The 56,983-nt window shown below is 41.8% G+C and carries 61 protein-coding genes, 1 pseudogene and 2 riboswitches (2 of these 64 only partly in view); of the genes and pseudogenes, 45 read left to right on the top strand and 17 right to left on the bottom strand.

All coding sequences use genetic code 11. The features are described from left to right. The 4 genes from NR125_RS07835 to NR125_RS07820 all read left to right on the top strand — a co-directional run. A protein-coding gene (locus NR125_RS07835; protein ID WP_009335536.1) for an SCO family protein crosses the window boundary here: on the top strand, nucleotides 1-497 show its 3' portion. The gene continues 136 nt to the left of window position 1, outside the view; 497 of the gene's 633 nt are visible here — the last part of the coding sequence; its start codon lies beyond the left edge, outside the window; it ends in the stop codon at nucleotides 495-497. Beyond that, a complete protein-coding gene (locus NR125_RS07830; protein ID WP_009335535.1) occupies nucleotides 494-1,054 on the top strand; it encodes a hypothetical protein in 561 nt (186 codons plus the stop codon). The genes NR125_RS07835 and NR125_RS07830 overlap by 4 nt, the downstream gene beginning before the upstream one ends. A 133-nt stretch (nucleotides 1,055-1,187) precedes the next feature. Then, complete coding sequence (locus NR125_RS07825) at nucleotides 1,188-1,976, top strand: DUF2935 domain-containing protein (RefSeq protein ID WP_009335534.1); 789 nt, start codon at nucleotides 1,188-1,190, stop codon at nucleotides 1,974-1,976. Between the two features lie 231 nt (nucleotides 1,977-2,207). Next, on the top strand, nucleotides 2,208-3,077 hold the full coding sequence (locus NR125_RS07820) for a cation diffusion facilitator family transporter (protein WP_009335533.1): 870 nt from the start codon (nucleotides 2,208-2,210) through the stop codon (nucleotides 3,075-3,077). 38 nt (nucleotides 3,078-3,115) lie between these two features. Here NR125_RS07820 and NR125_RS07815 read toward each other — a convergent pair whose 3' ends face one another. Beyond that, entirely contained in the window at nucleotides 3,116-3,535 is a 420-nt protein-coding gene (locus NR125_RS07815) for a hypothetical protein (RefSeq protein WP_019381135.1), read from the bottom strand. Between the two features lie 251 nt (nucleotides 3,536-3,786). On the opposite strand from NR125_RS07815, the gene NR125_RS07810 reads away from it, so the two are divergent. Then, complete coding sequence (locus tag NR125_RS07810) at nucleotides 3,787-5,004, top strand: MFS transporter (protein ID WP_009335531.1); 1,218 nt, start codon at nucleotides 3,787-3,789, stop codon at nucleotides 5,002-5,004. A 98-nt stretch (nucleotides 5,005-5,102) separates the two neighbouring features. After that, nucleotides 5,103-5,639, top strand: coding sequence for a DUF3267 domain-containing protein (locus tag NR125_RS07805; protein WP_009335530.1), 537 nt, complete (start codon nucleotides 5,103-5,105; stop codon nucleotides 5,637-5,639). A gap of 16 nt (nucleotides 5,640-5,655) precedes the next feature. Here NR125_RS07805 and NR125_RS07800 read toward each other — a convergent pair whose 3' ends face one another. Together NR125_RS07800 and NR125_RS07795 are read right to left on the bottom strand one after the other, a co-directional pair. Next, entirely contained in the window at nucleotides 5,656-5,892 is a 237-nt protein-coding gene (locus tag NR125_RS07800) for a hypothetical protein (protein ID WP_019381133.1), read from the bottom strand. A gap of 104 nt (nucleotides 5,893-5,996) precedes the next feature. Further along, nucleotides 5,997-7,631, bottom strand: a complete 1,635-nt coding sequence (locus NR125_RS07795) for a bifunctional metallophosphatase/5'-nucleotidase (RefSeq protein WP_034297475.1) — start codon at nucleotides 7,629-7,631, stop codon at nucleotides 5,997-5,999. Between the two features lie 153 nt (nucleotides 7,632-7,784). Here NR125_RS07795 and NR125_RS07790 point away from each other — a divergent pair, with 153 nt between their 5' ends. From NR125_RS07790 to NR125_RS07750, 9 genes are all read left to right on the top strand, one after another. Continuing rightward, the gene (locus tag NR125_RS07790) at nucleotides 7,785-8,069 is read left to right on the top strand and encodes a hypothetical protein (protein ID WP_009335528.1); all 285 of its coding nucleotides are present in this window, start codon (nucleotides 7,785-7,787) and stop codon (nucleotides 8,067-8,069) included. Between the two features lie 187 nt (nucleotides 8,070-8,256). Then, nucleotides 8,257-8,371: riboswitch (TPP riboswitch) on the top strand. A gap of 126 nt (nucleotides 8,372-8,497) precedes the next feature. Next, on the top strand, nucleotides 8,498-10,282 hold the full coding sequence (gene thiC, locus NR125_RS07785; RefSeq protein WP_009335527.1) for a phosphomethylpyrimidine synthase ThiC: 1,785 nt from the start codon (nucleotides 8,498-8,500) through the stop codon (nucleotides 10,280-10,282). A 29-nt stretch (nucleotides 10,283-10,311) separates the two neighbouring features. Continuing rightward, a riboswitch (TPP riboswitch) is annotated at nucleotides 10,312-10,417 on the top strand. An 87-nt stretch (nucleotides 10,418-10,504) separates the two neighbouring features. Further along, a complete protein-coding gene (gene tenI, locus NR125_RS07780; protein WP_009335526.1) occupies nucleotides 10,505-11,116 on the top strand; it encodes a thiazole tautomerase TenI in 612 nt (203 codons plus the stop codon). After that, nucleotides 11,113-12,252 (top strand): glycine oxidase ThiO, encoded by a 1,140-nt coding sequence (gene thiO / locus NR125_RS07775; protein WP_256814947.1) that lies wholly within the window; start codon nucleotides 11,113-11,115, stop codon nucleotides 12,250-12,252. The genes tenI and thiO overlap by 4 nt, the downstream gene beginning before the upstream one ends. Continuing rightward, nucleotides 12,249-12,452, top strand: a complete 204-nt coding sequence (thiS, locus tag NR125_RS07770) for a sulfur carrier protein ThiS (RefSeq protein WP_009335524.1) — start codon at nucleotides 12,249-12,251, stop codon at nucleotides 12,450-12,452. Before thiO ends, thiS begins: the two co-directional genes overlap by 4 nt. Before the next feature lies 1 nt (nucleotide 12,453). Then, entirely contained in the window at nucleotides 12,454-13,221 is a 768-nt protein-coding gene (locus NR125_RS07765) for a thiazole synthase (protein ID WP_009335523.1), read from the top strand. Then, nucleotides 13,218-14,237 carry a MoeB/ThiF family adenylyltransferase gene (locus NR125_RS07760; protein WP_034297471.1) on the top strand — a complete coding sequence of 340 codons (1,020 nt, stop codon included), beginning with the start codon at nucleotides 13,218-13,220 and terminating at the stop codon, nucleotides 14,235-14,237. Before NR125_RS07765 ends, NR125_RS07760 begins: the two co-directional genes overlap by 4 nt. A 127-nt stretch (nucleotides 14,238-14,364) precedes the next feature. After that, nucleotides 14,365-14,820 carry a VOC family protein gene (locus NR125_RS07755; protein ID WP_009335521.1) on the top strand — a complete coding sequence of 152 codons (456 nt, stop codon included), beginning with the start codon at nucleotides 14,365-14,367 and terminating at the stop codon, nucleotides 14,818-14,820. Between the two features lie 221 nt (nucleotides 14,821-15,041). Beyond that, nucleotides 15,042-15,902 carry a transporter substrate-binding domain-containing protein gene (locus NR125_RS07750; protein ID WP_034297468.1) on the top strand — a complete coding sequence of 287 codons (861 nt, stop codon included), beginning with the start codon at nucleotides 15,042-15,044 and terminating at the stop codon, nucleotides 15,900-15,902. Between the two features lie 142 nt (nucleotides 15,903-16,044). Here the strand turns inward: NR125_RS07750 and NR125_RS07745 are convergent, their stop codons facing one another. The 3 genes from NR125_RS07745 to NR125_RS07735 form a co-directional block, all read right to left on the bottom strand. Further along, nucleotides 16,045-17,385: an aspartate aminotransferase family protein gene (locus NR125_RS07745; RefSeq protein WP_256814943.1), complete on the bottom strand. Its 1,341-nt coding sequence runs from the start codon at nucleotides 17,383-17,385 to the stop codon at nucleotides 16,045-16,047. Between the two features lie 31 nt (nucleotides 17,386-17,416). Next, nucleotides 17,417-18,874, bottom strand: a complete 1,458-nt coding sequence (locus NR125_RS07740) for a CoA-acylating methylmalonate-semialdehyde dehydrogenase (RefSeq protein ID WP_009335518.1) — start codon at nucleotides 18,872-18,874, stop codon at nucleotides 17,417-17,419. 146 nt (nucleotides 18,875-19,020) lie between these two features. Then, nucleotides 19,021-20,628, bottom strand: a complete 1,608-nt coding sequence (locus NR125_RS07735; protein ID WP_034297465.1) for a PucR family transcriptional regulator — start codon at nucleotides 20,626-20,628, stop codon at nucleotides 19,021-19,023. Nucleotides 20,629-21,091: 463 nt separating this feature from the next. On the opposite strand from NR125_RS07735, the gene NR125_RS07730 reads away from it, so the two are divergent. From NR125_RS07730 to panF, 7 genes are all read left to right on the top strand, one after another. Continuing rightward, entirely contained in the window at nucleotides 21,092-22,174 is a 1,083-nt protein-coding gene (locus tag NR125_RS07730) for a tartrate dehydrogenase (protein ID WP_009335516.1), read from the top strand. Nucleotides 22,175-22,176: 2 nt separating this feature from the next. After that, complete coding sequence (locus NR125_RS07725) at nucleotides 22,177-22,917, top strand: SDR family NAD(P)-dependent oxidoreductase (RefSeq protein ID WP_009335515.1); 741 nt, start codon at nucleotides 22,177-22,179, stop codon at nucleotides 22,915-22,917. Between the two features lie 2 nt (nucleotides 22,918-22,919). Further along, complete coding sequence (locus tag NR125_RS07720; protein ID WP_009335514.1) at nucleotides 22,920-24,377, top strand: aldehyde dehydrogenase family protein; 1,458 nt, start codon at nucleotides 22,920-22,922, stop codon at nucleotides 24,375-24,377. A gap of 136 nt (nucleotides 24,378-24,513) precedes the next feature. Beyond that, complete coding sequence (locus NR125_RS07715; RefSeq protein ID WP_009335513.1) at nucleotides 24,514-26,001, top strand: amidase; 1,488 nt, start codon at nucleotides 24,514-24,516, stop codon at nucleotides 25,999-26,001. 1,473 nt (nucleotides 26,002-27,474) lie between these two features. Then, entirely contained in the window at nucleotides 27,475-27,711 is a 237-nt protein-coding gene (locus NR125_RS07710) for an amidohydrolase family protein (RefSeq protein WP_226280805.1), read from the top strand. A 154-nt stretch (nucleotides 27,712-27,865) separates the two neighbouring features. After that, nucleotides 27,866-28,168 (top strand): YhdT family protein, encoded by a 303-nt coding sequence (locus NR125_RS07705; protein WP_009335512.1) that lies wholly within the window; start codon nucleotides 27,866-27,868, stop codon nucleotides 28,166-28,168. Beyond that, the gene (gene panF / locus NR125_RS07700; protein ID WP_083805730.1) at nucleotides 28,155-29,645 is read left to right on the top strand and encodes a sodium/pantothenate symporter; all 1,491 of its coding nucleotides are present in this window, start codon (nucleotides 28,155-28,157) and stop codon (nucleotides 29,643-29,645) included. Before NR125_RS07705 ends, panF begins: the two co-directional genes overlap by 14 nt. Before the next feature lie 531 nt (nucleotides 29,646-30,176). Here the strand turns inward: panF and NR125_RS07695 are convergent. Continuing rightward, nucleotides 30,177-31,337 (bottom strand): annotated as a pseudogene (locus tag NR125_RS07695) (IS3 family transposase). Nucleotides 31,338-31,771: 434 nt separating this feature from the next. After that, the gene (locus NR125_RS07690) at nucleotides 31,772-32,149 is read right to left on the bottom strand and encodes a VOC family protein (RefSeq protein WP_009335508.1); all 378 of its coding nucleotides are present in this window, start codon (nucleotides 32,147-32,149) and stop codon (nucleotides 31,772-31,774) included. 141 nt (nucleotides 32,150-32,290) lie between these two features. Here NR125_RS07690 and NR125_RS07685 point away from each other — a divergent pair, with 141 nt between their 5' ends. Further along, nucleotides 32,291-32,650 (top strand): hypothetical protein, encoded by a 360-nt coding sequence (locus NR125_RS07685; RefSeq protein WP_009335507.1) that lies wholly within the window; start codon nucleotides 32,291-32,293, stop codon nucleotides 32,648-32,650. A gap of 26 nt (nucleotides 32,651-32,676) precedes the next feature. On the opposite strand, the gene NR125_RS07680 is transcribed toward NR125_RS07685, so the two are convergent. The 3 genes from NR125_RS07680 to NR125_RS07670 form a co-directional block, all read right to left on the bottom strand. Further along, complete coding sequence (locus NR125_RS07680) at nucleotides 32,677-32,808, bottom strand: hypothetical protein (protein ID WP_256814931.1); 132 nt, start codon at nucleotides 32,806-32,808, stop codon at nucleotides 32,677-32,679. Nucleotides 32,809-33,277: 469 nt separating this feature from the next. Next, nucleotides 33,278-34,996 carry a sensor histidine kinase gene (locus NR125_RS07675; protein ID WP_009335505.1) on the bottom strand — a complete coding sequence of 573 codons (1,719 nt, stop codon included), beginning with the start codon at nucleotides 34,994-34,996 and terminating at the stop codon, nucleotides 33,278-33,280. Next, a complete protein-coding gene (locus tag NR125_RS07670) occupies nucleotides 34,983-35,699 on the bottom strand; it encodes a response regulator transcription factor (RefSeq protein ID WP_009335504.1) in 717 nt (238 codons plus the stop codon). The genes NR125_RS07675 and NR125_RS07670 overlap by 14 nt, the downstream gene beginning before the upstream one ends. A gap of 151 nt (nucleotides 35,700-35,850) precedes the next feature. On the opposite strand from NR125_RS07670, the gene NR125_RS07665 reads away from it, so the two are divergent. From NR125_RS07665 to NR125_RS07645, 5 genes are all read left to right on the top strand, one after another. Beyond that, on the top strand, nucleotides 35,851-36,540 hold the full coding sequence (locus NR125_RS07665) for an ABC transporter permease (protein ID WP_071159671.1): 690 nt from the start codon (nucleotides 35,851-35,853) through the stop codon (nucleotides 36,538-36,540). Beyond that, nucleotides 36,540-37,445: an ABC transporter ATP-binding protein gene (locus tag NR125_RS07660; protein WP_034297459.1), complete on the top strand. Its 906-nt coding sequence runs from the start codon at nucleotides 36,540-36,542 to the stop codon at nucleotides 37,443-37,445. Before NR125_RS07665 ends, NR125_RS07660 begins: the two co-directional genes overlap by 1 nt. A 16-nt stretch (nucleotides 37,446-37,461) precedes the next feature. Continuing rightward, nucleotides 37,462-37,956 (top strand): PH domain-containing protein, encoded by a 495-nt coding sequence (locus NR125_RS07655; RefSeq protein WP_192908086.1) that lies wholly within the window; start codon nucleotides 37,462-37,464, stop codon nucleotides 37,954-37,956. Continuing rightward, nucleotides 37,953-39,407 carry a PH domain-containing protein gene (locus tag NR125_RS07650; RefSeq protein ID WP_256814927.1) on the top strand — a complete coding sequence of 485 codons (1,455 nt, stop codon included), beginning with the start codon at nucleotides 37,953-37,955 and terminating at the stop codon, nucleotides 39,405-39,407. Before NR125_RS07655 ends, NR125_RS07650 begins: the two co-directional genes overlap by 4 nt. Nucleotides 39,408-39,486: 79 nt before the next feature. Further along, on the top strand, nucleotides 39,487-40,593 hold the full coding sequence (locus tag NR125_RS07645; protein WP_192908088.1) for a serine hydrolase: 1,107 nt from the start codon (nucleotides 39,487-39,489) through the stop codon (nucleotides 40,591-40,593). A gap of 86 nt (nucleotides 40,594-40,679) precedes the next feature. Here NR125_RS07645 and NR125_RS07640 read toward each other — a convergent pair whose 3' ends face one another. After that, nucleotides 40,680-40,862, bottom strand: a complete 183-nt coding sequence (locus NR125_RS07640) for a hypothetical protein (RefSeq protein WP_019381118.1) — start codon at nucleotides 40,860-40,862, stop codon at nucleotides 40,680-40,682. 234 nt (nucleotides 40,863-41,096) lie between these two features. On the opposite strand from NR125_RS07640, the gene NR125_RS07635 reads away from it, so the two are divergent. From NR125_RS07635 to NR125_RS07585, 11 genes are all read left to right on the top strand, one after another. Further along, nucleotides 41,097-41,765, top strand: coding sequence for a response regulator transcription factor (locus tag NR125_RS07635; protein WP_192908089.1), 669 nt, complete (start codon nucleotides 41,097-41,099; stop codon nucleotides 41,763-41,765). Continuing rightward, the gene (locus NR125_RS07630; RefSeq protein WP_192908090.1) at nucleotides 41,762-43,123 is read left to right on the top strand and encodes a sensor histidine kinase; all 1,362 of its coding nucleotides are present in this window, start codon (nucleotides 41,762-41,764) and stop codon (nucleotides 43,121-43,123) included. The genes NR125_RS07635 and NR125_RS07630 overlap by 4 nt, the downstream gene beginning before the upstream one ends. Before the next feature lie 333 nt (nucleotides 43,124-43,456). Next, entirely contained in the window at nucleotides 43,457-44,368 is a 912-nt protein-coding gene (locus NR125_RS07625; RefSeq protein ID WP_009335496.1) for an ABC transporter ATP-binding protein, read from the top strand. Next, nucleotides 44,365-45,075 carry an ABC transporter permease gene (locus NR125_RS07620; RefSeq protein WP_192908091.1) on the top strand — a complete coding sequence of 237 codons (711 nt, stop codon included), beginning with the start codon at nucleotides 44,365-44,367 and terminating at the stop codon, nucleotides 45,073-45,075. Before NR125_RS07625 ends, NR125_RS07620 begins: the two co-directional genes overlap by 4 nt. Beyond that, nucleotides 45,076-45,807: an ABC transporter permease gene (locus NR125_RS07615; RefSeq protein ID WP_009335494.1), complete on the top strand. Its 732-nt coding sequence runs from the start codon at nucleotides 45,076-45,078 to the stop codon at nucleotides 45,805-45,807. A 125-nt stretch (nucleotides 45,808-45,932) separates the two neighbouring features. After that, on the top strand, nucleotides 45,933-46,598 hold the full coding sequence (yknW, locus tag NR125_RS07610) for a YknW family membrane protein (RefSeq protein WP_019381114.1): 666 nt from the start codon (nucleotides 45,933-45,935) through the stop codon (nucleotides 46,596-46,598). Beyond that, nucleotides 46,599-47,717 carry an efflux RND transporter periplasmic adaptor subunit gene (locus NR125_RS07605; protein WP_192908092.1) on the top strand — a complete coding sequence of 373 codons (1,119 nt, stop codon included), beginning with the start codon at nucleotides 46,599-46,601 and terminating at the stop codon, nucleotides 47,715-47,717. Then, complete coding sequence (locus NR125_RS07600) at nucleotides 47,714-48,406, top strand: ABC transporter ATP-binding protein (protein WP_019381112.1); 693 nt, start codon at nucleotides 47,714-47,716, stop codon at nucleotides 48,404-48,406. The genes NR125_RS07605 and NR125_RS07600 overlap by 4 nt, the downstream gene beginning before the upstream one ends. Beyond that, entirely contained in the window at nucleotides 48,403-49,596 is a 1,194-nt protein-coding gene (locus tag NR125_RS07595) for an ABC transporter permease (RefSeq protein ID WP_192908093.1), read from the top strand. Before NR125_RS07600 ends, NR125_RS07595 begins: the two co-directional genes overlap by 4 nt. Before the next feature lie 459 nt (nucleotides 49,597-50,055). Next, on the top strand, nucleotides 50,056-50,574 hold the full coding sequence (locus NR125_RS07590) for a GNAT family N-acetyltransferase (protein WP_256814919.1): 519 nt from the start codon (nucleotides 50,056-50,058) through the stop codon (nucleotides 50,572-50,574). 58 nt (nucleotides 50,575-50,632) lie between these two features. Then, nucleotides 50,633-50,788 (top strand): DUF1540 domain-containing protein, encoded by a 156-nt coding sequence (locus tag NR125_RS07585; protein ID WP_009335488.1) that lies wholly within the window; start codon nucleotides 50,633-50,635, stop codon nucleotides 50,786-50,788. Nucleotides 50,789-50,863: 75 nt separating this feature from the next. Here NR125_RS07585 and NR125_RS07580 read toward each other — a convergent pair whose 3' ends face one another. Then, nucleotides 50,864-51,133, bottom strand: a complete 270-nt coding sequence (locus NR125_RS07580) for a hypothetical protein (RefSeq protein ID WP_009335487.1) — start codon at nucleotides 51,131-51,133, stop codon at nucleotides 50,864-50,866. Between the two features lie 253 nt (nucleotides 51,134-51,386). Here NR125_RS07580 and NR125_RS07575 point away from each other — a divergent pair, with 253 nt between their 5' ends. The 4 genes from NR125_RS07575 to NR125_RS07560 all read left to right on the top strand — a co-directional run bounded on the left by NR125_RS07575 (nucleotide 51,387) and on the right by NR125_RS07560 (nucleotide 52,992). Further along, nucleotides 51,387-51,839 carry a GNAT family N-acetyltransferase gene (locus NR125_RS07575; RefSeq protein ID WP_256814918.1) on the top strand — a complete coding sequence of 151 codons (453 nt, stop codon included), beginning with the start codon at nucleotides 51,387-51,389 and terminating at the stop codon, nucleotides 51,837-51,839. Nucleotides 51,840-51,862: 23 nt separating this feature from the next. After that, on the top strand, nucleotides 51,863-52,030 hold the full coding sequence (locus NR125_RS07570; protein ID WP_009335485.1) for a hypothetical protein: 168 nt from the start codon (nucleotides 51,863-51,865) through the stop codon (nucleotides 52,028-52,030). Between the two features lie 248 nt (nucleotides 52,031-52,278). Continuing rightward, nucleotides 52,279-52,419 (top strand): hypothetical protein, encoded by a 141-nt coding sequence (locus NR125_RS07565; protein WP_019381106.1) that lies wholly within the window; start codon nucleotides 52,279-52,281, stop codon nucleotides 52,417-52,419. 144 nt (nucleotides 52,420-52,563) lie between these two features. Further along, nucleotides 52,564-52,992: a DUF2798 domain-containing protein gene (locus tag NR125_RS07560; RefSeq protein ID WP_306219733.1), complete on the top strand. Its 429-nt coding sequence runs from the start codon at nucleotides 52,564-52,566 to the stop codon at nucleotides 52,990-52,992. Nucleotides 52,993-53,087: 95 nt separating this feature from the next. Here NR125_RS07560 and NR125_RS07555 read toward each other — a convergent pair whose 3' ends face one another. The 4 genes from NR125_RS07555 to NR125_RS07540 all read right to left on the bottom strand — a co-directional run bounded on the left by NR125_RS07555 (nucleotide 53,088) and on the right by NR125_RS07540 (nucleotide 55,303). After that, the gene (locus NR125_RS07555) at nucleotides 53,088-53,387 is read right to left on the bottom strand and encodes a putative quinol monooxygenase (RefSeq protein ID WP_009335484.1); all 300 of its coding nucleotides are present in this window, start codon (nucleotides 53,385-53,387) and stop codon (nucleotides 53,088-53,090) included. A gap of 21 nt (nucleotides 53,388-53,408) precedes the next feature. Beyond that, nucleotides 53,409-54,044, bottom strand: a complete 636-nt coding sequence (locus tag NR125_RS07550) for a nitroreductase family protein (RefSeq protein ID WP_256814916.1) — start codon at nucleotides 54,042-54,044, stop codon at nucleotides 53,409-53,411. 36 nt (nucleotides 54,045-54,080) lie between these two features. Beyond that, nucleotides 54,081-54,509 (bottom strand): MarR family winged helix-turn-helix transcriptional regulator, encoded by a 429-nt coding sequence (locus NR125_RS07545; protein WP_009335482.1) that lies wholly within the window; start codon nucleotides 54,507-54,509, stop codon nucleotides 54,081-54,083. Between the two features lie 158 nt (nucleotides 54,510-54,667). Beyond that, nucleotides 54,668-55,303, bottom strand: a complete 636-nt coding sequence (locus tag NR125_RS07540) for a class I SAM-dependent DNA methyltransferase (protein ID WP_192908095.1) — start codon at nucleotides 55,301-55,303, stop codon at nucleotides 54,668-54,670. 248 nt (nucleotides 55,304-55,551) lie between these two features. Here NR125_RS07540 and NR125_RS07535 point away from each other — a divergent pair, with 248 nt between their 5' ends. Together NR125_RS07535 and NR125_RS07530 are read left to right on the top strand one after the other, a co-directional pair. Beyond that, nucleotides 55,552-56,478: a PLP-dependent cysteine synthase family protein gene (locus NR125_RS07535; RefSeq protein ID WP_192908096.1), complete on the top strand. Its 927-nt coding sequence runs from the start codon at nucleotides 55,552-55,554 to the stop codon at nucleotides 56,476-56,478. Beyond that, nucleotides 56,475-56,983, top strand: the beginning of a protein-coding gene (locus NR125_RS07530; RefSeq protein ID WP_192908097.1) for a bifunctional cystathionine gamma-lyase/homocysteine desulfhydrase. 619 nt of this gene lie beyond the right edge of the window; the window shows 509 of its 1,128 coding nt (coding positions 1-509); it begins with the start codon at nucleotides 56,475-56,477; its stop codon lies beyond the right edge, outside the window. The genes NR125_RS07535 and NR125_RS07530 overlap by 4 nt, the downstream gene beginning before the upstream one ends.

Raw genomic sequence — 56,983 nt, 5'->3', positions numbered from 1 at the left:
AGCCTCAGTTCCCGGATGTAACACTTGAAGATAATAACGGGAGGACCTATTCTTTCACAGAATTTGAAGGGAAGTATGTGTTTATTACCTTTTTATATACTTCATGCGGTACTGTTTGTCCTGAACTGGAGGTTAATATGTCTGAAGTATATAAACGGATTCCAGAAGAGTATATTGGCCATGATATTCAATTCCTGAGCATTAGTTTTGATCCAAAGCGGGATACTCCGGAAACATTGGATACTTACCGCAAGGCTTTTGGCAGTGACGGGGAAACGTGGAGAATGGCGAGGATACCGAAACAGCAGGAGCTTAAATCTTTGCTTGATCGATTTGGTGTCATAGTCATTCCTGATGAATACGGAAATTTTGCCCATAACTCTGCCTTTTATCTGGTGAATCCAAAAGGACACTTAGTTGAAGTCATGGATTACACCTTAATAGAAGCAGCGGCTGAAAGGGTGACGGAGATTCTCGAGAGCGGAGGGAAAGAATGATGAAGTCATCAGTTTACGGATTACTCCTGCTTCTTGGATTGATGCTCCCGCCTGCAGCTGATTTTCTGGAGTCCATCATGATTACCCATATGCATATGCAAATGCCTTTACTGGTGATCTCTGGCATATTCATGGCAAAGTTCTTTCAGAATCGCTTCACGGGATTTTTCTCAAAATGGAATGAAAACGGAGTGCCGGGTATATTGCTGTTTTCAATCATTATGGTGTATTGGTCTCTGCCAAGGACAATGGATGAAGCATTGACGCTTACGAGTGTAGAAGTCTTTAAATTTATCTCCCTTCCATTTTTGGCCGGTGTGCCATTGCGGGACAGCTGGCCAAAGCTAAGTTCATTTTGGAAGCATGCTCTCATTATTTTCTTTACTATCTTATTTTTAGCTCTGGGATGGCTATATATCTGGTCCCCTGTACAGCTTTGCAATAACTATTTGGTCATCGAGCAGATTACGCTGGGCTGGGGCTTTATTTCAACCGCGTTTGCAATGGTTGTATACTTGATTTATAGCTATGTTATGGATTTTTCAAAATATGAGTAAAAGAATGACTGCTGCCGTTCTTGGGAGCAGTTTTTACATTTATCAGCTTGTTTATCAGCTTCAATAAAATAGAATAATGGCAGGAAATCATAAATATATATGAGAAGGAGTGAGTAATTGGGGAGGGGATGACATGGCGGATCCAATAGTCGTTAGATCGCTGGATGAGATTAAATTTTGGTCCAGGATTATGAAAGAACATGCACTATTTTTAAGTTTGGGGTTTACCTATGAACAGAAACAATTAATTGCCGAAGCACAGCAATTTATCGCTCTATTTGAAAGAATCGAGGAAAAGCTGGCCAGATTTACAATCAACTCAGAACTTAGACAGGTTCAAGCATTTAATAACGAGGTTTATCAAGCAGCTGCTGCCATCTGGAGCTATAAGAGGAAAGTGCTGGGGCTGACATTAAGATGCGAAATCCGTTCAAATAATTTTCCTTTATTAATTGACCATATCAGCAGAGAAGCTGCATACTTTGCAAATCGATTAAAAGACCTCAACTCAGGGATACTCGCACCAAAACCGGAAGCCATTATAGAAGAAAATGTCTTCTTTCTAAGGATCATGGCTGACCATGCTAAGTTTATTGGCCATTTACTAGATCCTTCGGAAAGAAAGCTGGTAGAACAGGCAAGAGAGTTTAGCCATGATTTTGACCAATTGGTCTTTCAAGCTGTTGATCTTGACTCTATGCAGCCTGAATCAGAAACGAAACCAATACTTAGCCATTTTTTAAATGAGAATAAAATATCAGTTGCTTCGTTAAGGGACTTTAAGAAAACAGCCAGAGAATTAATAGAGGCATGCCGGATCAAAAGCAATATTCATCCTCTTCTGGCTGACCATACGTTTAGAGAAGCTGAGAGATTTTTGGAAATTATCGATTTGTTTGAGGCGAGTCTTAAGAAGGCATAGTTTTGCTTGGAAGATGGGCTGTTTCTTTCATGCTGTACAAATTCTGTTTCTTCTTTATGCACATTAAGATGATTCAAATCAAGCCAGCCTTTTATGGGGCTGGCTTAAATTTTCACTAGTACAACTTAATTGCACTTTGCTTATTTATTTAATAAAAGACAAAAAGATTGCTCTAGACCCACCCGAATTCCGCTTGGTAATATAATCAAGGGTAAAGTAGGAGGCTGGGGCATGGAAGAGGAAAAGTATCATAACCTTAAGTTAGGCGAGCGTGCTGCTTTTATTAGTATTGCAGCTTATATATGTCTTTCTGTACTAAAATTAACAATTGGATATGTGAGTGACTCTGCTGCTTTGAAAGCGGATGGATTGAATAATACAACAGATATAATTGCTTCAATTGCAGTGCTTATAGGGCTGAGGATTTCTCAGCGTCCGCCGGATAAAAATCATGGGTATGGCCATTGGAAGAGTGAAACCATTGCTTCCATGGTAGCATCCTTCATTATGGCTGCAGTAGGTCTTCAAGTTCTGCTTAATGCTGTTTCATCCATGTTTGATGGGGTTAATGAATCTCCTGATATAATTGCGGCATATACGGGAGTTTTTTCTGGAGCTGCAATGTACTTTGTATACCGATATAATAAAAAATTAGCTATTAAAATTAACAGCAAGGCCGTAATGGCAGCGGCAAAGGACAATATTTCAGACGCATGGGTGAGTATAGGCACTGCCGTCGGAATTTTTGGTTCGCAGCTGAACATGCCTTGGCTTGATCCATTAACAGCCATAGTTGTCGGGTTTTTAATATGCAAAACGGCTTGGGATATTTTTGTACAAGCCTCCCATGAGCTTTCTGATGGATTTGATGAAAAAAAGATTAAGCATTATCAGGATGTCATCAAAAATGTAGACGGGGTAAAAGGCATTAAAGATATTAAAGGCAGAAGCTATGGAAACAATGAAGTGATCGATGTGGTCATTTTGGTTAATTCCAAGCTTGATATTAAGGAAGCCCATGATATTGCGACACATGTGGAGAAAGTGATGATGAGGGATTATGGGGTTTATGATGTTCACGTCCATGTGGAACCGAATTAATAAAGAAATGCGTCTCTTAATGAGGCGCATTTCTTTTTCTAGCTGAACATTTTATCCAATTCCCGTAAATGATCATAGGAATTTACCAGTTGTTCAGGTACTATTTTTCTTCCATAATCCCATGAGTTTTTTTCTATTTCAGACATGAGCTGTTCTTTTTCGTCATCTTCTCCGTACAGTAGCGTTCTTATGTCATGTTTGTTTTTCTTGAAGTCCAGATAATACCCGATTTCATGGAATAGCATTAATTTAACCAGGTTCTCATCTGTTTCTTTAATTTTAAAATTAATTTTTGCAATGTAGCCGTTCACTTTCAGGTAGTTAAATTTAATTGTATTCGTTGAGACATTGTAGCTCATGGGTGCAGTAAGTGTATTGCAGAACTCATAGTTAATATCCAATTGGAACCCATCCAAGGTGTTTTTTATAATCTTTTCGATATCCCATATGTAAAGCACGTTTTCTGTTGAGCTCCTTTCTATTAATAGTTTAAGTTGATTATACAGACATTCATGAAAATCGTGATATGTTTTTCTGAAAAATAGGAACAAGCTACCATGATCTATATTGTTAGAACATATTACCGAGCTGGCTGCTGCAGGCATTTTTCAATATGTTAAGCTAAATGATAGATTTTCAATATTAGATTAAGAGCTTAACTTTATAGAAATCATGCCGGTTTGCAACGACTTTAGATAGGGGGATAGTGATGAATCGTTCATTTTACGCTCTTCTAGTAAGCCAGACAGCAACGAATCTTGGGTTTGCCCTGTACACGATGGCTGTTGTGCTGCATTTGTATAATGAAACAGGGAGCACAGCACTTTCTGCAGCCGTCACATTGATTAGTGTAATATCGAGAATGATCAGTAATATACTGCTTCCATCCATTTCGGATAGATTTCAGCCAGTAAATCTATTGAAGTTTTCCCAGATAAGCCAGATCGTTCTGATTGCTGGATTAATGATATTATTCTTGCAGCAAATGAAGGATTTTATGTTAATGGCTATTTTCTTAGTGTTGGCCCTTATATCCTTTTTCAATGGCTTTTTCTCGCCTATTAAAATGTCCATGGTAAAAGCTGTTGTTCCTAAAAAGCAAAGAGTCAAAGCGAATAGCCTGCTCTCAAGTGTTGACCAGACTTTCTTGTTTGCAGGGTGGACCTTTGGCGGTATCCTGTTAGCTTTCCTTGGCAAACAATCCACATTGATCATTACGATCATTCTGCTTGTTATTTCTATTCTAAGCTTGTTTTTGATAAAAAAAAGCGAATCACCTGCTGTGAACTCAAACTTCCGGATGCTGTCCAGTCTAACGGCTGGCTGGAAATTACTCTTCCAGGATAAAGGGCTTCGAGTCCTGATCCTAATGGATTTAATAGAAGCTTGGGCAGGAACGATTTGGATTGGTGCAGTTACGTTAACCTATGTGGAGGATGCCCTTGGAAAGGGGGAGTCTTGGTGGGGCTATATCAACGGAGGATATTACTTAGGCACTATTGCTGGAGGAATCCTCATTTATCGGCTTTCTTATTTACTGCAAGGCCGTTTGATTATTTTTATGCTGATTGGATCCAGTGCTTTCGGGATTCTTACCTTGGGGTATGGTTTTATTTCGAATCCTTTCTTAGCGCTGCTATTTGTAATATTGATGGGACCTGCCTATCAGCTGCGGGATCTTGCGCAAACCACTATGTATCAAAATAGTGCAGATGAAACAATGCTCACGAAAATTCTTGCTGCTAAATCTGTCTTAAACGAATTGATTTTCGTTTTCTCCATTTTGGGCATAGGGGTCTTAACTGATCTAATCGGTGTTCGGCTTATTTACATTTTATCAGGAATATTATTAATCATTTCGTCCATTTTTGGTTTTATTCAGCTGAAGCTTCAAGGTAAAGGTAATGCATTAGAAGCGGAGGGCTAAAGGCAATGGGGAGCTGCCGGCAATAGCCATTTTTTGAAACTTTGCTGTTTGTGATCCGTAAATATAGGTAATCGACCAATTCCTCGCGGGGTGAAAATTTGGAAAATAAAAAACAAACGGTTGTTTCCATTTCAATGATGAAATTGCAGGTTTATTTATTCATAGCAACGATTGCGCTGGTATTTGGGGTGCTCTTTTTACATGCCGTAATATATGGCGGAGGAGAAATGTCTTTTGATCTTATAGGTATGCTATTATTTTTAGCTGGTATGGCCGTTATCGTTATCTTGCATGAAGCCATCCATTTGGCAGGTTTCCGCTATATTGGCGGTGTCCCATGGAGCGAAATGTCCTGGGGAGTCAATTTGAAATTGGGTGTGGCCTATGCTCATGCTAAACAGCCAGTGACGGTTCAGCAAATGAAAAAGGTTTTAATGCTGCCATTCATTCCGACTGGCTTATTGCCCCTTGTTCTTGGAATTGTACTGAATATGCCTGGATTATCGATATTAGGGGCGATATTGACAGTTGGATGTTTTGGAGACCTTGTTTTGTATAAAAAGCTCTTAAAATTTCCAAATGATGCTCTTGTCATTGACCATCCGACTAAACCGCAATTTACGGTTTATGAATAGGCTTCAATTCATATGTTTAAGAACTTTTATGTTTTTTGTCCCACACAATAAATAGCTGGGTGAAAAAGAAAGCAACCAGGGCCGCCAGTGATGATATTAGAAGGTTTCTCATTGAATCCAGTCCATAAAGCTGGATCCCTATCAATTTGGATGTATTTGTACACAATCTCCAGTTTTCAAAAACAATGGCTGTCTTATGAAAAAATGGAAAAAAGACGCCGAACAGCATGAGAAAATAAATATACTTTTTCATTATCCTATTCCTTTCTTTCTGATCCTAATAGAAGGATATGATGTCGATCCTGCTGTTAGTATTAAATGAACAAGAAAAAAGGACAGTCCCCGAGCTGTCCTTTTTCAGTCTATTCTTTTTATGCGTCCCTCAATCGCGGAGCTGAATGGCTGTGCTGAATTCTGTATATAGTCCACTAGTGCATCTATATCACTTGGTCCGGTCACTCTGTTCGTCCCTTTTCGGAATACTGTAAAATTGTCTCCGCCATCAGCGAGATAGGTATTTACAGTGACCGAATAGATCTTGTCCGAATCCAATTTTGTTCCGTCAGGAAGATAAATATCTTTTACTTTTTCACCGGAAGGCTGGCTGTCATACCAGGAATAAGAGAAGCCGGAAATCTGAAGAATTCTTGTTGAATTTGGCTGCCATTGCTGATTAAGGACATCACGAATTTGGCTGCCTGTTAGGTTCATTTTGACAAGGTGATTGCTGAAGGGGAGGACGACATATAAGTTTCCCCATGTAACTCTGCCGGCGTCAATGTTTGCCCGGATTCCTCCCGGATTGATGAAAGCGAAATCTGTGTTCATCACTGCCCGCTGGGAATCGGCAATAAGATTGCCCAGGGCTGATTCACCGCTTCTGTTTTGTTCGGCTGTGATTGGAATGGCAGCAGTGCCAATATATCTGTTCACCGAGGGTTCAACTTTTCTTTCATAGCTCTCGATCATCCTGGTTATGTCGCTTGCGGGCTGGATATTCTCTTGAAAAACATTCACAATTTCAGCGTGTTTGCGGACAATATCCTTTGTCTGGGGATCTATTTCTATATCTACATCAGAAAAGGCAGTGCCATATGAGTAGGCCTGCACAAGAAGCTTTCCATCTACCACACTGTTCAGATAGGCATGACTATGGCCTCCGAAAATAATGTCCACTTCGTCATCCGCCTGATGGGCCAACTCTATTAACGGGCCTCTTGCATGCTCACCATTTGGTTCTGATTTTCCAGGAACATGCGCTAGTACCACAATGGCTCTTACTCCTTGTTTTTTAAGTTCTCGGGCATACTTGTTGATGGCTTCAGCTTCATCGGTGAAGATCAGATCTTTCACACTGTTTGGCGCGGTAATAGCCGATGTTTCTTTCGTGATGACTCCGATAAATCCAATTGGGATCCCGCTAACGTTTACTATTTTATATGGAGGAAGAAAGGGCTTGCCTGACTTTTGACTGATGACATTGGCTGCAATCCATGGGAAATGGGAACCGGAATAAACTTTTGCCGCTGAAGGGCTGCTGCCACTTAGCAGGCGAAGCAGTTCATCAGATCCTCGATCAAATTCATGATTACCGATAGTTCCGATATCAAACCCCATCTTATTCAAAAATTCAATAGTCGGTTCATCCCGCAGAAGAGCGGATACTGGCGGGCTAGCTCCAATCATGTCGCCAGCATGCAGCAAAAGGGTGTTTTTATTTTCAGAAGCACGCTGCCGCAAATAGGCAGCGAGGTAATCAGCGCGTCCTGCCGGTCTGCCGTTAACCTGCCGAGTGACATTCAGCTGCCCATGGAAATCATTAATGCCCAGCAATTGAATTTGCTTGTATGGTGCTTCTGTACGTTCTTCAACATGGCCGTGATATTCTTCCGAAAGACCCTGCTGATTCCCTTGTTCTTTTTCTGCAGGCTGTCCGCTGAATAGAGGCATTCCCAGGAAGCTAAATAAAATAAGGGTGAAAAGTACTCTCATCATTCATCCTCCAGTATTTGTGGCAGGGATAGTATTTGCAGATATCAGGGATTTAATCGGATGGTGGGCTATTAAGGATCAGAAAAGTTTGGCCTCCTGCTAAAAGGGTAAGGTCTTAAAGAAACATAATACTGCAAAAGGAGATGACAATACATGAATTATAAGAAGCTATGGCTATCAGTTCCATTGAGTGCAGGATTATTGTTGGCAGGATGCGGAACGGATGAACAGGATCCGCCGCCGGAAACGGAAGATGTGGAATTGGAAGATAATCAGATGGAAGAAAACAATAATGAAGATAATGAAATGCAGGATCCTGGCACATCAGAAGAATCTGATATGGAGGAGCCCGGCATGAATGAAGAATCACCACAAGATGAAGAGAGTATGGATGAAAGTGATATGGATATGAATGATGAGGAGTCTGACGGGAACTAACCCGCATAATTCACGGAAAACGTCTGCCGCTGACAGGCGTTTTTGATATTCATTCAGAAGTAAAAAAATTGAATTAAGGAAAACGGGGTAAGGAGCAGAATAAAGGCAAAATTTTTCATCTGACAGAATTCTGAAATAATTCCTTTCATTTGTTTCCGCAATTCTGTATACTAAAATTGAATTTAATAGCAATAACTAGGGGTGCCCAATAGCTTGGGCTGAGAAAGAAACGCGCTAAAGTTTCTTGACTCTTTGGACCTGATCTGGATCATACCAGCGTGGGGAAGTTAGAATGTGCAAAAATTTCTTTGTGCAAAGACATCTTCGGTTAAGCCGGTCCATCTTTATGTGGACCGGCTTTTTTACATATCTGGCACTTCCTTGGTTCCAGGTCTCGTCCTTATATTTTTATAAGGGAGAGATGATCAATGACGGCAAGTTCATTAAATCAAAAGAGCATTTCCATTATGTCGTGCTTTACTGGCAGCAAAAAAGTCTATGTGGAGGGATCCAGGCCTGATATAAAGGTTCCAATGCGTGAGATAGAGTTAAGTCCCACTTCCGGAACTTTTGGAGAGGAAATCAATGAGCCGGTTCGAGTATATGATACGAGCGGACCTTATACGGATCCTCAATATACGGCAGATCTAAAAAAAGGGCTTCCTGCTCTGAGAAGCCGGTGGATTCATGAACGCGGGGATGTTGAAGAGTATGATGGGCGGAAAATAAAGCCCGAGGATAATGGGTACCGCGATGAACATGATCCGCGTGCTAATCATAAAGTTTTTCCTGGCTTATCCCGCAAGCCATTGAGAGCAAAAAAAGGAAAGAATGTTACCCAGCTTCACTATGCAAAAAAGGGGATCATTACTCCTGAGATGGAGTATATAGCCATTCGGGAAAATATGGATCCGGAATTTGTGCGGTCTGAAGTAGCAAGAGGGCGGGCAATCATTCCTTCCAATATCAATCATCCTGAGACAGAGCCGATGATCATCGGAAGGAATTTCCACGTAAAAATTAATGCGAACATTGGAAATTCTGCTGTTTCATCCTCTATTGAGGAAGAGGTAGAAAAAATGACCTGGGCTACTCGATGGGGAGCAGACACGATCATGGATCTATCTACAGGCAAAAATATTCATACCACACGTGAATGGATTATCAGGAACTCTGCCGTTCCGGTCGGCACCGTTCCCATTTATCAGGCACTTGAAAAGGTTAATGGCATTGCCGAGGATCTTACGTGGGAAGTTTACAGAGATACCTTAATCGAACAAGCTGAGCAGGGGGTTGACTACTTTACCATTCATGCAGGTGTCCTTTTGAGGTATGTTCCGCTGTCGGCAAAACGCTTAACCGGAATTGTATCGAGGGGCGGATCCATTATGGCCCAATGGTGTTTGCATCATCATAAAGAAAACTTTTTATATACACATTTTGAAGAAATCTGCGAGATCATGAAAGCCTATGATGTGGCCTTCTCACTCGGGGATGGGCTGCGCCCGGGATCGATTGCAGATGCCAATGACGAGGCTCAATTTGCAGAGCTCGAGACACTTGGGGAGTTGACGAAAATTGCATGGGAACACGATGTACAGGTAATGGTGGAGGGACCTGGCCATGTTCCAATGCATTTAATTAAAGAGAATATGGATAAACAATTGGAGATCTGCAAGGAAGCGCCATTTTATACACTTGGGCCCCTAACAACAGATATAGCTCCAGGATATGACCACATTACCTCTGCAATCGGGGCTGCCATGATAGGCTGGTATGGTACGGCAATGCTTTGCTATGTTACTCCTAAAGAACATTTGGGTTTGCCAAATAGAGATGATGTACGCGAGGGTGTCATTACTTATAAAATTGCAGCGCATGCTGCAGATCTGGCAAAGGGCCACCCGGGAGCACAAAAAAGAGATGATGCCCTGTCAAAAGCCCGGTTTGAATTCCGCTGGAGGGATCAATTCAATCTGTCGCTTGATCCTGAACGCGCATTGGAATACCATGATGAGACATTGCCGGCTGAAGGGGCTAAAACAGCTCACTTCTGTTCCATGTGCGGGCCAAAATTCTGCAGCATGAGAATTTCGCAGGATATCCGGAATTATGCAAAAGAGAATAAGCTTGACACGGACGAAGCGATACAGAAGGGCTTGGAAGAAAAAGCTGAGGAATTTAAAAAAACCGGGGGAAGTATTTATCAGTAAAAATAGTATTTTAGTAATTTAATAGTAATTATATCTGCTGGGGGTGCCGTTTGCAGGCTGAGATTAAAGCAAAAGCTTTAAAACCCTTGGAACCTGATCTGGCATACCAGCGTAGGGAAGTGGAGTATCGGGGCTATATTCATAAGCCCCGTACAGCCACTTTCTATTTAGAAGGTGGTTTTTAATTTGCTAAAAGCATAAAAAAACAGGGGAGTTATCGCTATGAGGAAACAGCTGCATGTTATATCAGATGGAAAGCTATCTCTAGAGGCTTTTGCTGAGATAGCAGGTGAAGTGGAACCCTTTGCAGACAGGTTCCACTTGAGGGAAAAGCATCGAACCTCAAGGGAGCTATATGAAGGAGTTAAGCTGCTTTGTAATGAGGGAATCCCCATTCATAAAATTGTTATAAATGATCGGGTGGATGTTGCATGGGCATGTAAAACAGGTGTCCATCTTGCTTTTCACAGCCTTCCAGTCCGTGTTGTCAAAACGCATTTTCTAGATATGCCCATCGGATGTTCCGTACATTCTCCTGAAGAAGCAGAAGAGGCTGCAAAACAGGGGGCTGATTATATCCTGTTTGGGCACATATTTGAAACCGACTCCAAGAAGGGAATCCCGCCAAGGGGCACTGGGTCACTGGAGGCTCTTAAAAAGGCAGTAGAAATTCCGGTAATGGCAATTGGAGGCATTAAACCAGAGAAAGTCCCTGAGGTCTTGGAGGCGGGGGCAGATGGCATTGCTGTAATGTCAGGGATTTTGCAGGCAAAGGACCCTGCAGAGGCAGCGAAGCTCTTTTCAAAAAAGTTAAATGAGGAGGGGGAAAAATGAGGAAAATTTATGACGCCGTTATAGTTGGCGGTGGCATTAACGGAAGCTCCATTGCTTTTCAATTGGCTAAAAGAGGGTATAAAGTGGCCGTTTTGGATAAGGGTAAAATAGCCGGCAAGGCTTCCGGAGCGGCAGCTGGAATTTTAGGAGCCCAAACGGAACTGGCAGAAGACGGCCCGCTATTTCAGCTGGCATGCAAAAGCCGCTCCATGTACCGGATCCTGATTCCTGAACTGGAAGATTTATCACAAGTGCATATTGGCTATCAAAATAAGGGTGTATATAAAGTGGCGGCTAATAAAGAGGAGGAGCAGACATTAAAAAGATTGATAGAAAGCCAGCAAAAAGCGGGTGAGCAGGCCGAATGGTTTTCGATTGATGACCTGATTAAACGTGAGCCATCCGTATCAAACAAATTGCTGGGTGCCATGTATATACCGAATGACGGACAGGTTCAGGCATATGAATTGTCCCTTGCCTTTGCAAAAGCTTCAATGGCCCTCGGTGCAGAAATTTATGAGTATACACACGTATCAGATTTTATTTTAAAAGATGAAAAGGTTCATGGGGTCAAAACCAGCCAGGGAGAATTCCTGGCAGAATCCGTTATCGTGGCTTCCGGGGCCTGGAGCAGGGAGGTTCTTGAAAGAGCGGGCCTTTCGCTGCCCATTATTCCGGTTAAAGGCGAGTGCTTCTCGGTGATACCTGAAAAACCGCTTGTACAAGGGACGATCTTTTCACATGGATGCTATATCGTTCCGAAGCAATCTGGGAGATTAGTAGTTGGAGCGATCGTTAAGGTCAATTCATTTGATGAGAAGGTGACCCTTGAGGGGATATCCACGCTGATGGAAAAGGCGCAAAACCTTGTTCCGGATATAGCGAAGGCTGAATGGGAGCGGGCCTGGACAGGAATTCGTCCGCAATCGGCTGATGGCCAGCCTTTTTTAGGAGAACATCCTGTTTATAGAGGGTTATATATTGCGGCCGGCCATTTTCGGAATGGAATCCTCCTTGCCCCGGCAACAGGCGTACTGATGGCAGACATCCTCGAAGGAAAAACGGAGCAGCCAAATCCGTTTGAGCTTTCCCGCCTTGAATCTTTAGTCCATACGTCAAATGGGGTGCTTTTATGAAAGTTGTCATTAACGGAGATGCTATGGAGCTTCCGGACACAGTTAATCGCGTTTCCCTTCTGCTCGAGCATTTCAATTTGGAGCAAAAGGTAGTCATTGTTGAACTAAACCAGCATATTTTGGATAAATCCACGCATGCTGAAACCATTCTGACAGATGGGGATCGAATCGAAATTGTACACTTTGTAGGAGGCGGATGATTTGTTGAAAATTGGACCTTATGAATTTAACTCCAGGCTGCTGCTGGGAACAGGGAAATATCCAAGCTTTGATGTGCAAAGGGAAGCTGTAGAAGCTTCGGCAACAGAGGTGCTTACCTTTGCTGTACGCCGTATGAACATTTTTGAAGCGGGCCAGCCCAACTTTTTGGAAAAGCTGGATTTAAAGAAATATAAATTACTCCCTAATACGGCAGGAGCAAGTACAGCTGAGGAGGCTGTCCGAATAGCAAGGTTATCCAAAGCTTCCGGGCTCTGCGACATGATTAAAGTTGAGGTTATTGGATGCAGCAAAACGCTTCTTCCTGATCCAATAGAAACAATAAAAGCAGCGGAGATTCTATTAGACGAGGGTTTTATTGTTCTGCCCTACACTTCTGATGATGTCGTCCTTGCTCGAAAACTTGAAGAACTAGGCTGCCATGCGGTCATGCCATGTGCTTCTCCAATTGGTTCAGGGCAGGGAATCATTAATCCTATTAATCTTCAATTTATTACAGAGCAGGCAACTGTGCCGATTATTGTGGATGCTGGAATTGGAAGCCCGGCAGATGCGGCATTGGCAATGGGGCTGGGAGCAGATGGAGTGTTATTAAATACGGCTGTCTCCTCTGCCGATGATCCTGTTAAAATGGCAAAAGCAATGAAACTCGCCATTGAAGCAGGGAGGCTGGGCTATGAAGCAGGCCGGATGCCCCAAAAACGTTATGCGTCAGCAAGCAGCCCGGCGGAAGGAATGATTTTTAGTTGAATGAGCGATACTCCCGCCAGATGTTATTTCCTCCGATTGGCAAAGAGGGACAGAAAAAGCTGAGGGAAAAACACGCTTTGATTGTAGGGGCTGGTGCATTAGGGGCTGCGAATGCAGAAACCCTCACAAGGGCAGGTGTCGGCAAATTAACCATTGCCGACCGGGATTATGTGGAGTGGAGCAACCTGCAGCGCCAGCAGCTTTATTGTGAAGAGGATGCTGCACGAAAAGTGCCAAAGGCGATAGCGGCGGCTAACCGCCTAAAAGTCATCAATTCTGAGGTGCAAGTTATCCCCCGGGTTATGGATGTAGGAGTACAGGAAATTGAAGAGCTGGTTAAGGGTGTTGATTTAATCATTGACTCAACAGATAATTTTGACATTCGCTTTCTGATCAATGATATATCTCAAAAGCACTGGATTCCCTGGATATATGGAGGCTGTGTGGGGAGCTATGGTTTAAGCTATACCATCTTGCCTGGGGTGACACCGTGCCTGAATTGCCTGATGGACAAATTGCCATTGGGGGGAATTACCTGCGATACGGCTGGTGTTATTCAGCCTGCTATTCAAATGGCTGCGGCTCACCAGTCTGCTGAAGCATTAAAGATATTGGCAGAAGGCTTTGAATCCTTACGCGGGACACTTGTTTCTTTTGATGTATGGAAAAATCATTTTAGTTCTGTTAATGTTTCTACATTAAAGAATCCGCAGTGCTTATCGTGCGGGACTGATCCAGTTTATCCCTTCCTGGACTACAGAAATCAGACAAAAACAGCCCTGCTTTGCGGGAGGGATACCGTTCAAATCCGGCCTTCAGTCCTTCAAGATATGGATGTTGCTTATCTGGAAAAATCCCTGGTCTCTCAAGGTATCAATGTAGAGAGCAATCCTTATTTGCTCTCATTTTCGATCGATCAGGCCAGAGTGGTTGTATTTAAGGATGGAAGAGTGCTGATTCACGGGGTAAGAGACATTATCGGGGCGAAGAATCTGTATCATCGTTTCCTGGGATAATGAGTTATGCCTGTCGCTAAGAGTGACAGGCTTTATTGACTATTAGGCAAATAGTAATTACTTTAAATATCAAACTCAAAATTAAGCTAAAATGAAGGTGAAGAGCATCTAAACAGGAGTTGATGGCATGAAGCATAAAATCCAAAAAATCACACCAAACCTATGGTTCAATACAGAAGCCGAAGAGGCAGCAAACTTTTATACTTCTATTTTTAAGAACTCAGCTATCAGCAAGATAACCCGCTATGGAAATGAAAGGCACGAACTTAGCGGCATGACAGAGGGAAAGGTTATGACTGTGAAATTTCAGCTGGAAGGACAGGAGTTTACTGCTCTTAATGGCGGGCCAAAATTCAGGTTTAACGAGGCAATTTCATTTATAGTCAATTGTGAGAATCAAGAAGAAATAGACTACTATTGGGAAAAGCTTTCTGAAGGCGGGGATGTAAAGGCACAGGCTTGCGGCTGGCTTAAGGATCAGTTTGGGGTATCCTGGCAAATTGTACCTGCAGAGTTAAGCGAAATGATCAGCAGCCATGATTCTGAAAAAACCGAGTGTACTTTAGCGAACGGATTATTTTGACTATCTGGACATTGATCTTTAAAGGCAGTGTACTTAGAACCTTTATTTTGATAGGAGACAAATCACTTATTAAAAAAACCACTGACCAATTGATGAAATTGTAATATTTGGTTAAGTTTTTGATTTTTGAAGGGTATTCTATTTGTTTTGTCGTATTTCTAGGAAGTTAATAGACGATATTGAATAAAAAAAAACTAACTATAAAAAATGGAGGGAAGTACGTGTTTAAGAATTGGAGGAAAGTTTTATTGGCTGGAATTATCAGTATATCCTTGGTAGGTACTGGGTATGTCGGTCACGATTTGATTTCCACACCAAACGTATCGGCCGAATCCGCATCGAAAAATGCACCAGGCTATCAGAAAAACGCTGCGGCTACGCAGTTAGATGAAATTATCGAGAGAGGATACATTCGGATAGGTATGACAGGGGACTACAAGCCTTTTACATATTTGAACCCTAAGACAAATGAGTACGAAGGCTATGACGTAGACGCTGCCAAAGAACTTGGCAAAGATCTTGGCGTGGAGGTACAGTTTGTTTCAACTACATGGCCTGACATGTTGAAAGACCTGCAGGCAGATAAATTTGATATCGCTGTCGGAGGCGTAACTCGAAATACAGCCAGACAAAAAAACGCTTATGTATCCCAAGGTTACATTTCTTTCGGTAAGGTACCTTTGATACGTGCGGAAGACAAAGATAAATACCTTACAATTGAAGATATCAACAAACCTTCCGTGCGTATTGGCGTAAATCCAGGTGGAACAAATGAATCGTTTGTCCGTCAATATCTGAGTAATGCTAACGTAACCGTTGTTCAAAACAACCTGGATATCCCAGGTTTGGTTGCGGATGGAACTTATGATGTTATGATCACAGACACTGTGGAAGCAATGCTATATGCCAGAAAAGATGAAAGACTATATGCCGCTTTAACTGACAAGCCTTTCACCAACAGTGAAAAGGGCTATATGATCCCGCGCGGTGATTTCATTTATGCTAGTTATCTGGAAATGTGGATGGATGAAATGAAGCTACAGGGTAAATTCGACGCGCTTTACAAAAAGTGGATTGAATAGGTCGATTTAAGATTCATAGACAACCGTCCCTGATTTTAATCAAGAATTTGGTGCATGGATATTATTATACACAAAAAAGGGAGGCTCATAGTCGAAATATCGATAATGTACCTCCCTAACTATTTATTAAAATAGCTTTAATTTAAATAGAACGTAAGCTTTCTTTCAGTGTTTTGACGATAAAGGTGAAGTCGTCTTCAGTAATAGTTAGAGGAGGAGCAAGTTGCAAGATGTTATTGTAGCCTGCAACAGTGTCCCCATTTTTGCCAATAATTAGTTTTCTCTCCTTGCAGGCACTTATTACTTTATTAAGGATTTCAACACTTGCCGGTTTTTTCGATTCTTTATCCTCAACCAACTCAATGCCGATAAGAAGTCCTTTTCCTCGAACATCGCCTACAAATGGTAAATCTTTTACTTCTTCAAGTTCTTTTAATAATCGTTCCCCCAAAAACTGTGAGCGTTCAATTAGTTTTTCATCCTCAAAAATTTCTAGGTTCTTTAATGCAAGCGCACAAGCCGCTGGGTTACCTCCGAATGTATTTACATGGCGGAGGCGATCATATTGTTCATTGCCGCTGTAAGCCTCATAAATCTCTCTTTTAACCGCTGTAGCAGAAAGTGGCAGGTAGGCACTTGTGATCCCTTTAGCCATCGTAATAATATCCGGCTTTACATCATAATGCATAAAACCAAATGGTTTACCTGTTCGCCCAAATCCACAAATTACTTCGTCGCAAATTAGAAGGGCGCCGTGTTTTTCGCAAATCTCTTTAACCTTTTTCATATAGTTCTGAGGAGGAATTAAGCAACCGCCCCCTGTAATAATTGGCTCCATAATCATGGCTGCTACAGTCTGGCTTAATTCCCATGTCATTACCTTGTCAACTTCCTGAGCGCTTTCAAGGGTATGCTCATCAATCGGATTTCGATATACATCTGGTGGGTTCACATGGATAAAGCCCGGAGCTAGTGGCTCATATTTATATTTCCTTTCAGCTTGACCTGTTGCTGCAAGAGCTCCCATTGAATTTCCGTGATAAGCACGATAGCGGGAAATGAATTTATACCGTCCATGGTCTCCTTTCTGCTGATGGTACTGACGCGCAATTTTAAATGCTGTTTCATTTGCTTCAGACCCACTATTTGAGAAAAATAATACGTAGTCATCGCCAAGCCATTCGTTAAGTTTTTCAGCCAACTTAATGGCAGGAATATGGCTTTGAGCCATTGGAAAGTATGGCATTTTTAGAAGCTGCTCATAAGCAGCTTCTGCCAGTTCCTTTCTGCCATAACCGGCATTTACACACCAGAGGCCAGATAATCCATCCAAATACTTGTTCCCTTCAATGTCTACTACCCAGGCACCTTTTGCTTCTTTAATAATTAGGTTTCCTGAAACAGGAGCAGAACCTCTCATTGCGTGCCAGATATAACGCTCATCCTTTTTCTGCAGATCTTTACCTTGTTCCGTAGCTAGCATTCTTATTTCCTCATTTCATTATAATTGTTTATTAATAACGAGCGGTCAACATTTTTTTACGGGTATAAAATTCTACCCCATCGCGGCCGTTGGCGTGAAGGTCACCGTAAAATGAATTTTTATAACCTGAGAATGGGAAGAATGCCATTGGAGCCGGTACACCTAAATTTATACCGAGCATACCTGCATCAATTTCTTCACGGAATGTGCGAATTACACTCGCGCTGTCTGTATATAGACATGCACCGTTAGCAAACTCGGATTGGTTTGTAATCATAATTGCCTCTTCAAGGGTTTCTGCACGGACAATTGACAATACAGGGGCGAATATCTCATCTTTCCAGATTTTCATATCTGTTGTCACATGGTCAAAGATGGTTGGGCCCACGAAATAGCCATCTTCCTGTTCTCCTTCTTCTCTCCCATCACGGACAAGGAGGGCTCCTTCATTTTCCCCGATCTCAATATATTGAATGGTCCGTTCCTTATGTTCTTGACGAATAACTGGGCCAAGGAATACATCTTCATCCAGCCCATTTCCTATTTTAATTTCATCAGCTTTTTGTTTTAGTCGGTTAACTAACTCGTCCGCTATCTCTCCAACGGCTACTATAACAGATGCAGCCATACAGCGTTCACCGGCTGATCCAAAGGCAGCTCCAATGATATTGGTAACTGCATTATTCAGGTCAGCATCCGGCATAACAATCGAGTGGTTTTTCGCTCCAGCCAATGCCTGTACTCTCTTTCCATTCGCTGCAGCTGTTTTGTAAATATATTCTGCAACAGGCTGTGAACCAACAAAAGAAACAGCTTTTACATCCTCATGTTCAAGGATGCCATTTACAACATCATGGCCACCATGAACAATATTTAGGACCCCATCCGGAAGACCAGCTTCTTTAAACAACTCAGCTAAGCGATTGGCCAGAATCGGGGTGCGTTCAGACGGTTTTAACACAAAGGTATTTCCGCAAGCGATGGCTAGTGGGTACATCCAACAAGGCACCATCATTGGGAAGTTAAATGGAGTAATGCCGCCAACCACTCCAATTGGGTAACGGTACATACCGGACTCAATACCAGTTGCAATATCAGGAAGTTGATCGCCCATCATTAGTGTAGGGGCACCGGCAGCGAATTCAACACATTCAATTCCGCGCTGCACCTCTCCATATGCTTCTTTGTAACTCTTACCATTTTCAAGTGTAACTAGTCTTGCCAGCTCATCCCAGTTTTCAACCAGTAATTGCTGATAACGAAAGAGTATCCGCGCACGTTGAGGAACTGGTACCTTTTTCCAAGTTTGGAATGCTTTATTTGCAACCGCGACCGCATGATTAACATCTTCACGTGTGGAGATTGGCAATTTTGCAATAATTTCACCTGTAGCTGGATTTGGGATTTCACTTACATTCATACTTTCTGATAACGTCCATTGACCGCCAATAAAATTTTTTAGTGTCTTTACTTCATTAGTTACAACCATAATTCTGCCTCCTCTTGATCCGAATATTATGAAAATTTACTAATCTAATTATATTAACGGAATAAATCGTTTTCATTAGACAGAATGTAAAATATTTTTGTAGGAATACGTTACGTTCAGAAAAAATCCGATGTTTTTTCTTACAGCTAGTCTTTTTCTTTAGGTGTTTGCTTAGCACCATCCAGATACTCATAAGCCGCAACCGCTAATTCAAACGCTTGTCTTTTTGGCGGTTCCATAAAGTCCTCTCCTATTAGCTCATATAACTTTTCAAGCCGGTGATAAAGTGTTTGCCTCACAATAAAAAGATGCTTCGCTGTTTCTTTTTTTGAACCATTGAATTTTAAATATAACCTTAATGTATTCATAAGCTTTGTGTTATTTTGGCGATCAAATATTATTACAGGCTTTAAATAATCAGACACAAATTCATATAAAATTCCTTGATCATAGGCAGCATTAATGATTCTGTATATATGTAAATCTTCATAAAAATAGCTAGTTTTTTCATTTCGTACCTTTTCCCTGATAATAGAGGCCTCTTTTGCAAGTTCGTAGCTTTTTTTTATTTCCGTTAAATGGTGAACGGGTTTACCAACACTAATTTGTAAGTGAGGATAAGAATGTTTGGTTAAATATTTTGTTTTTATTATCCTTTCGATTGCAATACCAACTCTTTGTTTATAATTACTTTGACTCCCATTATCTATCAAAATTAATACAAGAGAATTTTCCATCATGGCAGGTAATAGGTGGAATCCCTGATTTTGAAAAATATTACGTAAAAATAGTTTTAAATAAGTTATGTTTGAATCATCAGGATCAAGATCGACCTTGATGAGAACTACAATCGCTCTTTCCAGCTTTATACCAGGCGTAATCTCTTCAAGGTATCTCTTTATTTGTTCTTCATTGTGTTCTCCGTTCAGCCATTTTTGGATCCAATCCGTTTGCTTTGCCTTTCTTCTTTCTTCTGTCCATAATTCACGTAAAATTATTTGAGCAAGCGCTGTTACTGTTCTGTCTAGGAGCAATTTTTCAAACTCTGTTACCGAATCCGCTTTATCTATAATGATTAACTCGGCATAATCCTGATTCAATACATTAATTTTTTGCCGTGTGATAAATTCCTTTTTCCCTAAACTGCTTTCTTTAACTAATCGAAGGAGGCTGTGATTTTCCTTTTCTGATTTGTTGGAAACAATACTATCGTGACCATCATTTGATAAGTAAATGACGGGCAGTTGTAATTGTTTTTGCAACATATTCAAAACCGCCATTTTAGGGTCTGCTTCAAGCAAAACTTCATTTAGTTTTCGTGAATACTCCTCTAAATCCGTTACCATTTGATAATTTCTTTTAATAATTAATGTATGAATTTCTTCAGTGATATCAACAAACCTTACTTCTCTATTAAAAACAATAATCGGGAAATTGAAACGATCAGCCAATTTGATTAAATCGCTTGAAATTTCACTCACATATTCACCTAACTCCACACAAAGTCCAGATACCTGACATTCAATTAACTGCTTTACAAGTGAAAGCAATGATCCTTCGATATCTTTCCAGCCTATACCAGTTGTTAGTATTAATTCATTTCCGTTTAATAGATTACTTACATTAGTAATTTCCATAACATGAACCCATTTTACAGTTCTTGTTACTCCTTTTTTTCCAGCAACAATTTTTGCAGTTTGGAAACTTTTCTGTTTTAATATCTCATCTACAGATAGTTTGACTTCTTTTTTCATCCCCATAAGCCCCCGCTTCATTCCAAAATGAGCCTTAATGTTTCTGATTTGAAATTTTAATTCCGCTACTAAAAGGTAAGCCAATCATTAGAAAGACAAATAGTGTTACCCGCATAAATAATCTTAATTATACAATCAGTGAAATTTTACAGCACTAGCATAGCATAGAACCCCCTAGATATCTGAATATTTTAACATTATGTCGTATTATTTTCTAATTTATTATATTTTTTGTCCAATGAGAATTAAGCGTTTTCATGATAAGATAAAAAAGAAATTCAGAAAATATAGATTAGTAAAATAACTATAAAGGCTGACCGCGCATCCTGTTCGAAACTTCTATATATTCAATCCAAACCCCATTCTATAAATTGGTAACGAAATTGGTTAAATGTATTGAAGGAAGTTATCAAAAGTTAATAGTGAGTGTATAAGTTTATCAATTATGAAAAGGAGTGAAGTTATGACAAGTCATCGGATTGCTGTTTTACCTGGAGATGGAATCGGACCGGAAGTAATGAAGGAAGCTGTTAAGGTACTGGAGCTGCTCAAAAAGCTGGATCCTTCATTAAAAATCGAATTTGATACATTTGATTGGAGTAGCGAGTATTACCTTAGGCATGGAAAAATGATGCCAGAAGACGCCTTGGATACATTAAAAGAATACGATGCGATTTTATTCGGAGCAATTGGCGATAAGCGGGTGCCTGATGATGTGACTGTATGGGAGCTGATCATGCCTATTCGGAAAAAATTTAAGCAGTACATTAATTTAAGGCCAGTTAAATTATTAAAGGGAGTTTCTTGCAGATTCACAGATGAAGATATTGATTTTGTTATTGTCCGTGAAAACGCTGAAGGTGAATATTCCAATAGCGGCGGAAGATTGTATCAGGGTCTAGATCAGGAAATTGCTGTTCAAAATACTATTATTACGCGAACTGGTACGGAAAAAGCTGCAAGATTTGCTTTTGAATATGCTAAAAAGCATGGAAAAGGGACGGTCACTAGCGCCACAAAATCCAATGCGATCATCCATTCAATGAAACTATGGGATGAGGCAGTCCGTGAGGTTGGACAAAAATTCCAAGCTATTAATCTGCAAAGCTATTATATTGATGCACTGGCAGCCTATTTCGTTTCAAAACCAGAGGAATTTGAAGTTGTTGTTGCTTCCAATTTGTTTGGGGATATTTTAAGTGACTTAGGCTCTGCTGTTGTAGGAGGGCTTGGGCTGTCTCCATCTGCAAACTTAAATCCTGAAGGGGAATTCCCTTCCATGTTTGAACCTGTCCATGGTTCAGCACCTGACATTGCCGGCAAAGGCATTGCCAATCCGATTGCACAAATCTGGTCGGCGGCACTAATGCTTGAACATTTAGGGAGAAAGGATTTAGCTGCCGTCATAATGGAATCGATTGAACAAGTTCTTGTACAAAAAGAAGTACAAACACCTGACTTGGGCGGCAATGCAACGACAAGCGAGATGGGATCAGCAATACGAGATGCTATTCAACAATTATTATTAGTGAAAGAAGGACGATAAAAATGAGATTAGAAAATGAAGTAGTTGTTGTTACGGGTGCCGAGGGCGGTATGGGAAAAGAAACCGTGAAACGATTTTTAGAGGAAGGAGCTTTCGTTGCAGCTGTTGACCTAAATGTGGATGGTGTAGAGGAAAGTGATCGTCTCCTGCCAATTGCTGCAGATTTAACAAAGGAAGAGGATGTTGCGAACGTTTTTTCAGCAGCATTTGAGAAATTTGATCGTATTGACGGACTTGTTAATATTGCAGGCATTGCACAGCCGGCAACACCGATTGAAGAAGTGAGCTTGGCAGATTGGGAGAAAATTATGAGTGTAAACGCAACAGCTCCATTTTTAACATGCCGTGCAGCTGTTCCTTATATGAAGAAACAAGGGAAAGGAGTGATTGTAAATATCGCTTCTATATCCATGGTGAGACCTCGTCCAGGTTTGAATGCTTATATTGCTTCAAAAGGAGCCGCCGTTTCTTTTTCGCAAGCATTGGCCATTGAATTAGCCGAGTATGGAATCCGGGTAAATGTGGTCAATCCAGGTCCGGCAGATACGAATATGCTTGGGCAATTTACAGCGAAGGATGTGGATATTGAAGCCACGAAGGATACTGTTTTCAAAAATAGTGTTCCATTGGGAAGATTAATTAATCCGAATGATATTGCCAATTCTCTAGTGTATCTGTGTTCGAAGGAAGCAGCCATTGTAACAGGTTCTATTATTAATGTAGATGGCGGAAGGGGGATTTAACAGTGAAGGCGGTCGATGTGCAAGTTCAAGGATGTTACATAGGCGGAGAATGGAAGATTCCTGAAAAAGAGAGATTGATAGAAGTGAAGAATCCAGGGGACGGCTCTGTTTTAGCTATTGTGCCAAGAGGGGATAAAGAAGAAATTGACCTTGCTGTAAAAGCAGCGAAAAAAGCATTTCTTTCAAATGAGTGGAAAACGTTTAATCCGTTTAGTCGCGGCAAATTGCTTTATCAGGCTGCGGAAATCATCCGCGAAAATAAAGAAGAATTAGCAAAGTTAGAGACGTTAGATGTCGGAAAGCCACTGGCTCAGTCTGCTGTGGATGTAGAGATTGCTGCACGATATTTTGAATATTACGCAGGTGTCGCAGATAAAATTCTTGGAGAAACGATTCCAGTAGAACCGGGAATTATTGATTACACAGTTCGCGAACCCATTGGGATTGTTGGCCATATTATCCCATGGAATTACCCGCTTCAAATCGCAGCAAGAAGCATTGCCGTATCTATTGCAACTGGAAACGCAACTGTCCTGAAGCCTGCAGAGGATACACCTTTAACGACACTAAAACTTGTTGAATTAATGGAGCCATTAGGGCTGCCGAAGGGGATTCTGAATGTTGTCACAGGGTACGGATATGAAGCCGGTGCTGCGCTTTCGTCTCATCCTGATATTAACCATATTACTTTTACAGGTTCAGTAGAAACTGGAAAAAGAGTGATGGAGTCCGCTGCACAAAATGTTGTTCCTGTTACGCTTGAACTTGGAGGCAAATCGCCGAATATCGTCTTTGCTGATTGTCATGAGGAGCAGGCGCTTGAGTGGGTTCTTAAGTCTATCGTGCAAAATGCGGGTCAGACTTGTTCTGCAGGATCCCGCTTGGTAATTGAAAAGTCAATTAAGGAAGCATTTGTGGACAAGCTTGCAGCCTTGATGGAAAAACTCTCGATTGGTCCTGGAATTGATAATCATGATCTAGGTCCGGTGCTATCGAAAAAGCAATTTGAGCGCATCCAAAGTTTTATTAATCTGGCAAAGCAAGACGGAATTAGGATTGCGACAGGCGGAGAGCGTGAGTCAGTAGAGGGATGTGAATCAGGCTACTTCCTTCAGCCAACCATCTTGGATAATGTTCCTGCAAGCCATCACCTTGCACAGGAGGAAATCTTCGGTCCTGTATTGACAGTAACTACCTTCGAAACAGAAGAAGAAGCAATCGAAATCGCCAATGGAACACCGTACGGACTCGTTGCAGGCGTATGGACTGAAAATGGAAGCCGTGCTCATCGTGTTGCCAGCCAGCTCCAATGCGGCCAAGTATTCATCAACCACTACGGGGCAGGGGGAGGCATCGCCCAGCCATTCGGCGGATACAAAAAAAGCGGCTTTGGACGGGAAAAAGGGCTAGAGGCACTTCGGAATTATACACAAGTGAAGAATGTGGCGGTAAAGTTTTAAAGGGAATACCCCAATCGCCCGGCAGGAATACAAGATAACTTCTATGCGCGCAAAAACGCAAAGAAGCTGATGAGGAAGTTAGGTTCAAACACTGTATAAATATCCAATCCGAACAAATATGAAGGAGTGAAACTTTGTGAAATTAGTGATGAACTGGGATGAATGGGCTAACCTTGATGCTATCGGTCTCGCCGAATTGGTACGTAAGGGGCAGATTACCCCGGGGGAGGTGGCTCAACAGGTTACCCTCGCTATCGACGCCCTAAATCCTGAGGTTAACGCCATTATTGAGGTCTTTGATGATGCGGTCAATGATCCCATGAAGGACGGAACGAATCCTGATGGGGTTTTCGCGGGAGTACCATATCTGATGAAGGATATAGGGCCCACTCTTAAAGGGCGCCTGCAGGAGATGGGTTCTCTGCTGATGCGCGGAAATCGTTCTGCAGCGGATAGCTTTCTGACCAAGCGCATCCGCCAGGCCGGTCTCAATATTATCGGACGGACGACAACGCCAGAGTATGGGCTCTGCAGTTCAGCCGAAAATCCAGCGGTCTATGTTACACGAAATCCGTGGAACCTTGACTATACAACCTGCGGCTCTTCAGCGGGCACGGCAGCTGCGGTTGCAGCCGGCATCATTCCTATATCACATGCGACTGATGGTGGCGGTTCGATTCGAATTCCCGCGGGAGTAAACGGAAATATCGGTCTAAAGCCGTCCCGCGGCGTCTTTTCGGTAGCTCCCAACGGTTCGGACTTGATGGGCTCGGTCTCCGCTCAGGGCTGCAACTCACGCACCATACGTGACACTGCTGCCTTTGTGGATAGTTGCAGAGGTGGAGCACCTGGCGAGTTCATGCCATATTGGATGCCATCGCAGCCTTACTCCGAGCTCATCCGCCGGGATCCAGGAAGACTTCGTATCGCCGTTTCACATCAGTGGGGCGATTACCGGGCTACACCGCAAATTGTTGCTGAATTGGAGCGGGCGGCAAGCTTCCTAGAGACACTTGGACATCACGTAGAGTGGGTAACCCCAGACATTGACTTTCATGCCGCCTACGCTGCGCAAACCGATTGCTATATCATGAATTTTTCACAAGTGATTTCGGGTCTCTTGGAGCAAAAAGGCTTGGAACGGCCACCAGCCGATCTTGTTGAACCGATGTGCATTCGGGTCTGGGAAGAGGGCCGTTTCGCATCCTATACGCAACGCGCCAATATGCAAGCGGTGTTCAACGATACTTCCCGTAGGCTAGGCACCTTCTTTGGTGACTGGGATATCATCCTGACCCCAACGATGGCCCTGCCTACGCCAAAGGTTGGAACGACGGAGTATCTGACTATCAGCGGTAATCCATCAGTCTATGACTGGTTCGAGAACCTATGGCGAATATTCGCTTATACTCCAATCGCCAACCTCTGTGGTCTTCCGGGCATCTCATTGCCGATGGCAGAGCTCGAGAACGGGCTGCCGCTTGGAATACACGCGCTCACACGGCAAGGAGATGATGGGTTGCTTCTTCAACTCGGAGCCCAGATTGAGCGCGCCCTGAATGGAAAATGGAACCGTGGGCGGCGACCTGATGTCCACGTAGCATCGATTTTAACGACGATTTAATGGTGGTATCGCGGGCGGCGACTCGACGCCGCTCGCCTTAAACAGGATCCAGGAGACGATAGCAGGAAAGACAGGGATGGACTACCAGGCGTAAGACTTACTAACCAATCATTCCTGTTACTCTATGTAAAGTTAAAAAGTGAATGATGACCCATAGTAAATTACCTTATTCCCACCTCTTCTGTTTAGTCTGAAAAGTAATAATTTTGTGAATAATCATGGAGCATGTGCCGGTATAATCGTGGACTTGCATTAGTTACATATTTAACGATAAGTGAAGCTACCATTGGTAACTTGTTCCCCTCGTTACCACAAGCCTTACAAGATCTGAACATTGGTATTGTTTCAGTGATGTTTAACTGTTTAATCATGATTAGCGTAAGTCTACTTACTCGTAAGTTTACAATCCAAGACAGAATAGAGGAAAGAAGAAAAAATTGAACCCAGAATTGTTTAAAGGAATTGCTGTGCGAGGGCTTTTTTGCGGAATGTATGCCATGATTACTGTTTTCATCAGTAATATGATAAATAACCGGATGACTGTAGAAGTTCATGTTGTATCTATGGAAAGATAACTGCATTTGGGGAGCCTAAAGGGGCTGAAGTAGATGAATGACAAAGGCAAAGGAAACTTCCTGCCTCTAGCCTTACGTAGGTATTAACTACATTCAATACTTATTAAAAAACAGGAATCATTTCTCATTCAGCGTTAAGACTTCCAAAGGAATATGTTTATTTAGAAGTCCAGGTTTTTAACCGGACAAGGGCGAAGGGAACAAAAATTAGGCAGACTAAATACCCCAGGATTTTAACCTATTTCTAATAAAGTTTGGACATTACGATTTAAATAAGAGGGGATAAAGAATTGTATAGGCATGTCCTATATGTAAATTTCCGCTAGGATAATAAATTGGAGTGGTTAAATAAAACGTCTTTAATTTGTCCTCCACAAGATTCCCTCCCTCATTTTAAAAGCGCAAGCGCCTTGCCCACCCCCGACAAGCACAAGACGATCCTCACGGAAAGGCGTTCTTTGCCTTTCTGGGAGGATTGGCTTGTACCTAGAGGGGGTAGGCGCCGGAGCTAGATAGTTATCGAAGTCTAACGTAGATATTGCTTTTATTAATGGTTAGGTTCTTACAGTGAATGATAATGATGGGATTGCAGAAGCGGTTGGAATTAAAAAAATAAGATTGTATATGTAGGTACAACAGGAGAGTTGAATTCTATAATTAGTAAAGACACAAAAGTATTTGATTTAAAAGGAAAAACATTAATGCCTGGTATTATCGATTCTCACTTCCGTCCTATTTTAAATGGACTCATAGGAGATTCTATTGATTCAGCTATCATAAACATCGGCCTCTCTCGAAGTAAAAGTATAATAGAAATTCTGAATTTGTTGGAAACCGCGATAAAAAACAAAAATCTGGTGAATGGATCTCAGCTTTGGGGTATGAACCAACGTCTTTATTGGAAAGCAGGCATCCAACATTAGAAGAACTAGATGCGATAGCACCCAATAATCCGATTCACTGTAACAGTGCATACGCCAGTTATGAAGAAGATATAAAAGAGAGTATAGAAGTTGGAAAATTAGCAGATATCATAGTATTGGACCGAGATATATTGTCTTGTTCAAAAGAAAGATTTAATGAAGTTAAAGTCGAAATGACAATGATAGACGGGGATTTTGAGTATATTCGATGAGAAGAAAGTATTAAGGCTTAAGGTGATTAGTCAATAAAAAAGTAAAGCTGTTTATTAATTAAAAAGCAGACTGACTTTAACCACCCATTTACAATTGACTATAGGACCCATAATGTACTACTTTATCCAAAACTTAGGGGAGGGGAAATGATAAATGCCATTAAAATTTACAAAAAAGGAAAGAGAAAAACAGATAAAAAAAGAGGCCATTATATGTACAGTCATGTATATTGTGTTTTTTATCTGGTGGTTAGTAACGGGGGTTGGTTTGGGAAGTAAAGATCCATCTGAGTATATATATATTCTAGGATTTCCTATGTGGTTCATACTAAGTTGTATTGTAAGCTTTGTACTTTTCTGTATTGCAACCGTAGTTGTAGTAAAGTTTTATTTTAAGGATTTTGATCTCGAAGAAACACTTGAAGAAAAGGAGGAGAGGCAAAGTGACATCATATAGCCTGATTATCCTTTCTGTATTAATTATATATATGGTTCTAACCCTTATAATTGGGATAGTTTCAAGTAAAAGACAAGCTAAGGCACAAGCTGGGAAAGGATTTATCAACAATTATTTTGTAGGTGGAAGATCAATGGGAGGGATAGTTCTGGCAATGACGTTGGTCGCGACATTTGCAAGTGCATCCAGCTTTATCGGTGGTCCAGGGATTGCATACTCAAAAGGATTAGTATGGGTATATATTTCGGTTATTCAAATACCTACAGCATTTATTGTGCTGGGCATTCTTGGAAAAAAATTCGCCATGATTTCCAGAAAAACAAATGCAGTAACAGTTACAGACTATTTACGATCCAGGTATAAGTCGCCTACAGTTGTTATCATCTCATCAATTGCTATAGTCCTATTCTTTATAGCAATGATGATGTCTCAGTTTATTGGTGGGGCGATATTACTTGAAACCATTACAGGATTACCATATGTATGGGGCTTGATTATATTTTCCATTATTGTTATCGCATACACCTCAATAGGAGGGTTTAATGCAGTTGCAATCACTGATACAATACAAGCATTTGTAATGGTGGTAGGATGTTTCTTGATTCTATTTACTGTAATAAAAGTAGCAGGAGGATATACACCGTTAATAGAGACTTTAAACACTGTCAACCCTACATGGAGTTCGCTATCCTCTGATGGTAATACTCCATTGCCATATATACTATCTTTTTGGGTATTGGTTGGTATTGGAGTACTGGGTCTACCTCAGACTGCGGTTAGAGGAATGGCTTTTAAAGATACAAAATCATTACATCAGGCAATGATTTATGGAACAGTTGTAGTTGGAACTTTGATGATAGTCATGACTATTGTTGGTGTATTTGCACCAGCTGTTTTAGATCCTTCAGAATTCAAAAATACAGACTATGTAATACCAATGATTGTACTTAAGTATATGAATCCAGTAGTCGCGGGACTGTTTATTGCAGCACCACTTTCCGCAATTATGTCTACAGTATCATCCCTATTACTACTAGCTTCTGCTGCAATTGTCAAAGATATTTATATGAATTATTTTGTAAGCAGAGAAACCGAAGAAAAAGGATCAGCATTTGAGGAGAAAATTGGTAAACTCACCATCTTTTCTACTGTTTTAGTTGGAGCAATCACAGTTTTTCTTACCTTAAATCCTCCTGAATTAATTGTTTGGATAAATTTGTTTGCTATGGGTGGGCTAGAATGTGCATTTCTTTGCCCGATTATATTTGGACTTTATTGGAAAAAGGCAAATGCAACAGGTGCAATTTTTTCATCCGTTATCGGAGTTGCAATGTTTTTAATCTTGAGTACCACAGGCGTGACAATACTTGGTACTAGCCCAATAGTAATTTCAATACTTACTTCGGTAATTGCGTTTATTATTGGCAGTTTGTTAGGGAAAAAATCTGATAGAGAAACTCTCGAATTATTCTATTAGTTTGATTATAACAAGCGAAAAGTGTTAATAAAAACCTCAAAAGAGCAGGTTGGGCCATGTCCCTTGACATGGAGCCTTGTACGAACTGTATGGCTATCGCCTACATACTGTAGGTTCCTGTCTTGAAAGATGAATGAATTATCCCTTTAAAAGTGATGAAGTCAGCATCCGGATATTACGTAGGAAGGCAATACGTGGAAGATGGGGTGTGGTTTTCAAAAGATCGAATCAAATGAGGGCCAGTCTTTAGTAGACTGGCCCTTTTTCATTAATATTCAGAAATCCGGACAAATTTTGAGGAGTCATTATGACTATTAAGTCATTACATTGAACGCTTACATTAATAGATAGGCTAATGGTGTTACAACAATTAAACTTAAAATTGTACGTTCTAGCCAAATAACAAGAAGTTTGGGGATACTGATACTACGTCAAAAAAATAGACACAGATTTTTCTACCGCGCTTTCGCTTGGTGGCCTTCATAAAAAAGTTTAAATAAAGAGCGATTTAAACTTTTTTATGAAGGAAAATCATGCTGCCGAATTTCCATACATTCGCTCAAATTCATTCGGTGTATTGTACCCCAGGGTTGAATGGATCCGCTTGGAATTGTAGAAAAACTCAATGTACTCAAATAATGATTTCTTCGCGTCCTCTCTTGTTTTATACATTGTTTGATACACTAGCTCACGTTTAAGAATACCGTGAAAGGATTCGATACAGGCGTTATCGTAACAGTTTCCTTTTCGGCTCATGCTGCTTATCATATTGTACTTAAATAATAGTTTCTGATATTCAGAGGAGGCATACTGAACACCGCGGTATGAATGGTGTATAACACCTTTCCCAGGTTTCTGACGTTTATAAGCCGTTTTTAAAGCAGAGATAACCAATTCCTTTGTCATAGTTTTGTTCATAGCCCAACCAATTATTTTACGAGAATAAAGGTCCAATACAGTTGCCAAATACAACCAGCCCTCATTGGTCGGAATATATGTGATATCCGCAACCCATAACTGGTTTGGTTTACTTGCTTTAAACTGTCGATCTAGGACATTTTCACTTACTGGATGTTGATGTTTAGAATTAGTTGTAGCCTTAAATTTATTGACCGTACAGGACCTCCATTGACTCTTTGTCATAATACGTGAAACCGTACGCTCACTAACTTCCACACCACGTTTATTTAGCGTTTTAGCGATTTTGACACTGCCGTAACGCTGATTGAATTCTAGGTGGGTCTGTAGAATCTCTTGTGATAATTTCTCATGTTGCTTCTGCTTATCACTTTTCGGTCGCTTTAACCATTTGAAGTATCCACTTTTGGAAACCCCCAGAACGCTGCACATCTTCTCCACTCGGAATTGGGAGCGATTTTCATGAATGAATTTATATTTTTACCGAGGGCTTTTCGCGAAGTAGTACATAGCCTTTTTTAAGATTTCATTCTCCTCCTTGAGATCACGAATTTCCTTCTGTAAAGCTCTAAACTCAGCTTCTTCAGAAGAGAACGATTGGACAGCCTTAATCTCTGGTTGTTGGCCATATTTCTTCACCCAGCCATGTAAAGTATTCTCGTTCACATCCACCTCTCTAGCTACTTGAGCTACAGACTTTTGGTTTTCTCTGATGTACTTTACTGTTTCAATTTTAAATGCTTCATCGTACCGTTTGCCATTATTTCTTGCCATAAGACACACCTCGTTATAGTTGATATTTTTATTATATCAATCTGTGTCTACTTTTTAGTCTAGCATCAAATAGTAAACCAGCAACCTTTGATTTCCTTGGCTTTAGACACTATTGTGGGAAAAGTAAAAAGGGGAAATTTCAGGTGAAACGGAAATCGAATAGGAAGAAAATCCAAGGTAAACTAAAAGAGTCTAAAGAATGGCTGAAGAAGAATAGAAATAAGAATATTCATATAATCATGGACAGATTTAGACGCTCGCTTATTGGTTATTACAACTACTATTGCACTGATAATATCCTAAATGTCAGCGAGTAATGAAGGCATTGCTCCAAATGGAGAAAAAAATTGATTTGAATACTTTGAAGAAAGCATTTGAAGGCTAAGAGAAAAAGACCTGTCCACTCCGCATTTGAAGGACAGGTCTTCTTAGGATTACTTATCCTCTCTCAATAAGTAGTTATTTCCATCCTGGTCTTTAAACGTAAACATAGTTCCAAAAGGCATTTTTAGCATATCTTCAACTTCCACGCCATTTTGTTTCATTTGTTCATAGGCAGCTTCAATATCAGATGTGCTGAAAAGAATGGATGGGTGGGCAACTGCAGAAGGGTTTTGCTGTTTCATGGCTTCCTTAGAATAAAGAACTAAAGTTGTAAATTCATCATTGCTTGGACCAACTTCAATCCAGGCAGCATTTTGTCCCATAGGCTGCTCGAGCTTTAGAACAAATCCCATTTTGTTCAGCCAAAAATCCTTTGCCTGTTCCTGGTCCTCAACGTATACTGTGATTTTTCCAATTTTATTGATCATAAAAAAAACTCCTTTGTTTCCATTCTTATATAAGGATTTTATCAGTCCATGCCGGCAAAAACAATTTCAGTATTGGAAAGGTTCGCGTGAATTCACCCCTAATTGGAGATAATTACTGTAAACATTGAGAGGAGAGGGGTTATGAACATAGATTCCATACGGTTCACCGATCCTCCTGTCCATCATCAATTTCCGCCATTATATGAGAATTTGGGTCTTCCCGAGGTTTCTTCCTTTATTGAGCAAAAGTATGAATTTGATTTTACTGCAGGAAAAACAAAAAGAACTGGGCATGGAAGTATTCGAGTGTATAAGCAATCTGGTGAATTCAAGGTAATAATCTCTGAAAAATTGACCGGATTCGGGCCAAAAAGGCTTGAAAAGCTTGCGAGTCTGCTTATGGAGGAGGTTAAAGAACGATTTATCAGCAATATTGAAGATGAAACTAAACCACGAAAAGTATACCACATGCATTTTGGCCGTAATGACAGGGATAAATAGGGACAGTTTAACTGTCCCATATGTCCTTACTTGGTGTTGTCTCTTTGGGCTTTTAAAGCGACTCTTTCAAGACCATTTTCTCTGTCATCCGCAAATTCTGTATCCTTAGGAAGTGCACTATTCTTATGATCTGATTGGTTTTTCTTATTCTTTGCCATGAGTTTCACCCCCTTTATATTCATTAAGGCATCTGCGTTTTTAGTTTGCATTCTTTTTATGAGGCTATGCCTTGCGCTGGGATTTTTATTAGTATTAGCCTGGGACTAAAATGAGACATTATCTAGTTCAATCAAACGTTTGATTGAATTGAATTAGAAAGAAAAAAGAGTGCACTTTGGCATTCTTTTTATATAATTTTGAACATCGATAACAGTCTAGCTCCAGTGCCTGCCCCCTCGAGGTCACAAGCATGAATTTGTTGCGGCTCCTAGGGACTCGGGGTAAGAAGCCGTTTCCTTTCAAAAGGGAGAACGCCTTCCTGCAGGACCGTCTTATGCCTGAGGCCCGCAGGACAGGAAAGGCTTCGAAAGCATAAACATAGCACGACCGAAAGCGGAAGCTTTTGGAAGGACGTGCCGATCTTAGTCTGCGTTCCTTCATGGGCAAGGAGCTTCCGCTTTTCTTATGTTAATTGACTGGCAGCATAATCCGGATGAGGGTGCCGTTTTGCGGCTCGCTTTGAACATTGATGGTACCTCCATGGAGGTGGACAAGCTGTTTGGTGATGGCCATGCCCAGTCCCGATCCGCTTCCTGTTTCTCCTGTATGGGTTCCTCTATAGTAGCGGCTGAAGAGCTTTCCGAGTGTGACGCTGTCCATGCCGATGCCATCATCCTTAATGTTAATGACAATCAGATGTTCTTCTATGGAAGAGAGGCTAACGGAAATGGCTGTGCCTGGCGGGTTATATTTAATCGCGTTGGCTATGATATTATCCAAAATCCGCTGAAACCATTTGGGGTCAATGGAAGCCGTAATGGATTCAGGGTGCGGAGTGAAATGGAATGTTCTGTCCTGATAGACTGGATCATTAATGTAATGAATGATGATTCGGCGAATGAATTCGTTTAAGTCGGTCCGCATTTTGGCAATTGGGAGAGCATTGTTCTTGAGACGGTAAGTTAAAGTTAAGTCCTCCAGCAGGTCCATCATGTAATCCGATTTTTCAGCCATAATGAGGGCGAACTCCTTTGTTTCCTTTTCGGACCATGTGTAATCATTGGAGGCAAGCATTTGAGCATATCCGGAAATAGAGGATAGCGGAGTTTTTAAATCATGGGAAAGACCGCTGATCCATTCTTCTCTAGTATTGGCCATCATCCGCTGCTGCTTCTCATTTTGCTGAAGAGTTTCGGTAAGCTGTGTTAAGGTTGTAATCAATTCTTTATAAATACGGAACTTTCTTTTCAATTTTCCTTTTCTGCTGAGTGTTACCGGATTGCCATGGACATCTGCCGGCTCCTGATACAGCCCGCTCCCCAGGTTTTGAATCCATTTCATTAATGTCAGCAGAGGTACACCGAATTTGCGTGCATACCAGAGAGTTCCGCCCAGAAGCAGCAGAAATGCCATGACAAAAATGATAATGAGACTTCTATTTAGGCTTTCAAATAAACTTTTTTCCAGAGTGGATGCCTTATTGTCAGCAGGAATCCCTAACAGGATGGCACTTTCTGTGTTTTGGTCAAAGTATACTGCTGGTGTGCTGCCTTCCGTATCCTGCTCTGCGAATAGCTTTCTGACTGAGTATTTGTTCGGCTGATTTTTGGCTCCATACTCATCCACTACATTGCCTTCAGGAGCAATAAGCTGGACCCAGGCATTTCTCCTGGATATTTCGTCCTCTGCGTTTTCAGAAAGGTTCAGCTTCTGTTGTTTCCAATCCACACGCCGGGATATTTGATTCAGAAGTTTAGTCTCAGCCTTGGCTTTTCCAAAAAGGACAAAATGCGGTTTAGTGCCGATCTTCCAATATGTATAATGGGCTTCACTGCTTTCCCCATAAGTAATGGCGGCGATTTCACTTTTCTTTAACTTTTTAGGAGCTTTATCCGGCATATTGAAAGTGCCCAGAACATCCCCGGTTTCATTAATGGCAAGGAGCCATCCATTCTGTTCCTTTGCCAGGCTTTTCAATTCCTCTTTAAAAAAGGCCTTCCCGTCTTTAAAGCTAACATGGTCAGATACAAAATAATCTTCAGCTTTGGAGAGATCCTGTTTGGATTCGAAATCCATCATTGAAAAACCAAGAAAAGCCCAAAAAGAAATCAGAATGATAAAAAAGAGCACAAAAACGGTAATTAATTGGACAAAAAATTGAAAGATGAATCGTCTATGGATGTTCATGAATACTGCCTTCCGGAACAAATTTATAGCCAAGTCCCCTTACTGTAATAATGTGGCAGGGGCTGCTTGGATTGCTTTCAATTTTCTCCCGGAGCTTTCGGATGTGCACCATGACCGTGTTATCCTCACCGAATCCTTCTTCTCCCCATACATGCTCATATAGCTGGCTTTTGCTGAAAAGCTGATTGGGATGTTTGCTTAAGAATAGGAGAAGCTGGTAGACTTGCGCTGGCAGGTCTATCCTTTTTCCAGAAACAGTAACTTCCCCTGCTGAAGTATTGATCTTAATTCTGCCAAAATCATAGATTGTCTGTACGGGAACAGGCTGACTTCCTTTATGTCGGCGCAAGTGTGCTTTAATTCGCGCAGCCACTTCAAGCGGATTAAAGGGCTTGGTAATATAATCATCTGCTCCTAAGGCAAATCCTGAAAGTTTATCAAGGTCGGTGGATCGTGCAGTAAGAAAGAAGATGGGAGCATCAGTCGTTTCCCTTATTAAAGGGCAAATATCAAAACCGCTGCGATCAGGGAGCATCACATCCAATAGAATAAGATCATAGGTATAGGACCTGCAGCGCTCTAATGCTTGTGCAGCAGTAGAGGCTGTATCGATATTTCTGAATTGTTCACGCTGCAAAATCGTGCATAGCATGTGCAAAATGGCTTGTTCGTCATCAACAAGCAGTAATCTTGAATCTTGCATGGTTATTCTCCTAATCTAGTTTGTTCAAACCTATCATATCACTCCATTTCCAAAAATATAGGAATTAAGGAAAAATTAAGGTAGTATTTCAGAGTGGTTAAGATTGACGGTATATACTTTACTCAGAATCACGCTGAAGGGAGCATGGAAAATGTTTGTGATGTGCAAGAGAGAGTTTATAAGTCTTTTTAAAGGAATTAAATCCATTATTATGATTGCCATATTATTTGCAGTATCGTATTATGCAGCGAAGTTTTCCAGTGTACTATCATCTGGGGTGGAACTGACGGCAGGTGAGGCTGAGGATATCCACACGATCGGTCTTTTAAGTGTCATTTTGCTGCTTGGACAATTATTTGTTTTCGGTTTGTCCCACGACACAATAAACAGAGAAATCCATGAGCGTACAATGAGGTTTCTGGTGACAAGGGCATCACGCTCTACTATATTATTCGGTAAATTCCTTGGAATATGGTTATTCTGGCTGTTCTGCATTGTGGTGTCTTTTTTGCTGATCAGTATCTATTCCAAGAAGTTTGATCTGTTTATTTTTTCTCAGACGATGAGTCTGGTGACTTACCAGACAGCTTTAGCTGTCCTATTATCCGTGCTTATCCCCAGACCTGGATATACCATGTTTTTAGGCAATATTCTGGGGCTGGTGCTTCCTGCTTTTGGATTTTGGGCAGCTTTGTCTCCAAATGGCTGGGTAAACTGGATGAAATACTTTATTCCTTTTTACTATTTGGAGCGGGACGATTTTACTTTTTTAGTCATACTGGGATTGGCAGGTATTATGCTGCTGGCTGCAAATACTGTTTTTAGAAGGAGGGAATGCTGATGAATGCCATCGAAGCGAAACAGCTTTCAAAAGCCTATGGTGCCCATCAGGTGGTCATGGGAATGGATTTAACCGTAAGGAAAGGCGAGATATTTGGGTTTCTCGGACGTAACGGTGCAGGTAAATCCACCTTTATTAATATGCTGACAGGCATCATTTCCTCCAGCAGCGGAACATACTCACTTCTTGGGGTTGAGGGTCCTGATAGCAAGGTGATGAAAAGAGTGGGGGTTATGCCGGATTATTCATCTCTCTATGGGTCATGGACCGCTCTGGATCATTTGCGCTTTTTCTCAGAGCTATCGGGCGCCAGGGCTTCAAAAGAGAAATGTCTGGAGGTTCTGAGAAGTGTTGATCTTTTATTACATGCCAATAAGAAAGCAGGCAAGCTCTCCTTTGGCATGAAAAAGAAACTGGGGATTGCTCAGGCTATTATTCATGATCCGGAACTGATATTTCTTGACGAGCCTACATCAGGCATGGATGCGGAATCTGTTATTCTCATTCACCGTCTCATTAAAGAACTTCAAAAACAGGGGAAGACGGTTTTTATGACTTCGCATAATCTGGATGAAGTGGAGAAGATTTGCTCAAGGATTGCCATTATGCGGGATGGAGTCATTGATAAGATTGGAACAATGGAAGAGCTGCGGGCCTTTTACCGGTCAACCATAACAGTCAAAATAAAACATTCCACCGTGCCAAAGCAGGAACAAGCTAAGCTGAAGCAATGGCTTGAGTCAGCTGGCAGCCTGCTTGAACACGGGGATGCTTATACAGTGATCACAATCAGCGATGAGAATAAGATTGCTGAAATAATAAGGGCTTTCACACAATGCAAGGCGGATGTTCTGCGGGTGGAAGTTGAAGAGCCATCGCTCGAAGAAATCTTTTTAAATGAATAATAGATGGGAGATTTATATGCAAGTAAATATAAAGGAACCTCAAAACAGGGTATCACAGAACGCCATCCTGGTATGGATCATCAGTGAGGCGATCCAAAATATCATCGGATTTGCGGTTCTCGGTTTGTTGTTTTATCTGGATGATCGATTTTCTTGGAAAGAATGGATCGGGTGGATCCTGATCATTTTATTGGCTATATCGATACCAGCGGCAATTTGGTCTTTCATATCACCATACATTCGGTACAAAAGCTGGCGTTACGATGTGGATGAAGAATATGTCCAGCTGAAGTCAGGGGTGTGGCAGGAAAAGCATCTGCTGATTCCCATGACGAAAATACAATCGGTTGAAACTGTGCAAGGTCCCCTTATGAGGAAATACGGCCTATATTCTGTAAGCATGGGGACGATGGGGTCCTCTCATGTAATACCGGCATTGCCAAAAGAGGAGGCTGTCTCATTAAGAAATAAGATAGCCAAACTTGCCAAAGTAAAGGAAGAGGACGAATGAAGCAAGCTAGAAGATATCATCCGCTTCTTATATTGTTTGGACTCATTCAATTACTAAGAAATTCAGCCTTTATTGCCCTCTTTTTATTTGTGATGAAAGCCGGCTCCCAATCCTTTCTGATTGTATGGGGACGGAAGCTTTTCCTTCCTTTTATTGCCTTGGCTGCTTTGTATGTTCTCATAGATTGGCTATCAAATAAGTATGAAGTGGACGATGCTTATATCCATTTATCCAAGGGAATCTTTGTCCGCTCCAAGAGAACTGTACCATTTACTAAAGTCCAAAATATCCAGAGACATACGTCTCTGCTTCACCGGCTATTTGGATTCACATCCCTTACCTTTGAAACAGGAATGGATGGAAGTGAGTCTGCGGTGGAGTTTAAGGTAATTTCCTTAAAAGAAGCGAACTGGCTGGAAGAGATGGTTTCAGCGAAAACGGAAGCGGAAATGCCGGAAGAGAGTGTAAAAACACTGCATTTTTCTCCCGGAAAGAAAGATCTTGTAAAAGCGGCCTTTACATCGCTAAGCTTTTTTGTACTGCTGTCTTTAATAGCTTCTATTTATACAAAAGTATCTGACTTTATTGATCTGGAAGAAAGAGGAATGGGCTTTTTGAAGGGGTTCCTTGACTCCTGGCAGGTGCAGGCTGCTGCAATCATCTTTTTTCTGATTATATCAGTACTGGCAGGTTTCTTGCGGACCTATATCAAGTATGGGAAATATGAAATATTCTCTGACGAAACCCGCATTTATATCCGCAAGGGATTCTTAGAAGAGACCTCCTTTTCTATTTCAAAAGATCGAGTCCAGGCAATAGAGATCAAGCAGAATATGATGAAACGTTTGACCGGGGTAGCTGAAGTGAAATTGGTGACTGCAGGTGATGTTGCGGAAGGAGATGAAAAGGAAGGCGTAAATTCGCTATTTCCTTTTCTGCCAGTTGATCGGGCCTGCAAGATAGCGGAGGAGATATTGCCGGCTTATGAAATTTTACAGAAGATGCATCCGCTTCCGAAAAATGCCCTATGGGTAAGCTTATTAAAGCCAAGCTTGTTATGGATTTTATCAACAGCTGCCCTGGTTTATTTCAAGCCTGAATTTCTGGGTATTGAAGAAACCTGGCTGGCAGGTTCTATCCTGCTCTTTTTCTTAATTGTCTTTGTACGAATCGCTGGGTATACAAATGCCCGTTATTTGATCAATGGCCCTTTTATTCAATTCAAAACCGGCATTGTTGGCACGAGGTTATTTATCTCGAAAAGAAGCAAGGTTATTGAGGCAGAAGTAACAGCAACACGATGGCAAAAGCTGTTTGGGCTTGCCTCCATACAGACAGTGAACCGAGGTAAGCCTGTTCAGCATGCCAGTGTGGAGAATGTGCCAGCCGATGTGGCTTCATCTTTCTATTCCTGGTATAAGAGCCGCAGGGAGGAAGTTCAAATTAAATAGAATTTTTTACCATGAAATGAAACCTCCATGGTTACCTTTCGTATTTAATTAGTACAACATAATTATGGAGGTTTTCTTTTTGAAGATGATGTGGATAATCACTGGAATAGTTCTTATTCTGGCAGCATCAGCTTTGGCCTTATTCATGTATCTAAAGGGGAAAAGCAGCGGTGATCCTGAGTCAGTCATCGGGTATGTGCAGGAACACAGACATACAGACAATATGGCCTTGGTTATTCGGCATAATGATGAAGAGTGGGTTAAAATCAATGAGGATGTACCGCTTCCTTTGGCCAGCACGGTTAAAATTATGGTGGCAATTGAATATGCGCGTCAGGCGGCGGAGGGAGAAATTGACCCCCAGGAAAAAGTCGATTTAAAGACTTTGGAAACGTACTATGTTCCTAATACAGATGGCGGAGCCCACCAGGCGTGGATTAATGGTCTTTCAGAAGAGGAGGAGAATGTTCCTCTAAGCGAAGTAGTAAATGGGATGATCGCTTACAGTTCGAATGCAAACACCGATTACCTGCTGAATGTCCTGGGAATTGAAAAGGTGAATAGACTTGCTGATGATTTGAAGCTTGCCAGTCATGAAAAGATGTATCCGATTGTCAGTGCCCTTTTTATCCCAATGGAGCTGATGGAGGAAAAGGGATTCACAAAAGAAGAGGCGCTTAAGGAATTGAAGGGCATGAGTCTTGAGGAGTATCGAAGCAGAGCTATAGACATCCATCAGAAATGGGAAAGCCATCCGCCACTCGAAAAGGGTAAGAAGGAAATATTAAGGATTCTCGATATGGATTTTCAAAGAGTATGGTCCGACAGGCTTCCGCGTGCTTCTGCTGGTGATTATGCAGAGCTTATGAGTCTATTAAACAGTAAAAGTTATTTTTCCAAGAAAGTCCATTCTTATCTGGACCCAGTTATGGAGCAGCTGCTGAAAAATCCCCGCAATCGGGAGTGGCTTCAGCATGCAGGGCAAAAGGGAGGATCAACAGCCTTTGTTTTTACCATCAGCATGTATGCAACCGATAAAGAGGGCAATCGTACAGAAATGGCTTTCCTTGCAAATGATCTGAGCAATACGGAGTTTAAGGAGCTTTCAAGGAATATGAACAGTTTTCAGCTTCAATTTCTGACAAACAGCGAATTCCGGAACTATGTAAAGGAGAAGCTGAATTAAGAGCTTAGAAAAAAGCATTCGCTGATAATGGCGAATGTTTTTTTACAGAGTAAAAGCCCCGCTAAAAAGCGGGGCTAGGTAATGCTTTATCTCCTCTGGCTGACCCACCAGTCGATGTGATCCAGGTTGAAGACATACAAATTGCCGTAAGGTCTGAGATGCGGGATGTCTTTATTCTGAATCAGATGATGGATTTTCTCCTCTGTGAGAGGATAGCCAATAGATGCTAAATAAGCGAGCAATTCCTCAATTCGGTAAACTTTTCTCACTTCATCACCTCCCGCTAAAACTCTTTCTGGAAGAATTCTTAGTGGCAGGCAATAAGGTATTGAAAAGCTTAGTTAGTATGTACCCTGTTTATTAAGAAGTAATCATGGCGGGAAAAATGAATCCTATCAATAGTAAGTATCGTAGAATAGCAGGAAGTATTTGTTAGATTCGGGAACTTATAAGATGATGTTCAAAAGCAGAATTAGTAAAAGATAAATTAAAGGGTGGAGAGTATGGTTCGAATTTTATACATAGAAGACGAAAGCGATATTGGCAGCTGGCTGAAAAATGATTTAGAGGAAAGAGGCTATGAGGTGATCTGGCTGCAGTCTGGAGAAGGTATGGAAAATTATCTTTCTGATGCCGATATTGCCATTTTGGATGTGATGCTTCCGGGGCTTGACGGGTTTTCGATCGGGAAGCGGATTAAGAAAGTAAAGAATGACATGCCAGTACTTATGCTATCGGCAAGGACGGCGGTGGAGGATAAGCTGGAGGGCCTGAGCTTTGCTGATGATTATCTGACAAAGCCTTTCCAGCCGGATGAGCTTGCTGCGAGGATTGAAGTGCTGTTAAGGCGATTTCAAAAGAATGATCAGGTGCTGGAGCTTCACCACTTACAGGTACATACAAAGGATTTGCGGATTATCAATCGGGATACAGACAATGAAATTCAATTGACAGGCAAGCAGTATCAGCTGTTTCAGCACTTCATTCGCCATCTGAATCAGATACTGACAAAAGAGCAGCTTTATGAAGGCGTTTGGGGAGAACAATATATGGAGGGCGACAAAACCCTGATGGTTCATATTCGCTATCTTCGTGAAAAACTCGAGAAGAACCCTTCCCGTCCTGAGATTATTGAGACTATCCGCGGAATCGGCTACAGGGTGAAGATATGAAAAGGTTTTTCCAATCGCTGCAGGCGAAGTATATGACGATTATTCTGGTTGCCTTATTTCTGTTTCAGGCAGCTTACTTACTCATTGCTATGCTGGCTATGGGTCTCCAAGAGGACATCTCAGGAGAAAAAAGCAAGAATGAATCCGATCCCAATCATATTGAAGAAAAATGGCATGCGGATGCAAAAAAACTGGAGAGGGCATCACAGGAAGCCATTCTTAGTCATTTCTCCAAATGGAAAAAGAAATATCCTGATGCTTCGATGTTTTGGGTAGATGAACATGGAAACCTGATGGAACAGCTGGATGTGAAGGGGGATCTGCCTGCTAATTGGACTCCTGCCTTTACAGCGAAGTTTATTAAAGAACGGTATGGCGGAGACCCGTTTACAGTTATAAGTTTTATTGGCGGGGATGAAAAGAACGGTTTTATCGTTCTTGAAATACCGAGGAATTTATTTCTTCCACCGATAGTGGAGGTAACAGAGAAATATGGACTTCTCTTAGGAGCCGGTCTGCTTTTGATCATTACCCTGTTTATCATCGTCTCCTTTTTATTTTTCCGTGGGATCCGCAAAAGACTGCTTCATCTCCAGGAGGCGATGGAAAGACGGGATATGGATAATCTCCCGATTGGCATTGATGTGCAAAAGAATGATGAAATCGGCCAGCTGGAACAGACCTTTAATGAGATGATCTTAGAGCTCAAGGAAAGCAAGCAGCGCGAGCAGGAGGAAGAACAGCTGCGGAGGGAGCTGATCGCCAATCTGTCCCATGACCTGCGGACGCCTTTGACGAAAATCAATGCACAAACATACTCGATTGCAAAGGAGAAGCTGTCTCCAGAAGGAAAACAGGCGGTCAAAGCGCTGGAAACCTCGATTGTTAATATTGATAGATTGATTGAGAACCTAATGAGCTACACGCTTTTGATGGCGAGCAAGCATAAGCAGGAGCTGACCGAGCTGGATGCTGTCCGGTTTGTTCGTGAAAGTATGGCATCATGGTATCCAGTTTTTGAGAAAGAAAGTTTTGAAGTGATCATCGAGTTAGAGCCATTTCAAGAGAAATGGCAGGCAGACCCGGTGTGGCTGAGCCGTATTTTTGATAACATCCTGCAAAATGTGCTGCGGCATGCGAAGGATGGGCTTTACCTTGAAGTGGCGACTGAATCCACCGATGAGTATGATGAGATTATTTTTATCGATCATGGGAAGGGGCTTAAAAACAGCTCCAATGAAAAAGGGGCCGGAATTGGGTTATCCATCGTTGATATGATGGTGAAGGGCATGAAACTGGAGTGGGATATCGATTCCGGTGACGAGGGCACAAGCATAAAAATCTTAAGAAAACATTAGGAGCTGCCTTATCAGGAGCTCCCTTTTTGTTTTAGATTCCATAATGTGATCAATTGGTAAATGCCAAAGAAAACTGCCAGAATAACGAGGATAATCCAGGCATAAATGTGTGGAATAAAGAAATATACGAGTAAGCAGGCAGGCAGGAACACAGCGTAGCCAATGTTAAAAAGCCTTTTAAACGTCATAAGGTTATCTTCTCCCCAAGGTGCTTACTGTATTAGACGATTGAGGAGGAAAAAAGTGTCATTTTAAACTTTAAACAAATTTTAAACTTCCCACTACCTTTGTTTTAACCTTGACTGGCTAAGATGGAAAGTGAGGTGAGAGGGAATGGAGTATATCGTAAGAACGGAAAATTTATCAAAGCATTTTGGTCAGGAGAAAGCTGTGTCAGGTCTGGAAATGAAAATACCCAAAGGGGAAATCTACGGATTTCTGGGTCCGAATGGTGCGGGGAAAACGACAACGATCCGGATGCTTTTGGGGCTGATGAAGCCTGATTCCGGCAGAATTGAAATTTTTCAAAAAGATTTAAAGAAAGAAAGACTAAATATATTAGGACGGGTAGGCTCGCTTGTAGAATCACCGTCATATTACCCGCATTTAACGGCAAAAGAAAATCTGGAAGCAATGAGAAAAATACTTGGTGTGCCGAAACAGAGAATCGCTGAGGTGCTGGAGATTGTCCGGCTAACAGATGCCGGTGATAAGAAAGTAAAGGGCTTCTCACTCGGCATGAAGCAGCGGCTTGGAATCGCTGCTTCGCTGCTGAATAACCCGGAATTGCTGATTCTGGATGAGCCGACAAACGGTTTAGATCCTTCGGGGATTATTGAAATCCGTAATCTGATAAAAAGCCTGCCATCTGAATGCGGGATGACCGTGTTAATCTCCAGTCACTTACTTTCAGAGATTGATCAGATGGCAACAACAGTAGGTATTGTCACGAAAGGGAAGATGATTTTTCAGGATTCAATTGAAGCGATGCGCATGTATGCAAAGCAATCCGTTTTAATAAAGGTCAGCGAGAGCGACAAAGCCTGGCGCTCCCTGTTGGGAAGAGGAATGAAGGCTGGTTTGGATAGTGGTATCATTTCGCTGCCGCAGCAATCGGATGAGCAAGTGGCTGAGGCTGTTCGCGGACTTGTAGCAGATGGATTTTCCGTTTACCGGGTTGAAGAAGAAAAGCGATCATTGGAAGACATTTTCCTTCAGATGACGAGGGAGGAGCAGGCCGGATGATGGGAAAATTGCTGGCAGCTGAATTTATGAAGATTAAGCGGAAAGGAATCTGGTTCCTGACCGTACTGGGTCCAGTTGGGGTAGTAGCCATGCAGATGGTCAATTACGGGGTGCGCAAGGATTATTTGTTCGGGCAGAATGATGACCGGTGGGGATATTATTTGGACAATATCCATTCGTTTACACCGCTTGCGATTGTACTGGGCATTGTAATCCTGACCTCTTTTATGTCGAGCATTGAAAATGAAACGAACGCCTGGAAACAGCTGATTGCATTGCCAGTTTCAAAGATGAGCGTGTATTTATCGAAGTTCACGGTGCTAATGGTTCTGCTCCTGGTTTCTTCTGTGCTTTTGATGCTGTTTACAATCGCTTTTGGATTGTTTCTGGATTTGGGCGGGGAGATTCCGTATTCCGGTCTGCTGAAATATAGCTTTTACCCTTTTTTTGCGGCATTACCTGTTTTGGCGCTGCAGCTTTGGGCAGCGACTGTGAGTGTAAACCAGGGGGTGCCCATAACTATGGGGATTTTGGGTGTGATTCTGACATATGCTGGTTTTACTTTGCCGGATTGGCTGATTTGGAAATGGCCGCTGCTGCTGAATGAGTGGAATGAACCGCTCATCAACGTCCTGCTTGGAATTGGAGCCGGCGTTTTATTATACACAGCCGGCATGATTGATTTTGCGAGAAGGGATGTGAAATAGATGCTGTCTATTTTGAAGTCGGAGTGGTTTAAACTGCGAAAATCAAAGATCTTCGGCATTCTTTTAGTGGGGCCGCTGATTGGGCTTGGTGCCGGGATTGGGGCAAATACAGCTGAAACGGCGGGAGTGATGAATGAATGGTACATGCTTTTGATTTATATGAATTTGCCTTATTCGATCCTCTTTTTGCCGTTAGTTACAGGGGTTCTGGCAAGCCTTGTCTGCCGGTATGAGCATCAGGCCGGAGGCTGGAAGCAGCTTTTGGCGCTGCCTGTCACAAGGGGAAAAGTGTTTGCAGCTAAGTATGCGCTAATCCTGCTATTGGTTTTGCTTATCCAGTTATTTTATTTAGCTGCCATTTTTGGAGCAGGATTGTATAAAGGTGTGCCCGATCCGTTTCCGGCAGCGATTATCTGGAAAAGCATATTGGGAGGCTGGGTGGCGACTTTCCCCTTAGTCGCTCTGCAGCTGTGGATGTCCGTCTGGTTCAAAAGCTTTGCGGCACCTTTTGCGGTCAACGTCGTTTTTACGCTGCCATCCATTCTGGCGATGAATTCCGAGAAAGTGGGTCCCTATTATCCATGGGCACAGCCATTTGCAATGATGTATCCTGCGGCAGGTACGGGTGATATTTTCTTTATACCATGGGAACAGCTTTTGACTGTAATCGGCGGATTCTTTTTATTGTTTTATCTGGGCGGCTATTTTTATTTTCAGCGGAAGGCTGTGTAGACAGGATACCAGGGGAGAGATCTCCTGGTATTTATATGGGTAAAAATGTATCCGTTTGAAACTTTTTCTATTTTATTCCGTAAAGCTATAGTGGAATCATTTTAAATAGAATAGGAGTGTTCTTAATGGAACAAGAAGTAAAAACAAGCAGTGCAAAACCAAGTATGCTTGGGATGATTTGGAGTCCTGGGGAGCAGTTTGACCGCATCCGCCAGAACCCGAAGATTTGGGTGCCGCTGATTTTGGTCAGTATTCTATATGCTGCAGGAATGTTTTTGATGGCCGTGTCGATGGATGCTTCTTACCTTGGGCTTGAGGGCATGAGTGAGGCCGAGGCAGAGATGGTAATGATGTTTTCGAGGGTGGGTGTGGCGATAACAGGAATTTTCACACCTGTAGTGGTTGCCCTCATTTCCGGTGGTATTTATATGATTTTCATTAAAATTGCTGGATCAGATGCAACGTTCAAACAGATATTTTCCATGAATATTTATATTCTTGTTATTGGCGGGATCGGCCTTTTGGTCAATATGGCATTAAGAGCAGCTATCGGAGGAAATCCGGAAATATTTATTACTAGTTTAGCAGGACTGATGAACAGCGAGAAACCAGGAGTCCTGGGTTCTATCGAGTTATTCAGCATCTGGCAGTCTGTTGTAACGGCTATTGGCCTTCATCGGGTTGGAGGATTATCAAAAGGCTGGGCTTGGGGCATTGCGATTGCCTTCTTCATCATCGGCATTGTCTTCACTTTAATCAGCAATACCCTTTCAGGAATGACTGGTGTCTAAATGAAAAAGAAAGTTTGGATAGCAATCGGAGTTACGGCTGTGTTTTTGCTGCTGGCTGGCGTTAGCGTATACAGGCAGGCGTTTGCGAAAGGGCCGGAAGTAAAAACCTCCCATCCAGTTCAGGAAGAAATTAAAGAGCAGATCATGATTCCGGGAACGGCAAAGCTTGTGAATGAGCAGAAAATATATGCATCTCCTGAAAAAGGCGAAATTAAGGAATTCCTGGTGGAAGAAGGGGATTCTGTTAAAAAAGGAGAGGTGCTGGCCAAATTTGATGACCAGGCATTGGAGCTTGAATTGGAAAAAGTCAAGCTTCAGGCTGAATCAGGCTATATAAAAATCAACCAGCTGGAAAAAGAGGAAGACCAGCTGAGGGATAAGGAAAAAGAGCTGCGCAAACAAGCTGGTGAAAAGGAAGCAGATAAACAGATACAGCCTGAAAGGGATCAGTTGAAACTGGAAAAGCGATTGGCGAATCTGGAATTAAGCCAGGTGCTTTTGCAGAAGAAAGATATTGAAAAACGCCTTGGAGAATTAGAGGTAAAAAGCACAATAGATGGAGTGGTGCTTCAGGTGAACAAGGCAGCCACCTCTGATCCGGCTACGGCAGGAAAACCTGTCATTTATGTTGGCGATTTAAAAGCACTCGGCGCATCAGGCTTACTTTCAGAATTCGATTCATTAAAGGTGAAGGAGGGACAAAAGGTGACTCTCCGTTCCGATGCAATTCCTGAAAAGGAATGGAAAGGCGAAGTCAGCGAAGTAGCTGATATGCCAGAAGAGAATCAGGGAATGAACCCTGCCGAAAAAAGTGCGCCACAGTATCGGGTGGAGGTTACAGTGAAGGAATTGTCCCTGAGATCAGGCTTTCAGCTCATAATGGAAATCGAAACGGATAAGAAGAAGGCACTGACTGTTCCGGCAAACTCGGTTATAACTGGAGACAGCAGCGTATATGTATTCGTGGTCAGGGATCAGAAAAGCTATAAACAGGAAGTGGAGACAGGTGTCGCTTCCGGGAATAAAATCGAGATAACAAGCGGCCTCAATGAGAAGGATTTGATTATTACTAATCCATCAGATCAGCTGAAAGATGGCATGGAAGTGGATGCGAAATGATTGATCTTACTGGCATAATCAAGTCTTATCAGGCGGGAAAAGAAAGAATTGAAGTTTTAAAAGGGATTAATCTTAGCATTGAGCAAGGTGATTCTGTGGCGATTATGGGGCCATCCGGATCGGGAAAGTCGACGCTTATGAATATTATTGGATGCCTCGATTTGCCGACAGAAGGAATATATGAACTGGATGGTGAGGACATATCCCATTACTCGGAAGCAGAGCTGGCAAAGGTCAGAAATCAATCGATCGGGTTTGTGTTTCAGCAGTTTCACCTGCTTCCGAGACTGACGGCTATTCAAAATGTAGAGCTGCCAATGATTTATAGCGGCCTTGCCAAAAAGGAACGATTGGAAAGGGCGGAAGCCGCGCTGGTCAAAGTGGGTCTTGCTGATCGGATGGAGCATCTGCCAAATGCCCTATCAGGAGGGCAGAAGCAGCGGGTTGCCATTGCCAGAGCGATTGTGAACGAACCGAAAATCATATTGGCGGATGAACCAACAGGTGCTCTTGATACGAAAACAAGCGCCTCCATTATGGAACTGTTCAGTGAGCTGAACCATGAAGGGTCAACGATTGTAATGGTTACACATGAACCTGAGGTTGCAGAGTATGCCCATCACACGATTATGGTGAGGGATGGGCTGATTGTGTCAGCAGAACCTTCCCGCAGGGGGGCGCCTACATGAGTTTTGTAGAAAATATCAAAATGGCGCTTAGTTCATTGAAGGCGCATAAAATGAGATCGATTTTAACGATGATTGGGATCATTATTGGTGTTGGGGCTGTCATTATTGTAGTCGCAATCGGCCAGGGCGGAGAAGCGATGCTGAAGACGCAGCTGACAGGTCCCGGCAATACAGTGGAGCTGTTTTATCAGCCTTCTGACGAGGAAATTCAGGCAAACCCAAACATATTTAATGAAGCTCCTTTTGATGGGGAAGATATCAATGCATTGGAGCAGATTCCGGAGATTAAGAGAGTAGTTGCTTCAAGCTCACAGTTTTCACAGGCTTCTTTTGGGGAAAAGAAGGCAGAAACATCGACAACAGGAGTAAGTCCAGCCTATTTTGAGCTGAACAATGTTGATATGGAGAAAGGGCGGTCCTTTACGGCTGCAGATTTCCTTGGCGGACGCAGGGTGGGGCTTGTCAGCTATTCCATGCAGGAGGAGCTCTTTGATGGCAAGTCGCCGGTTGGCGAAGTGATCCGGATTGGGAACCAGCCGATTGAGATCATTGGCGTCATGGAAAAGCCGACAGGACTTTTTTCATTCGGTGCTCTGGAGATCTATGTGCCTACTAAAACATGGCAGGCTATTTATGGAAAGAGTGACTATACCCAAGTGACGCTTCAGGCAGAATCCGCTGATCAGCTTCAGACGGCCGGAAAGAAGGCCGCCAACTTACTTAACAAGATGCATAATACAGAAGAATCTTATATGGTCATCAACATGGAAGAAATGGCAGAAGGGATCGGCCAGATTACAAAGGTCATGACTTTAATCATCGGCAGTATCGCCGGCATCTCGCTGTTTGTCGGCGGAATTGGCGTCATGAATATCATGCTCGTATCTGTAACGGAAAGAACGAGGGAAATCGGCATCCGTAAAGCACTCGGAGCGACCAGGGGGCAAATCATGGGACAGTTTCTAATCGAATCTGTCACGCTGACTTTAATTGGAGGAGTGCTGGGAATCCTGCTTGGCTGGGGTTCGGCATCCCTGATTTCTTTCTTTGCCGGATGGCCATCGCTCATTTCCTGGCAGGTCGTCGCAGGAGCCCTTTTCTTCTCAATGGCGATCGGCATTATTTTTGGACTGCTGCCGGCCAATAAAGCTTCGAGGCTGAGTCCGATTGAATCTTTGCGGTATGAGTGATTATTAAAGAGGCTATCTTCGGCTGAGGCTGGGGGTGGTCTTTTGTTTGAGGTGAACATAATGATTCAATTAAATATGATATTTGTTATGTTTTTATTCACTTTGCTAGCGCGATATATGATATGTGGCGCATTTGAACCTGCTCCTAGGATAAGGGATACCAGATTTTTTAGGGATATCTGTTTGGAAAACCTGCGCCAATTGCAGAAAAGGGTAGAAAAGTCCTGTCTCCGTGATGAATTTTGTAGGAATGGACCACTTTTCTTCGAAATAAAGGTGCCTCGGGCAATTTGTGTGCGGATAGCTGAGAAATATGTGCGCATAAGATTTTTTATGTGCGGATAGACGTTATATCTGTGCGGATAAAAAAAATTATGTGCGTTCAGCATTTTTAAAGGAAATCTGGCTGAAATCATCGAACATACATTAGGATGAAAACAGCTGAATAGGGGTTATGAAATGGAGCTTAAAACAGAGAGGCTACTAATCCGTAAGTTCAAGTCAGAAGACTGGCAGGCAGTCTATGAGTACACTTCAAATCCTGAAGTAATGAAATACATTCCAGGAGGTTTTTTTACAGAAGAAGCTGCTAAAGAGTTTATCTGCGAGAATACCGAAAAAGCAGAGCATTTTCCCGTTCTTTTAAAAAATGGAGATGTTCTAATTGGCCATCTAGCTTTCCATAAATATTTTGGCGATCATACATATGAAATTGGCTGGGTGTTCAATCCGAAGTTTTATAATGAAGGCTATGCATCAGAAGCAGCATATGCCGTGCTGAAATATGGCTTTGAAGAACTTGGGCTTCACCGGATTATTGCAACCTGCCAGCCTGAGAATCCAGCTTCTTATCGGGTGATGGAGAAAATTGGCATGAGGCGGGAAGGCTGCTTCAAAAATTGCATTCCTCATGGCGATGAGTGGTGGGATGAATATTATTATGCGATTTTGAAAGAAGAGTGGAACATAGATAACTGAACAAGCAAGTATATCACCATCCTGATTGGAAGAAAATAATGTCCAGGAGGTGATATACATGGCTAAAGATGTTCTTTGTGAAGTAAATAACTGTACTTATTGGGAAAAGGGAAATAAGTGTGGTGCAGAAGCTATTTACGTTGTCAGCCATAAAGGCAAGCAGGCGTCCAACAGCAAAGAGACAGACTGTAAAACGTTCGAACCAGAAGTTTAAGGCAAGGGGTAACCGATTTGGTTACCTTCTTTTATCTATTATTGATAATAATTATCAGTTTCATTCAAAAAAATTTTACCATGCTGATTCTTTTGTTTTTCGAAGAGGCGTCAGTTTTTTCATGTTCTTAAAGATTTTATAATGGGCAGTGCCTACTTTTTCTTCTACATAATCCAATGAATAATCACCCGATGGATCAGATAGTTCCCCAATCGCACGTGATAGGTCATCAATCACGGTTCTGTATGATTCATTCTTCTTATGGTCTTCCTTTGAATTCATTTCTACCATAATGTCGTGAGCAAGGCTTTGAATTCTTCGTAAACGAATTTGCTTCGCGGGCATATTATCGCATCCTCCCTTTTTTTACTGAATCAATATATTATATATGGCCTTTCCATAGAAAAAATAACTGAAATCCCAAGTGCGCATTTACTGGAATATTATAGTATAATGAGTGGGTGTTTATTTTTCTGACAATTTAGTAAAAGGAGGCGTTCATTATGCTAAATAAAACTTTAGTTACCATGGATAAAAATAAGGGGAGAACGCCTAATTAAAATCGCGTTTCCCCAAAATGTGAAAAGGGGAAATTTATATGAATACCGGCAAAGTGAGAATTGAAGAAGTAACAGCAGACAATTGGTATGATTGCTGTTTATTGGAGCTTTCAGAGGAACAAAAAGCCTACATGGAGCCGAATGCTGTTTCCATTGCGCAATCTAAATTTGAAACAGCGCTGAAACCGTATGTGATTTACTTGGAGGATAAAGCTGTCGGCTTCTTAATGTTTAATGCATGTATAGAGGAATTGGATGCTTACTGGATTTATCGGATTATGGTTGATAAGGCGCACCAATGCAAGGGAATAGGCAAAAAAGCGACTGAACTGATGATAGCGGAGATGATGAAACTGCCGAATGCGAAAAAATTTGCAGTAGGCTACCATCCTGAGAATCTTGGGGCACACAAGCTTTATGCAAGTTTGGGGTTTGCGGATCATGGCCACCGTTTTGGGAAGGAAATGGCGGTTGTGAAAGATTTAGGCTAGAGAAAGAGGAGGGAAGAAGCAGAATGAAATTGGGAATGGCCCTGTTTATAGGAGGGCTGATTTTGCTAATGTCCGGCATCTTTCTGTCGGCCTATTGGGCAGCTGCCGGCAGTTTCATGGGGATCTTCGGAGGGATGATAATGGGAAGCTCTTCTTATTTCCTTGCGAAAACAGGGCAGAAGGCAGGTTAAGAGATAATGGAACTTATGATTTTTTTATTTGTTTTCTTTATTTTTTTGGCAATCAGTTCAGTAATGAATGTTTTATTTAAGGACTGAAAAGAAGCATTGGGGCATTTCATTGCTGCTGAGCCTGGTGTTAGCTGTCATTTCCATTGCCATTTTGGGGATTAAATAGTGATTGAAACCGGGTACTTTTGTGTATAAAAATGCTTGGAAAACACAAACTTTAGGTATCCTAATACGAAAAGGTGATGAAAATGGATAAACAATATCATTTTGCCAAATTGTCCGACGGAGATCTGCAGCAGGTGCATAACCTGGAAAAGCAGTTAAGTGAGGAAAAGGGAGAAGAAGTCATTCTTATTGCTTATCATGATCAAAAAGAGAACAATAAATAAAAAAGATTAGAAATCCTCAGTGTGTAGAGATATTGGTAAGTTTTTTATCGGCCAAAAATATATGTCGAAAGATACGTCTGCCATCTGAAATTTAGTTTTATTTTCGGAGGGGAATTATGTATAACGAGGACAGGCTGCCTCAAAATGCAAAGAAGGCATATTATTTTTGTTGATCATTTCTGTCATTTCGGTAAACGCGATTGCACCGATTATTGTGGAAGTGGAACGCGGCTTCAGAAAAGAAACTATTTGGAAACCTTAAAGATTATTCCGTTTATGTGGGTGATCGTGGTCTTGCTTGTAAGGTTAGTGGCGGGACCATTAGCTGGCAGAATTATGCAAAGATTTTCAGGGCAAACGGACGGATTTAATGCCCGGATTTTATTGAATACTTCATTGAATGTGACCATTCTTTCTATTTTTTTAACCATACTAGGCACCTGGGTTGGTTCGAAACAAATAAGCCTGGAGCCGTTTCGAAATTTTTTCCACAGCTGGTTACGGAATTTCGGTGTTGCATTCTGGATTGAGCTATTGATTGCCCGGCCTATTGCAAGACTTGCAATGAAATAAATCCATGCCAGACAAACCAGCCAGGCAGGGATTGTAAATAAAATCGTTAAAAAACGCTTGGGATTTTATATCTCAAGCGTTTTCTTGCATATAATTTACTTTTTATCTGCAGGCTGTGCGTTAAACAATTTCACCTGAGGAGGTGCAGCAAAATATTGAGGGGCTTTCGCTGTAAAGGAGGTAAAATGTTCTGTCTGGTTGTGAAACTTTACAGCGTCCATATCCTCCCATAATTCCACCATCGTATAGGACCCCTCTTTTTCTGTATCTTTTAAAAGGTCATAAGAGATATTGCCTTCTTCTGCTCTAGAGGCATCGATAAGCGGACGGATTTCGGCAAGAAAGTCATTTTCTTTATCAGTTTGTACTTGGAAGCCAGCATGAATAATGATCATGTTTGATTTCTCCTTTATGAGTTATTTCCACTCCGTGATATCTTCAACAGGCAGGCGGACAGATTTATAGCCCTGATCAGCGGCTTTGCCGATTGAGATAAGCATGACAGGATAGTAGCGTTCCTTGTCAAGATGAAATGCATCAGCTATGCGGTCTTTTTCATAGCCTCCAATTGGATTTGTATCATAGCCATGGGCACGTGCTGCAAGCATTAGCTGCATGGATACGAGACCAGCATCAATCAGGTTCATTTCTTTCTTTTGCTCGAATGTCATGTTTTCCATTAAGCCCTTGATGGATGGCACCTGTTTGTCTCTTACATCAGCAGGCATATATCCTTTTTCAACAGCTGTATCATAAATTTTTTCAATGAATGTTTCACTCTTCATATCAACAAAGACGGCAATGACAGCTGCTGATGTCTCTACTTGCCTTTGGTTGAATTTTGCAAGCGGTGCCAGTGTTTCTTTGCCTTCTTTTGAATCGATCACCACAAAGCGCCATGGCTGCAGGTTAACGGATGAAGGAGCCAAAGACGCTTCTTCCAGGATTTCTGCCATTTCTTCTCTGCTTATTTTGACCGTTGGGTCATAATTACGGATGGAACGGCGTCCTGTGATGATTTCCTTAAAGTCATTGGTAACGGTTTTATTCATGATGAACTCTCCTTTATGTTTTTCTGAATGTGAAAATTACAATTTATCTATATTTTCCTGGATGCGTGTGAGCATATTTAATAGTGTGCTTCGCTCAAGTTCCGAAAAGCCGTTCAGGATTTTGGAAATAAATCGCTGCTTTTCTTCGCAGTAAGCAGCAATCTTCGTTTTGCCTTCCTCTGTGAGGCTGACATAAGTAAAGCGATTATCTTCAGGATTTTTCCTGCGGATTACCATGCCTTTTTCTTCAAGCTGCTTAAGGTGTCTTGTGACAGCAGCATGATCAATATTCACTTTTTTCTGAAGCTCCCGCTGCGTAATTTCTTCCGCTTCAAAAAGCTCCCGAAGAATCTCAAGCCGTGACTGGCTGATGCCTGTACAGCGTTCAAACTTCGGCATTGTCTGCTTACTGAGCTCAAACAGCCGGGCGGCAATTAATTCTTCTTCCTTTGAACATTTGAACACAGCATCCCCGCCTTTTGTATAATTGATAGGTCAATGATTGATACGTCAATTAATATAACCCAAAATATTTTAGAAGTCAAACTGGATGTTTAGGCAGAGAAAATCCTGCTGAATAATTTATGGGTCAGCAGGGTTTTCAGTAATTGAGCTTCGTTTTTCTAAAGTTTCTCTGCTTCCATAAGCCACACAAACCGATTCAGCTGCTTAAACCTAACAGAGAATCCATTGGATTGAAACATGCTTTCTAATATAGGGATGGTTGTATAGTATTCTGTTTCCAGGTCTTGAGCCAGGCTGAGGAAATGTTTATTTTTAGCCTCCTTGATAAAAGTCTGTTTTTCGTCCTCGCTACCAAAGACAGTATCGGCAAAGACAACTTTCCCGCCAGTTGAAAGGAGGGCGCTGTATTTAGTTATGGCATTGGCTTTTTCGCTGTCTTCTAAATGATGGAATGCGTAGGAGCTGACGAAGGCATCTATGGGGCCAATCAATTGAAAGTTTAAGAAATCACCATCTAATAATGTAAGATGAGGCATTTTATTGCTTGCTATTTTCCTCATGGCAGCAGAAGGTTCCACTCCGACTACTGAACAGCCTTTCTCCAGGAGTCTTTGAGTTAAGTTTCCCGTACCTGTACCGAATTCCACCACATTTCCATTAACAAGATCGGAAACTTCATTAAGAATGTGTTCATAATTCAAAAACACCTCTTGATATTCAAGGTCTTTACCCGTTACTGCCTGATCATAGGAATCTGCCCAGTGGTCAAACAAATCTACAAATTCACGGCCCATTGTAAAATCACTCCTTTTAATTCTTATAATACTTATTGGTATAGTATGAATAAGTATCCCGCTTGGCAACTTTGTAACTTGCCTTTATTTTCAGTTGCCAGCTGATTTTTTAGCTGATAATTGACAAAAAAACATTTAAAACATACTATACAAGTAGGAATAATAAGAATTAAAGGAAACATAAGTAAAATCCAAAAAACGCTATGGAGAAGAGTAACCATTCTTTCTGAAAAACAGAGGTGCTGACGATGAATTATTACAGCAGTGTGAAGGAACTGATTGGGCATACCCCTCTTGTGAAAATCAAACACTACGCTGTTCCGCATGGAGTAAATGTTTTCGCTAAGCTTGAATATTTTAACCCCGGCGGCAGTGTAAAGGATCGGTTAGGACAAAAGCTGATTCAGACAGCGATTGAGGATGGGCTGCTTCCGGAAGATGGGGCTGTAATTGAACCGACTGCAGGGAATACCGGGATCGGCTTAGCGCTGGCTGCTATTGGAACGAAGATCAAAATCATCTGTGTCGTACCTCAAAAATTCAGCGTTGAAAAACAGGAACTAATGAAGGCGTTAGGGGCAGAAGTTATTAATACGCCGACTGAAGAGGGCATGGAAGGCGCTATTAAGAAGGCTGAGGAACTGCTGCTAAAGATTCCTAATTCCTATAGTCCTCAGCAATTCAGCAATGAAAATAACCCGCAAACGTATTATGAAACATTGGGACCTGAGATTTTCCAAGCGTTAGATGGGAAGATCGATATTTTTGCAGCAGGAGCAGGGACTGGCGGTACATTCATGGGCTGCGCCAGATATTTTAAAGAAAAGAATCCAAAGATAAAGACAGTTATCGTTGAACCTGAAGGATCCATTTTAAATGGCGGAAAGGCAGGGCCGCACCGAACAGAGGGAATCGGGATGGAGTTTTTGCCGCCGTATATGGAAATAGGTTTATTTGACGCCATTCATACCATTTCAGATAAAGATGCCTTTAAACGAGTTAAGGAGCTGGCATTATTGCAAGGATACTTAGTTGGAAGTTCGTCAGGAGCTGCTTTCGAAGCAGTATTGAGAGAAGCTGAGAACGCTGCGCCTGGCACGAATATTCTCACGATTTTTCCTGACAGCAGTGAGCGGTATTTAAGTAAATCTATTTATGAGGAGGATAAACAATGAGAAAGAAAACACAAATGATTCACGGCGGCATCTCCAGGGATGAACATACAGGTGCCGTCTCCATTCCTGTCCACCATGCCAGTACCTTTAAACAAGATGGTGTGGGCAATTTCATTTATGAGTATGCAAGAACCGGAAATCCGACAAGGCATGCACTGGAGGAATTAATAAAGGATTTGGAAGGCGGATACCGCGGGTTTGCTTTCGGTTCCGGCATGGCGGCTATCTCTTCTGTAATGCACTTATTTTCAACAGGAGATCATGTTATTTTCACAGATGATGTATATGGCGGGTCCTATCGATTAGTGACAAAGGTTCTGACGAAATATAATGTAGATGTAACCTTTGTGGATACAAGTGATTTGGCTGCTGTGGAAGCGGCGATCCAGGAAAATACAAAAGCCATTTATGTTGAAACGCCAACAAATCCATTGCTGAAGATTACAGACTTGGCCGGTATCTCCAAACTGGCAAAATCAAAGAATCTGCTAATGATTGTAGATAA

It is taken from the genome of Cytobacillus sp. Bac17, assembly GCF_024519925.1.
Taxonomy (GTDB): Bacteria; Bacillota; Bacilli; order Bacillales; family Cytobacillaceae; genus Cytobacillus; species Cytobacillus pseudoceanisediminis.
Note: the sequence above shows the minus strand (reverse complement) of the source record. Positions and strands in the feature narration are given on the sequence as shown.

Bases quoted from the DNA above. Each gene is read 5' to 3' on its own strand.
- NR125_RS07830 (WP_009335535.1), top strand. From the start codon at position 494: ATGATGAAGTCATCAGTTTACGGATTACTCCTGCTTCTTGGATTGATG.
- NR125_RS07825 (WP_009335534.1), top strand. From the start codon at position 1,188: ATGGCGGATCCAATAGTCGTTAGATCGCTGGATGAGATTAAATTTTGG.
- NR125_RS07820 (WP_009335533.1), top strand. From the start codon at position 2,208: ATGGAAGAGGAAAAGTATCATAACCTTAAGTTAGGCGAGCGTGCTGCT.
- NR125_RS07810 (WP_009335531.1), top strand. From the start codon at position 3,787: ATGAATCGTTCATTTTACGCTCTTCTAGTAAGCCAGACAGCAACGAAT.
- NR125_RS07800 (WP_019381133.1), bottom strand. From the start codon at position 5,892: ATGAAAAAGTATATTTATTTTCTCATGCTGTTCGGCGTCTTTTTTCCA.
- NR125_RS07795 (WP_034297475.1), bottom strand. From the start codon at position 7,631: ATGAGAGTACTTTTCACCCTTATTTTATTTAGCTTCCTGGGAATGCCT.
- NR125_RS07790 (WP_009335528.1), top strand. From the start codon at position 7,785: ATGAATTATAAGAAGCTATGGCTATCAGTTCCATTGAGTGCAGGATTA.
- thiC (WP_009335527.1), top strand. From the start codon at position 8,498: ATGACGGCAAGTTCATTAAATCAAAAGAGCATTTCCATTATGTCGTGC.
- tenI (WP_009335526.1), top strand. From the start codon at position 10,505: ATGAGGAAACAGCTGCATGTTATATCAGATGGAAAGCTATCTCTAGAG.
- thiO (WP_256814947.1), top strand. From the start codon at position 11,113: ATGAGGAAAATTTATGACGCCGTTATAGTTGGCGGTGGCATTAACGGA.
- thiS (WP_009335524.1), top strand. From the start codon at position 12,249: ATGAAAGTTGTCATTAACGGAGATGCTATGGAGCTTCCGGACACAGTT.
- NR125_RS07755 (WP_009335521.1), top strand. From the start codon at position 14,365: ATGAAGCATAAAATCCAAAAAATCACACCAAACCTATGGTTCAATACA.
- NR125_RS07745 (WP_256814943.1), bottom strand. From the start codon at position 17,385: ATGCTAGCTACGGAACAAGGTAAAGATCTGCAGAAAAAGGATGAGCGT.
- NR125_RS07740 (WP_009335518.1), bottom strand. From the start codon at position 18,874: ATGGTTGTAACTAATGAAGTAAAGACACTAAAAAATTTTATTGGCGGT.
- NR125_RS07735 (WP_034297465.1), bottom strand. From the start codon at position 20,628: ATGAAAAAAGAAGTCAAACTATCTGTAGATGAGATATTAAAACAGAAA.
- NR125_RS07730 (WP_009335516.1), top strand. From the start codon at position 21,092: ATGACAAGTCATCGGATTGCTGTTTTACCTGGAGATGGAATCGGACCG.
- NR125_RS07725 (WP_009335515.1), top strand. From the start codon at position 22,177: ATGAGATTAGAAAATGAAGTAGTTGTTGTTACGGGTGCCGAGGGCGGT.
- NR125_RS07705 (WP_009335512.1), top strand. From the start codon at position 27,866: ATGCCATTAAAATTTACAAAAAAGGAAAGAGAAAAACAGATAAAAAAA.
- NR125_RS07690 (WP_009335508.1), bottom strand. From the start codon at position 32,149: ATGATCAATAAAATTGGAAAAATCACAGTATACGTTGAGGACCAGGAA.
- NR125_RS07685 (WP_009335507.1), top strand. From the start codon at position 32,291: ATGAACATAGATTCCATACGGTTCACCGATCCTCCTGTCCATCATCAA.
- NR125_RS07680 (WP_256814931.1), bottom strand. From the start codon at position 32,808: ATGGCAAAGAATAAGAAAAACCAATCAGATCATAAGAATAGTGCACTT.
- NR125_RS07675 (WP_009335505.1), bottom strand. From the start codon at position 34,996: ATGAACATCCATAGACGATTCATCTTTCAATTTTTTGTCCAATTAATT.
- NR125_RS07670 (WP_009335504.1), bottom strand. From the start codon at position 35,699: ATGCAAGATTCAAGATTACTGCTTGTTGATGACGAACAAGCCATTTTG.
- NR125_RS07665 (WP_071159671.1), top strand. From the start codon at position 35,851: ATGTTTGTGATGTGCAAGAGAGAGTTTATAAGTCTTTTTAAAGGAATT.
- NR125_RS07660 (WP_034297459.1), top strand. From the start codon at position 36,540: ATGAATGCCATCGAAGCGAAACAGCTTTCAAAAGCCTATGGTGCCCAT.
- NR125_RS07655 (WP_192908086.1), top strand. From the start codon at position 37,462: ATGCAAGTAAATATAAAGGAACCTCAAAACAGGGTATCACAGAACGCC.
- NR125_RS07650 (WP_256814927.1), top strand. From the start codon at position 37,953: ATGAAGCAAGCTAGAAGATATCATCCGCTTCTTATATTGTTTGGACTC.
- NR125_RS07635 (WP_192908089.1), top strand. From the start codon at position 41,097: ATGGTTCGAATTTTATACATAGAAGACGAAAGCGATATTGGCAGCTGG.
- NR125_RS07630 (WP_192908090.1), top strand. From the start codon at position 41,762: ATGAAAAGGTTTTTCCAATCGCTGCAGGCGAAGTATATGACGATTATT.
- NR125_RS07625 (WP_009335496.1), top strand. From the start codon at position 43,457: ATGGAGTATATCGTAAGAACGGAAAATTTATCAAAGCATTTTGGTCAG.
- NR125_RS07620 (WP_192908091.1), top strand. From the start codon at position 44,365: ATGATGGGAAAATTGCTGGCAGCTGAATTTATGAAGATTAAGCGGAAA.
- NR125_RS07615 (WP_009335494.1), top strand. From the start codon at position 45,076: ATGCTGTCTATTTTGAAGTCGGAGTGGTTTAAACTGCGAAAATCAAAG.
- yknW (WP_019381114.1), top strand. From the start codon at position 45,933: ATGGAACAAGAAGTAAAAACAAGCAGTGCAAAACCAAGTATGCTTGGG.
- NR125_RS07605 (WP_192908092.1), top strand. From the start codon at position 46,599: ATGAAAAAGAAAGTTTGGATAGCAATCGGAGTTACGGCTGTGTTTTTG.
- NR125_RS07600 (WP_019381112.1), top strand. From the start codon at position 47,714: ATGATTGATCTTACTGGCATAATCAAGTCTTATCAGGCGGGAAAAGAA.
- NR125_RS07595 (WP_192908093.1), top strand. From the start codon at position 48,403: ATGAGTTTTGTAGAAAATATCAAAATGGCGCTTAGTTCATTGAAGGCG.
- NR125_RS07590 (WP_256814919.1), top strand. From the start codon at position 50,056: ATGGAGCTTAAAACAGAGAGGCTACTAATCCGTAAGTTCAAGTCAGAA.
- NR125_RS07585 (WP_009335488.1), top strand. From the start codon at position 50,633: ATGGCTAAAGATGTTCTTTGTGAAGTAAATAACTGTACTTATTGGGAA.
- NR125_RS07580 (WP_009335487.1), bottom strand. From the start codon at position 51,133: ATGCCCGCGAAGCAAATTCGTTTACGAAGAATTCAAAGCCTTGCTCAC.
- NR125_RS07575 (WP_256814918.1), top strand. From the start codon at position 51,387: ATGAATACCGGCAAAGTGAGAATTGAAGAAGTAACAGCAGACAATTGG.
- NR125_RS07570 (WP_009335485.1), top strand. From the start codon at position 51,863: ATGAAATTGGGAATGGCCCTGTTTATAGGAGGGCTGATTTTGCTAATG.
- NR125_RS07565 (WP_019381106.1), top strand. From the start codon at position 52,279: ATGGATAAACAATATCATTTTGCCAAATTGTCCGACGGAGATCTGCAG.
- NR125_RS07560 (WP_306219733.1), top strand. From the start codon at position 52,564: ATGCAAAGAAGGCATATTATTTTTGTTGATCATTTCTGTCATTTCGGT.
- NR125_RS07555 (WP_009335484.1), bottom strand. From the start codon at position 53,387: ATGATCATTATTCATGCTGGCTTCCAAGTACAAACTGATAAAGAAAAT.
- NR125_RS07550 (WP_256814916.1), bottom strand. From the start codon at position 54,044: ATGAATAAAACCGTTACCAATGACTTTAAGGAAATCATCACAGGACGC.
- NR125_RS07540 (WP_192908095.1), bottom strand. From the start codon at position 55,303: ATGGGCCGTGAATTTGTAGATTTGTTTGACCACTGGGCAGATTCCTAT.
- NR125_RS07535 (WP_192908096.1), top strand. From the start codon at position 55,552: ATGAATTATTACAGCAGTGTGAAGGAACTGATTGGGCATACCCCTCTT.